The sequence below is a fragment of the Variovorax sp. Soil_C_17 genome (assembly GCF_057657265.1).
Window position 1 is genome coordinate 113,089 of sequence record NZ_JBDGIT010000001.1, and the last position, 57,671, is coordinate 170,759.

Below are 57,671 nucleotides of genomic sequence, written 5' to 3' on the forward strand. Positions count from 1 at the left end.
TGCTGTTCCTCGGCGACGAGGACGCCGGCGTGCCTGCGCTGATGGCCGCGGCGGCGCGCGACGGCGTGGAAGAAGCCGAGGGTGAGGACTTCTGGCAGTGGCGTTTTCTGCCATCGATGGTCGCCATCGAGGCCCGCCCTGCCGCGGTGCGCGAGCCCGCCACGCCGTACGAGCGCAGCCTCTGGTACCAGGCGCTGCTGGCGCTGGCCGATCAGCGCGAGCGCCTCCCGCTCAACGGCATCGTGGTCTGCGTGAGCGCGGCCCGTTTGCTGGGCGGTGCGCAGGAGCTCGCGGCCGATGCGGCCCGCCTGCGCCGGCGCGTCGACGAGGCGGCGGAGCTCTTGCGGCTGCAGTTGCCGGTCTACCTGCTCGTGACCGGCCTGGAGCGGCTCGCGGGCTACGAGGTGCTGCGCGAGGCCCTGCCTCCTGCGGCGCGGGCCCAGGCTCTGGGCCACCGCCTGCGCTACACCTCGGCCGCCCCGGCCCGCCCCGATGCCTTTTTCGAACCCCTGGCGCTGCGGCTGCATGCCCTGCGCATGGGCCTGCTGCGCAAACAGCCGGAGCCGGCGCGCCGCCTGGCGATCCATGCCTTCGTCGAGCAGCTGCGCGCCCTGCAGCCGGGACTGCGCGCCTTCGCGCAGCAACTTTTCGAATCCGCGCGCGGCGGCCATGTGCTCGCGCGCTGGCGTGGCCTCTATCTCGTGGCCGCCCCCGAGGACACCGACCAGTCCGCATTCGTCGCCGACCTGTTCCAGCGTTTTCTGCCAACCGACCAGCCGCTGGCCCGATGATCGATCGGGCAGCGCTACCGGGTTTCGATGCGAATTTGACGCGCGCCGAAGGTGGTCGTCAGCACCAATGCCTTGCCGGGCTCGACCACCTTCACCTCGCGCCAGCGCGCGCGATCCAGGTCCCGGTAGGCCGCCATCACGCCGATGGCCTTGATGTCGGCGGCCAGCGTCATCTCGAGCTTCTTGCTGTCGCCGGGGCGCAGCAGCATCTCCTCGCGTTGCACCATCTCCGCGCCCAACGTGGCCTGGTCCTTCTCGAAGAGCGAGAAGAAATCGGCCGATTCGAAGGCCCCGCTGGTCTTGAGCGCATAGACGCGCACGGTGAGCGGCGAGGCCCGGCCGCGCGCATCGGGATTGGCATCGGCGCCGGCCACCAGCGTCATCGCCACCGGCGTGGTGATCGGCTTGGGCGGCGGCGGCGGGCTCGAACACCCGGCGGCCCCGACGAGCCACAACAGGATGCCGAGCCTGGCCAACCGCTGCCGAGCCCCCGCATTCGAGAGTCGTCCATAGGGCGAACGGCGTGTACCGGGCTCATTCATGCTATTTCCTTCGTTGCATTGACCCGTGCAGGGGCATCTTTGATTATCGACAGTCAATTCGAACAGGCAACATGCTGACACCTGAACTCGTCGATGCACTGCAGGCTCCCGTCAGCGAAGCCTCGCCCTGCGGCGACGATCTGGAGTACGACCCGGCCTTCACCGCGCTGGAAGCGGCTGCGCAGGGCAAGCCCGAGCAGCAGTTCGGCGACACCGTCATCCCCGCCGTCGAGCCGGAGTGGCGCGCCGTGGCCCAGCAGGCCCAGGCTTTGCTGGGACGCACCAAGGACGCCCGGGCCGCCGTGCTGCTGCTGCGCGCATGCACGCGCACGCAGGGCGTCACCGGCTTCGCCATGGGCCTGCGTCTGCTCACGGCCCTGCTCGACCGCTACTGGGAAGGCATACATCCAAAGCTGGATGCCGACGACGACCACGACCCCACCATGCGCCTCAATGCGCTGGCCCCGCTGACCGACGAAGGCATGGTGCTGCGCGACCTGTATGACGCCGGCATCGGCACGGCGCGCGGCATCGGCACGATCCGCGTGCGCGACATCGCGATCGCGCACAACGCCCTGGCGGCGAGCGGCGCCGAGCCCGGCTACACCGCGGCGCAGGTCCAGGGCGGACTCGAGAGCATTCATGCCGAGGCGCCCGAGCTGTTGCAGACGCTGATGGAAGCGCCCGCGCTGGTCGCGAAGCTGCAGTCGCTGATCGTGGAACGCACAGGCCGCGCCGATTCCATCGACCTGTCGCCGCTGCGCTCCATCGCCAACGTCCTCGGCAAGGCCGCCGGCGCAGTGGCGCCGGCGCCCCAGTCCGACGCGGCCGGCGCCGAAGCAGCCGGCGGCGCGGAACCGGGCGCCACGGGGAGCGCGCGCGCCGCCGCCCCCGGCGAGATCCGCACCCGGCAGGACGCGCTGCAGACCCTCGACCGCGTCATCCAATACCTCCAGCAGACCGAGCCGGGCAATCCCGCGCCGCTGCTGATCGCCCGCGCCAAGAAGCTCATCGGCGTGAGCTTCTTCGAAATCATGGCCGATCTGGCGCCGAATGCGCTGGACACCATCGAGACCGTGACCGGCAAGCAGGTCACTGAATAGGACCTGCTCGCACGGTCCTCCCACCTACCCCCGCAAGGAGCACGTCCATGTCCAAGAGCAGCCAGAAGTTCATCGCCCGCAACCGGGCACCACGCGTCCAGATCGAGTACGACGTGGAGCTGTACGGCGCGGAGAAGAAAGTCCAGCTGCCCTTCGTGATGGGCGTGCTGGCCGACCTCTCGGGCAAGCCGGCCGATCCGCTGGCGCCGGTGGGCGACCGCAAGTTCCTGGAGTTCGACGTCGACAACTTCGACACCCGCATGAAGGCCATGAAGCCGCGCGCCGCCTTCTCGGTGCCCAACACGCTGACCGGCGAGGGCGAGCTCAAGGTCGACATCACCTTCGAGAACATGGACGACTTCTCGCCCGCCGCGGTGGCCCGCAAGGTCGATGCACTGAACAAGCTGCTCGAGGCGCGCAACCAGCTGTCGAATCTGGTGACCTACATGGACGGCAAGGGCGGGGCCGAGGAGCTGCTGGCCAAGGTGCTGGACAACCCGGAGTTGCTCAAGACGCTGGCCGCCAGCAAGAAGCCGGAGGAAGGCGCCGGCAGCCCGGCCGCCTGACGCTCGAACCCACCCCATTCGAACACGAGGAGAAAGCACCATGGCCACCGAAGCACTCGACCAGCAGAGCGCACTGAAGGACGTCGCCTACGAAGGGAGCGATTTCGCGTCGCTGCTGCAGAAGGAATTCAAACCCCGCAGCGATGAAGCCAAGAGCGCGGTCGAAGCCGCCGTGCTCACGCTGGCGCAACAGGCGCTGGCCAACACGCAGGTCATCGGCAAGGACGTGACGAAGTCCATCCAGGCCATGATCGCCGAGATCGACCGCAAGCTCACCGAGCAGGTCAACAAGATCCTGCACAACGAGGAGTTCCAGCAGCTCGAGAGCGCCTGGCGCGGCCTGCACTACATGGTGAACAACACCGAGACCGACGAGCAGCTCAAGATCCGCGTGATGGACATCTCGAAGAAGGAGCTGCACAAGACCCTGAAGAAGTTCAAGGGCGCGGCCTGGGACCAGAGCCCCATGTTCAAGAAGGTCTACGAGCAGGAGTACGGCCAGTTCGGCGGCGAGCCCTTCGGCGCGATCGTCGGCGACTACCACTTCGACCAGAGCCCGCCCGACGTCGAGCTCCTGGGCGAGATGGCCAAGATCGCGGCCTCGGCGCATGCGCCCTTCATCACCGGCGCGAGCTCGAACCTGATGCAGATGGAGTCGTGGCAGGAGCTCGCGAACCCGCGCGACCTGACCAAGATCTTCTCCACGCCCGAGTACGCCGGCTGGCGCAGCCTGCGCGAATCCGACGACTCCAAGTACATCGGCCTGTGCATGCCGCGCTTCCTCGCGCGCACGCCCTACGGCGCCAAGACCAATCCGGTGGAGGAGTTCGACTTCGAGGAAGACGTCTCCGGTGCCGACCACAGCAAGTACAGCTGGGCCAACGCCGCCTATGCGATGGCCACCAACATCAACCGCTCGTACAAGCTCTACGGCTGGGGCTCGCGCATCCGCGGCATCGAGTCCGGCGGCGCCGTGGAGAACCTGCCCCTGCACACCTTCCCGAGCGACGACGGCGGCGTCGATCAGAAGTGCCCGACCGAGATCGCCATCAGCGACCGGCGCGAGGCCGAGCTGTCGAAGGCCGGGCTGCTGTCCCTGATCCACCGCAAGAACTCCGACTTCGCCGCCTTCATCGGCGCCCAGTCGCTGCACAAGCCGGCCGAGTACGACGACCCGGACGCCACCGCCAACGCCAACCTCGCGGCGCGTCTGCCTTACCTTTTCGCCTGCAACCGCTTCGCGCACTACCTGAAGTGCATCGTGCGCGACAAGGTCGGCAGCTTCAAGGAGAAGGCCGACATGGAGCGCTGGCTCAACAAGTGGATCACCAACTACGTCGATGGCGACCCGTCCACCTCCTCGGAGGAAACCAAGGCCCGCAAGCCGCTGGCTGCGGCCGAGGTGGTGGTCGAGGAGGTGGAGGGCAATCCGGGCTACTACAGCTCCAAGTTCTTCCTGCGTCCGCACTACCAGCTCGAAGGACTCACCGTGTCGCTTCGGCTGGTGTCCAGGCTGCCGTCCGCCAAGGGCGGGAAATAAGTCCCCCACCACCACTCATCCACGTCCCAACTGAAAGGCGCACATCATGGCTGTAGACATGTTCATCAAGATCGGTCCCGTCGACGGCGAGTCGGTCGATGCCAAGCACAAGAAAGACATCGACGTCCTGGCCTGGAGCTGGGGTGCCTCGCAAAGCGGCACCACGCATGTCGGCTCCGGCGGCGGCGCCGGCAAGGTGAGCGTCCAGGACCTGTCCTTCACCAAATACGTCGATTCGGCCTCCCACGCGCTGCTGCTCGCCTGCTGCAAGGGCACGCACTACGACAAGGCCGTGCTGGTCGTGCGCAAGGCCGGCGACGACCCGCTGGAGTACATCAAGATCACGATGGAAGACCTGATCGTCACGAGCATCAGCACCGGCGGCAGCGGCGGCGAGGACCGCCTGACCGAGAACGTCACGCTCAACTTCGCCAAGGTGAAGTTCGAGTACGACCCGCAGACGAAGAAGGGCGGCGGCGAAGGGGTGAAGACCGCGGCCTGGAACATCGCCGAAAACGTCGCGTATGGATGACCCACCCCCGTTGCTTGCTCACTTCGTGTAGCCGCCTCCCCCCTCAAGGGGGCAACACCAGCGGCCCGGCCCTTCGCCGGGCTCAGGACAGGCCAAGCCCGGTTCCGCGGTGTTTCCCGAACAGGCCTCGCTACGCTAGCCTCGCAAACTGAGTGAAGGGCGCCGAAGACTGTGCGTCGTCGGCGCTTTCCGCTCCTGACGCTCAGGCTCCACTCAGGCCGCTCTCCGGCATCGGCCGCGTGGTCTCATCATCCGCATGCGCCCACAGGGCCAGGGCCGTGTAGTTGTCCTGCCCCGGCTTGGCCAGCGCCCTGATGTGCGCGTCCAGCTGCTCGACCCAGCGGGTCGGCGTCGGCGAGGCCTGCAGCGTCTCCTGCAGGACATCGTCGCCCAGCGGCTCCCAGACGCCGTCGCTGCACAGCAGCAGCACATCGCCCTCGGCCAGGGGCATGGGCGCCGACACGGTGATCTCCGGCGGCTCCTCCATCGACCCCAGCGCCGACAGCAGCATGTTGCGCTGCGGATGAAGGCGCGCGCCTTCCTCGTCGATCATGCCGCCGGCCACCATCTGCTGCACCAGGCTGTGGTCGGTGGTGCGCGCCAGCAGCGCCCCGTCCCGAAACAGGTAGGCGCGGCTGTCGCCGCTGTGGGCCCAGGCGATCAGGTGCTCGTGCAAGTCGATGGCGGCCAGCACCACGGTCGAGCGCATGTCGGCCAGCTTGCCGCCTTCGGCCTGGCGCGCCACGATGTCGAAGTTGGCGCGCGCGACCAAGCCCCGCAGCAGCTCCGCGTCGAGCCCGGGACAGGCCGCGAAGCCCTCCAGCACGCTGCCGCGGGCGATGGCGGCCGCGACGTCGCCGCCGCCATGGCCGCCCGCGCCGTCGGCCACCAGGCAGGCGACGAAGCGGCCGTCGTTCCATTGCCCGAAGACATCTTCGTTGTAGCGCCGGCTGCCTTGCCTCGACAGGGTGATGATCTCGATTTCCACGGCCCCTCTCCTCTTCTTGCTTCTTTTCCCGATCAACTGCGGCCGGCCTTCAGGCGCGCCATCTGCGCCTCGTAGGCCTCCAGGAAGGCCTTGCCGAACAGGGCGTGGAAATCGTCCTCCGCCTCGCTCGCGATGCCGCCGTAGAGCGCGATGAACTGGTCCCACAGCTTGGCCTTGCGGTTGGCGGCGAACAGGCTGTCGAGCGCCGACCTGGCGGCGATCTTCTTCTCCAGCTCCGCCGGCGCGAAGCGCTCGATGACCTGCGCCAGGGCCGCGCGCATGCCGACCATGACGCCGAACTGGTGCGAGCGCAGGTCGTCGAAAGCATCGCGCATCGCGGCCTCGGCCGGCATGAAGCCGCGCATGCCGGGGCCCAGCAGGTGCGCCAGCGCGACTTCGGCCGTGGGCGAGAACTTGAGCGGGTTGTTGGCCTGCGCCGCGATCATCGTGACTTCGGCGCGCAGCTCGCGCTTGAACTCCTGGCGCGTGAGCAGCAGCTGCAGCGTGCCCTCGGTGGCCGAGCGCAGCAGCACGCCGATGCGTTCCATGAGCTCCGGGGTCAACTGCTGGGGTGCCTGGTGCGTGCTGCCGAGGCCGCGCAGGAACGCAGCCAGCAGCGCATCGGGCGGAGCCTCCGGCGTTGCGGCAGGAGGCGCCGCTCGAGCCGCGGGCGTCGCGGTGGGCGGCGCGGCTTGCGGCACGGGCGACGTGGGCGTGGCCTGGAGCGCCTCGCCGGTCATGTCGTCGAAGCGCGGCGTGACTGGAGGCGGAGGTGCCACCTCGCGCGGCGGCGTGTACGCGAACTGGCCGGCCGGAAGATGGTCGCTGCGCGGCTTCGGCGCCGGCGCCGCCGTGCCTTGCAACGCCGCCAGAGGATCGGCCGCCGAGGCCGTGTTGGGCTGGCGCAGCGGGTCGCCGAGCGGCGAGCTGGCCAGCGGATCGCCGCCGCCGGCACCGCCGATGCCGAACAGCTCGTCGATTCCCGGGCCCTTGGGGGAGGACGACAGGCCGAGGTCCGAGAAGTCGTCCAGCGGCAGCCCGCGCGCGGGCACGGCTGCCGCGCCCGACGGTGCGGGCGCGGCGGGCGCGAGCAGGTCCGCGAAGGGATCGTCCGCCGATCCGGCGGGCGCCCGCCCGGCGCCGAGCGGATCGGGGAAGGGCCCGGCCGGTGCCGGTGCCGTTGCCGGCGCCTGCACCGACGCCGGCGCGCCCGCAGGCGCCGCGGGCCCGAGCCCGGCCAGCAGGTCGGCGAAGGGATCGTCGTCGGTGGGCAGCGCCGCCCGCGCAGGGGCATGTACAGGTGAAGGCGCCGCGGCAGCCGGCGCATGCTGCGAGGACAGCATTTCCACCACGAGCTCGAAGCCGCCGATCACCAGCCGGTCGCCCTGCGACAGCGCGGCCTCGTGGCCCGCACCGAGCGGGTGCCCGTTGCACAACATCGGGTTGCTGCCGCGGTCGACGATGAAGAAGCGGCCATCGCGGCACAGCACCTGCGCATGCACGCGCGAGACGGTGCGGTCCGGGTCGTCGAGCACCAATGCGTTGGTGGGCGCGCGCCCGATGGTCCCGCCATCGGGGCCGAACTGCGCGGCCAGCTTGCGCGGCGCGGGCGCGCCCTGATGGGAAATGACGGCGATGCGGATCACGTAACGGCTCCCTCCGATGTCTTCGAGACTTGAGGATACGGCCTGATCGATCGTCTAATGGCTGCCATGCTTCGATCTCCCGTGTTGAGCTTCAAGGTCCACATCATGATCCTGGCGTCCCTCGCTGCCTACCTTTCCGCCTGCACCGGCCGCGTGCCCGAACAGCCGGGCGACCAGCCCAGTCCCAGGCTGGCGGAACTGATCAACGGCGCGATCGCGCGCGAGATCGCCGGGATGGACCCGGCGCTGCTGCCCGGCCTGCTGCCCCAGGCGGGCGAGCAGGCGCGCCGCTGGCTGCAGGAGATCTCGCAGGTGGTGGCGCGCTGCCGTTACGGACCGGGCAACAACTCCAAGTCGAACCTCCTCGAATACGACATCGTCCTCGCCTCCGGCGAGCAGATCACCGGCGTCTACAGCGGCCAGCGCTGCTATTACCCGGTGGCCAGGCCGCTGGTGATGCGCGTGCAGTTCCAGGGCGGGCAGGTGCGCGAGGTGACCACCGACGGGCGCGAGCGCGAGCGCCCGGTGGACGCGTCGCTGGGCGAGATCCAGCAGTTCGCCGAGCGCGTGCTGCGCGCCGACTGGAAGCGCAGCCCCACGCGCTACTTCCGCGCGGCCAAGAGCAGCGACGAGGTCGCGCGCGAATGGGACGTGCGCAAGCCCTAGTGCGCACACCGGCGTGAAGCTCATGGCGCCAGCAGCAGCAGCAGGGTCTGGCTCGGCACGGTGCGCACGCCCGGGCAGTTGGTGCTGTTCTGCAGCGAGCTGCTGGTCAGCCGCGTCGCCGGCATGCCGTGCAGCAGCACGGTGAACGCACCGGTCAGGTGGCGGCTCGGCCCCATCACCGTTCCCGAGGCCACGCCCAGCAGTACGCCGGCGTTGTCGCCATTGGTCATCGGAATGGTGGTGCCCAGGTTGTGCGCAGGCCCGCCCATCACGAGGATGGTGGGGCAGTTGGGGATGGCCATCGGCCCCATGGCGATGTTGGGGTAAGGAACCGGAATGGGTGAAGGCGCGGCCGGCGTCATGCAGACGTCGGGAAAGCCCATGTCGGTGCCCATGATCTGGCAATTGGCAAACATGCGCGGTCCTCAGCCGAAGTGGATTTGCGCGCCACGGGCCTTGACCAGCTCGCGCCCGTTGACCAGCGCATGCTCGCCCTCCAGGCGCATCAGCTGCTGCGCCTGCACTTCGACGTGCGTGGCGCTCACCTTGTCCATGCCGTCGGTGTGGCGCAGGTAGTTCTTGCTGAAGTGCTCCACCCGGTCGACCACGCTCGACAGCAGCGCGCCCACCAGCTTGATGCGCGAAGCCACCAGGCTCAGTTGCCTTGCCACCACGTCGGCGCTGTCGGTGGCCAGCGTGGTGCGGCGGGCGCTGGCATCCAGCGCCTCGGTGCGCAGCTCGATGCGCGCCGCATTCAGCGCGAGCGTGCCGCCGCTGACCTCCAGCCGCGTGTCGCCATCGCATTGCAGCACCTGCGGCACGCCCTCCTCGCGCTGGAGCACTGCGAGCACCCAGGTTTCCCGAGGCGCCACGCGCAGGCAGGCAACGCTGTCGCCGTTGGCCGGCGCCAGCAGGCAGCTCGCGGCGCGCGCGGCCGGCAGGCGCAGGTTGCCGCTTTGCACGACCAGCGCGCCGCCTTCGGCCTCGGTCACCATGCCGACGCACCATTGGCCCGCCAGGGGCTGGTCCGGGGCCGCAGCCGCGCCCGGCGTGCGGCGGCGCTTGCGGCTGGGAACGGAAGAGGAAAGGGGTTCGCTCATGGATTGCCTCGCGGAAAAGCTCATGTGGGCAGGGGCTGCCAGCGTTCGGCCGCCTGCAGTTCGGGGTCGGTTTCGATCGCGCTGCCGCGGTCGCTCATCAGCGCCTGCTCGGTCAGGCTGGCATGCAGCACGGTGCGTGTCATGCGGGCGCCGCGCAGGTCCGCACCGCTCAGGTCGGCGTGCCGGAAGTCGGCATAGGTCAATTCGGCGTTCTGCAGCTGGGCGCCGCCGAGCATCGCGCCGGCGAAATGGGCCTGGTGCAGCTGGCAGTTGTTGAAGCGCGACCGCGGCAGGCGCGCACCGGTGAACAGGGCCTGGCGCAGATCGGCGCCGCTGAAGTCCACGCCGGCGCCGGCGGCGTCGCAAAAGAGGCTCGCCGGCGCGCCGGCCTGCACGAAACGCGCACCGTCGAGCTGGGCACCTTGAAAGTTGCACTGGCGCAGGCCCACGCCGCTGAAGTCCGCGCCCGCCAGGTCGGCAAAGGAGAACTGGCAGCCTTCCAGCTGAAGGCCCTCGAAGGACTTGTTCTTCAGCGACGTGCGAAAGAAGTTGTTGCGCAGCATGCGCGCGCCCACCCAGCTCAGCTGCGTGAGGTCGCATTCGCTGGTGGTCGTGTATTGCCAGCTGGTGTCGTCCAGGCACACGTCCACCAGCGAGGACTGGCTCAGCAGCGCCGAATCCAGACAGACGGCGCGCAGCACCGCGTGGTCGAGCTTGCACTTGGACACGGTGGCCATGGCCAGCATCGCGTCAGAGAGCTGGACATGGACGAGGTCGCACTCGGCGAACACCGCGCCGTGCAGGTCGCAGCGGCGCAGGTCGGCATGATCGAGCAGGCAGCGGTTGAACACGGCGCGGCGCATCTGTGCGCCGGTGGCCAGCATGCCACGCAGGTCGCACTGGTCGAACACCGCCTCGCGCAGGTCGGCGCCGCGCAGGTCGGCCTCGGCCAGGCTCACGCGGGTGAACACGCCGCCGCCCAGGCCCAGGCCCGCGTAGGCGCCCTTGCTCAGGTCCTGTCCCTCGAGGGTCTCGCCCATGGAGACAGCGAGCGTGAGCAGCAGCGGCGTCATGGCATGGACTCCTGCTGCTCGCGGGTCAGGCGCGGCCAGGTGCGTGCGCGGGTGAGCAGCGCACCGTCGAGCCGCGTGGCGCCGTCCAGGCGCACGCGGGCCAGGTCGGCGCCGAAGAGGTTGGCACGCCGCAGGTCGGTGCCGCGCAGGTCGGCATGCTGCAGGATCGCGTCGCGCAGGTCCACGCCCGAGAGATTGGCGCCGCCGCAGTCGGCACGGCGCAGCAGCGCACCCTGGGCGACGGCCAGCCGCAGATCGGCGCCTCGCAGGCGGGCGCCGGACAGGTTGGCGCCCGCCAGCAGCGCGCGCACCAGCCGCGCGCCACCCAACTCGCTGCCCCCGAAATTGAACCGCCGCAAGTCGGCCTCGCTGAGGTCCGCACGCGCCAGGCTGCAGCCCTTGACCGCCACCGCGCCGGCCGCCTTCGCACCGCCCATCAGCACGCCGTCCAGCCGGCAATTGACGAAGGTGCTGCCTTCCAGCACCGCGGCGCGCATGTCCAGGCCGGCCAGCTCGCAATCGATGAAGTTGCAGGAGGAGAGGCGCGCGCCCGGCCAGCGCATGCCTTGGAGGTCGAGCTTGTAGAAGGTCTGGCCCTCCAGGTCGGCTTCGCTCCAGTCGGCCTCGCCCCACGTGCTTTCGAGCAGGTTGGCCTTGGTGAAACGGGCGCGGCGGGCCTGCGTGCCGGCGAAGCTGCAGCGCATGAGCACCGCATCGGAGAAGTCGGCGCCATCGAACACCGCGCCGGCCAGCCGGGCGCGGCCGAGATTGGCCTTGCGAAAGTCGGTGCCGATGGCCGTCGCGCCATCCAGCTTCGCGTGCGCGAGCACGGCACTCTGGAACTTGGCGCCCGACAGATTGGCGCCGCGAAAGTCCGCGCTTTCCAACCAGGCCTCGCGAAAGTCCACGCCGCGCAGGTCCAGCCCGGAGAAATCGGCGCCGGTGAAGTCGGCGGAAAAGAAGCAGCGGATGCCGGCCTTCACCCCCCGCGCCACCTCGTCGCGCAAGCCCGCGGCCTCGGCCGCCGGCATGGGGTGCGCCGGCGGCTGCACGTGCGCGGTCTGCAGGTAGCCGGTGCGGTGCGTTTCCTGGAGCATGTAGAGCTTGCGCACCAGCGGCGGCAATTCGAGCGGCGGCTTCAGGTCCTTCGCGGCGGCCTGGATCTGCGCGAGCTGCGCCGGTGCGCTGAAGGCCGGCGGGCCGCGATGGCTCAGCGCCGACAGCGGCACGCCCTTGGCCGAAGCCGTCGCCAGTCCCTTCTCGAGCAGGCTGAGCGCGTCGTCCACCGCAGCCCATTGCTGCACCCGTGCCTCCTCGAGCTTGGCCTCCAGGTAGGCCGGCAAGGCGTCGCCCGTGGGCAGCGGTTCCGGTGGCGGCATGCGGATGCCCAGCGCGTCCGGGTCCTTGCCCATGGCGCGCACCTTCTCGCGCGCCATCTCCACCTCGAGCTCGGCGCGCCGGTACTGCGCCTTGCCCTGCAGGCCTTCCATGGCGAAGGGGGCCTTGGCCTCCTCCACCGCCGGGTCCGCGGTCGCGATGCCTTCGGGCAGCAGGTCGCTGTCGATCAGCGAATAGATGGCGCCCAGCGTGGGGTGGGCGCGGTGCGCGAGCGCTTGCAGGTAGTGCGCATCGTCGCGCGCCTGGCCCAGGCGCTCGACGGCGCCGAGCAGGCTGGCCACGTCGGACGCGTCGTCGGTGCCGATCTCGGCCAGGCCCTGGAAGATCGCGATGCAGCGCTCGGCATGCGGGAAGAACCACAGCGTGGTGAGACGCAGCGGCACTTCGCGGATCTTGGGTTCGCCCTCGGGCATGGCATAGCCGACGAAGACTCGCGCGCGCAGCCCGGGCAGGCGGCCTTCGAGCAGCGGACGCGTCGGGTGCATGTGGTGGAAGGAGAAGGACTCGTCGCCCACCAGCGGCGTGTCCATCCACTGGTCGGATGGCGCCAGGTTGAAATAGCGCCAGTCGGTGTCGGGCGCGAAGCCGGGCGCGTGCTGCTCCATGTAGTTCGCGTCGTAGGTGCCGCGCAAGGCCACGCGTTGCGGATGCATGGGGTCGAGTGCACCGAAGCCGGCCGGCGCGATGGCCTGGCCGGGGTGGTGCAGCCTGTCGCCCGGCAGTTCGAGGTTGGGCAGCGGCAGCACGCCATCGTGGGCGAGGCGGCCGCGGCCGGCCGGGTTGGATGGGAAATCGGGGCCGCCGTAGGCGCGGGACCAGTCCAGCGGCATCGAGGCGAAGGGAGCGGGCGCGCCGGGATGGTCGCCATGCCAGCTGCGATCGCCGAAGACCAGCACGGTCTTCTCGCGCCCGCCCACGCGGGCCCGCACGGCGCAGGCGTTTGGGCCGGCCGGCTGGCCGGCCGGCGGATGCGCATGGCCGTGCACCAGGAATTCGGGCGTGAGCTTGGACACGCCCTCGTCGATCATCGGCTGCGCCATCTCTTTGGCCACGAAAGCCCACATCGACTGCTCGGCCCACAGGGTGCCACGTTCGCCCTGGTCGAAGGGCAGGTGGAGGTAGGCGCTGACGCACAGGCCGAAGCGCTTGCGGAATTCGATGGGGCGCGTCGACAGTCCGAGCGCCTGCGGCTTGAGGACTTGCATCGAGCGTGCTGCCTTCAGCCCCCACTGCCGCCTGCGCCGCCGGCGCCGCCACCGCCACCGCCGCCACCGCTGCCGCCGCCACCGCCCGCGCCGGCGCCGGTACTCGGCGGGGTGGCGGGCGGCGCGATCGGCGTGCCGTCCGCATTGGTCGTGGCGCCCGCGCCGGCCAGCTGCTCGGCCCCGATGGCATCGCCGCCGGTGAACATCTCCAGGAACACCTGCAAACCCGTGCCCACCACCGGCACCGCGCCGAGGATGCCTTGATTGCGCCGCATGTTGGTGAGCATCGCCAGCGAGCTCAGGCGGCCCGCCAGGCCGGTCATGCCGGCCGCCTGCGCCTCGGCCGCAGCCTCGTTCAAGGCCTGCGCGGCATCGGCGTACTGCTTGAGCGTGGCGCCGATATCGGCGAAGGCGCTCCCCGCCCCGGCCACCGCGCCGAGCGCGCCCGCCACCGCCGCGCCCGTGACGGCCCCGCCGCCGCCGCCCGGCGAAATCGTCTTCAGCGGCGTCAGGTTGAGGTCGGCCGTGGCGATCGACTTGATCTCCGGCGCCACGCAGTTGACGAGCTTCACTCCCAGCGTGTTCTCGATGAACACGCCCCCGTTGTTGCTCATGGCCAGTGCCAGCGCGTTGTCAATGCTCAGGCCCATGAAGGTGGAGCGGGTGATGCCCAGGTTGGCCTCGCTGTTGGTCCCGATGTAGCCGCTGGTGTTGGGCCCCAGGATGGTGGTGTTCGAGCCGATGGCCGTCTGGTCGATGTTGCCGACCGACATCATCTCGATGCCGGTGTTGCTCATCAGCTTGATCTTGTTGGCCATCAGGTTCAGCGGGCCGGTCGGTACCGTGATGTTCTTGGAGCTGGAGCCCGTCACCATCCAGTCGATGTGCGGGGTCTCGAAGCTCATCGAGCCGGCCTTGTAGGTGAGCTTGCCCGTCACCGACACCGTCTGGTTGCCCACCACGGTATGCGTTTCGCCCGCGCGGTAGGTGGTCTTGCGCGCGCCGACCACGTCGACCGTGCTCGTGCCGCCCACGGTGAGCGCGTCGTTGGCGTCGACGAAGGTCGTGCGGTTGCCCACCACCTGGTTGTTCTGGGCGCCCTTGACGGTGTTCTTCTGGTCCACCACCACCATGTTGGTGTCGTTGCGCGTCACCGTGTGCTTGCGGTCGCGGTCCACCAGGCTCGTCTGGTCGCGCTTGACGGTGATCGACTGGTCCCGGTCCACGCTGGTCGAATCGTCGCGTTCCACGCTCCGGCTCATGTCCAGCTCGGCGTGGATCGACAGCATCTCCTCGCCCTTCTTGTCCTCGAACATGATCTCGTTGTAGTTGCCGGCATTGCCGCCCGGCGTCGAGCGCGTCCTGAAGCCGCTCTGCGTCGGCGACTTGTACGGGATGAACTGCTCGTCGTTGTAGAGCCGGCCCACGATGACGGGCCGGTCGACGTCGCCGTTGAGGAAGTCGACCAGCACCTCCTGCCCGATGCGCGGAACGAAGTAGCCGCCCCACCCCTTGCCGCCCCAGGGCTGCGACACGCGCACCCAGCAGGTGGACTTCTCGTTGCGCTTCTCGCTGCGGTCCCAGTGGAAGTGCACCTTCACGCGGCCGTGCTCGTCCACGTGCAGCTCCTCGCCCTGGGGACCGACCACGATGGCGGACTGCGGCCCAGGCATGGTCACGCGCGGCGTGAGCCGGGGCGGCTTGAAGGGCACATCGAGCGGGAACACGGTCAGCAGGAAGGTGCAGATGCCGCGCTCGCCGGTGCGCATCTGCGGCGTGTCGTCCAGCAGCTCGCGCAGCACGTCCAGCGTGCCGGCGTTGACCGCATCCTCGGCCAGCGCCTCCTCCAGCAGCTGGCCGACGGTGCGCGGCTTCTCGCGGAACTCCAGCGCCTCGTACCCGGGGTGCGTCACGATGAAGGTGCAGGCGCCGATCACGTAGTCGCCATCGCGCGTGCCGTCGGGGTCGCCCTCGTAGCTGAAGCTGCGGCCGGCCGCCACGTCGGGCCAGGAGGTCAGTGCCCATTGGCGGTTGCGGCGGGCCACCAGCTCTTCGCCGCGGATCTTGGCCGTCTTGTCGGCATCGTCGCTGGAGAAGTAGCCGCCGGGGAACTCGAAGACCTCGAGGTCCGCCAGCTCGTGCGTGTCGGCGGCGTCCATGTCGGCGCCCAGCTTCTTCTTGATGGCCTTGAAGTCGCTGTCGCGCGTCGAGTGCTTGCCGGTGTCGAAGCGCCTGGCACTGATCCAGCGCGTGATCTCGTTGAAGCGCCCTTCGCTCGCGCCGTCCTCGACCCATTTCAGCGTGTCGGTCACCGGCAGCTTCTGGTGCGCCACGTCGCTGCTGTCGGCCAGGTGCATGGTGCCGGGGGCCTCGTGCGCGTCGAACCAGTAGTAGATGCCCTCGTCCTCCAGCAGGCGCGAGAGGAAGGCGTAGTCGCTTTCCTGGTACTGCACGCAGTAGCGGCGGGCGTTGTGCGTGCCGATCACGTTCTCGCTCTTGACCTTCTTGAAGCGCTTGACCGGACTGTCCTCGAACACCGCATCAAGCACGTCGAGCACCGGCTTGTCCTGCTGGATCCAGGAGTTCTGGCGCTTGCTCAGCAGCCAGAACCAGGAGCGCAGCTGGATGCGGTACTCGAAATGGCGTCCCACCTGCGAGGTGCGCATGAAGCGCACCGCATGGCCCTCGCAATGCCGCTCGTGCTTGCCGCCGTCCTCGTCCAGGAACTCGATCGTCACGTCGAAGGCGCGGCCGAGGATGTCCTTGGCGTCGATCTGCTGGTTCTTCGACAGCACCGACAGCTCGTACACCGAGGGCCGGGAAAGTCCCTCGTGGCCCACCACGCTCCAGAACATCAGGTCGCCGTTGACCGGCGAGTCGCTCTTGATGGTGAACTGAATGTCTTCAGCCATGGCTTCGCTTTCTGCTTTGTCGCCTTGGTCCGACAGAGGACCCACGAGGTGCTTCTTTTCTGCACGAGACCACCCAGCCCTCGACCGGTTTGCCGGCCTCCACGCGCAGCTGCACCCCTTCCAGCCCCTCGACCGCCAGGCCCGCGGCCGCGAGGCTCTCGCGCAGGTAGCTTTCGCGATGGCTGTAGCGGCCGTGAGGGTGCAGACGGAAGCCGGCGCGTCCGTCGTCGGTCAAGGCCTCGACGGTGAAGATCAGCCAGCCCGCCGGTCGCAGGATTCCTGCCGCCGCGCGAAAGAAGGCGCGCAGCTCGCCGAAATAGATCAGCGTGTCGGCCGACACGACGAGGTCGCGGGAGGCCGGCTCCGCGCCTTCGAGAAAGGCCGTGAGCTCGGCCTTCGTGAGCGTGTCGTAGGCCTGCCGCAGCCGCGCCTTGTCGAGCATCTGCTGCGACAGGTCGACACCGGCCAGGTCGCGCGCGTACGGCGCGATCAGCGGCCCGCACAGACCGGTGCCGCAGCCGGCATCGAGCACCGCCAGCGCGCGCCGCGGCTCGCCCAGGTGCCGTGCCACGGCCTCGGCGATCTGCGCCGGCCCGCGGTAGTGCAGACGCGTCAGCGTTTCGTCGAAGCTGTCGGCAAAGCCATTGAAGGTGCGCTCCACGTAGGCGTCGGCGGCGCGTGCCGGCACGGCCTCGCCCGAGCAGCCGGCGAGATGATGGAGCGCCGTCGGGTCTCCGGGGACCCGTTCCAGCCAGTCCCGATAGACCTGCGCCGCCGCGTCCAGTTGTCCGAGCCTGCGGTAGACCAGGCCCAGCATGGGGCGCGCCGCCGTGAGCTCCGGGTTCAGGCGCAGCGCCTCGTCGAGGCAATCCCGTGCCTCGTCGTTGCGCGCGAGGCGCAGCAGCACGCGCCCGAGGTTGGCATGGACTTCGGCCTTGTCGGGCTCGAGCGCGACGGCTTGGCGCAGCGTGGACTCGGCTTTCTCGAGCTGCCCCCGGTCGCCCAGCAGCACGCCGAGGTTGTTGTGGACGTCTGCGCGTTCCGGCGCCAGCCGCATCGCCTGCTCGTAAGCCTCGGCAGCCGCGTCCTTGTGACCGCTGAGCAGCAGCACGTTGCCGAGATTGCTGTACCAGCCGAACTGCGCGCCGTTCAGCGCGATGGCCGCACGGATCAGCTCGATCGCCCGCGCATGGTCGCCGCGCTGGTGCACCGCCAGGCCCTGGAAATGCAGCGCCTCGGCATGGTCCGGCATCGCTGCGAGGATGCGCCCGTAGGCCTGCTCTGCCTCGTCGAGACTGCCTGCGTCGTGCAGCTCCCGTGCTCGGGCGAATTCCAGCTCGGGGTCGCAGGCTTCGGCCAGCCGCGTCGTCGCGTCGATCGAATGTGAGGGGTGGCTCATCGCGTCTGGCTCCTTGTCATCGTGACGACAATGAGTGACCTGGAAGTCCCACCGGTTCCGCGCCGCCGCCGGGCGCCTCTTTCCTGCACGACACCACCCAGCCTTCGACTGGCTTGCCGTTCTCCATGCGAAGTTGCGCCCGCTGCAGCCCTTCGACCGCCAGGCCCACGGCCGCGAGCACCTCGCGCAGGTAGTGTTCGCGATGGCTGTAGCGGCCATGGGGGTTGAGCTGGAAGCCCGCCCCGCCGTCCCCGGTCGAGGCCTCCGCCGTGAAGATGAGCCAGCCCCGCGGCCGCAGCGCGTTCGCGGCCGCCCGGACCACGGGATGCAGGTCACCGAAATAGCACAGGGTGTCGGCGGACACGACGAGGTCGTAGGAGCCCGGCTCCACGCCGTCCATGAAGGCGGTGAGCTCGGCCTTGGCCAGTGCGTCGTACACCTGCCGCACCTGCGCCTTGGCCAGCATCCGCTCGGACAGATCGACGCCTTCCAGCCGCCGCGCGTACCCGGCCAGCAAGGGACCGCACAGCCCGGTGCCGCATCCGGCGTCGAGCACGGCTATGTCACGCCGAGCTTCGCCCAGGCGCTGCGCCACCGCCTCGGCGATCAGCGTCGGGGCGCGATAGTCCAGCATCGCGAGCTTGGCATCGAAGCTGTTGGCGAAATCGTCGAAGACCTTCTCCACGTAGGCGTCGGGCGCCCGCTCGGGCACCCCGTCGCCCGTGCAGGCGGCGAGGTGGTGCAGGGCCTCGGGGTGCCCGGGCTCCTCCGCCAGCCAGTCGCGGTACACCTGCGCCGCGTCGTCGAGGCGCCCGAGCATCTGGTAGGCCATGCCCAGGGCATGGCGGGCCTTGACGAACCTCGGGTTGAGCACCAGGGCTTCGCAGAAGGCGGCGAGCGCCTCCTCCTGGCGCCCGAGGCCGTTGAGCAGGCGGCCCAGATTGCTGAAGGCGTCGGCGTAGGCGGGATCGAGCGCGATGGCACGCCGATAGAAGGCCTCGGCCTCGGCCGGGCGGCCCTGCTCCCGGCGCAGCACGCCCAGGTTGTTCAGCACGTCCGGCCGATCGGGCGCGAGCGCGCACGCACGCGCATACGCATCGGCCGCGGCATCGACACGGCCGCTTTCCAGCAGCACGTTGCCGAGGTTGTTGTGCCAGTCCGGCACGGCGTCGTTCAGCGTGATCGAGCGGTGGATCAACCCGAGCGCCTCGTCGTTGCGCCCGCGCATGTGCTGCAGCACGCCCATGAAGTGCAATGCGTCGGCATAGTCCGGCACCGCTTCAACGATGCGCGCATAGAGCATGTGGGCCTCGTCGAGCCTGCCCGCGCGGTGCAGGCGGACCGCCAGCTCGAACGCGTCCCGGACGCTCAGATCCTGGATGTGGGGGGACTCCGGCGCCACGGCGTGCGTCTTCACGTGACCTTCATTCTCTGGCCGTTCGTGTGGACGAAGTAGTCGCCGTCCAGGGTGCACGACACCTTCTTCGAGTTCGGCGTGAGGAAGTTGAGCGCCCCCTCCCCCTTCCAGAAGCTGGCCGTCGTTTGCGGCCCCGCGCGCTCGGGCTTCAGCTTGAGCTTCGTCTCGACCGTTGCCAGGATGGCATTCTTGTTCTTGTCGCGCGCCGACTGCTGCAGGCGCTTCGCCTCGGCTTCCTGCAGCATCTGGTTCAGCCCCGCGAGGCCCCCCGGCGAGATGCTGTTGCGCCGGTCCTTGTGCATGCGCCTGGCGAAGGGCACGTTCTCGGGCCACTCGGCGCAGTCGAACTTGTCCTGCGCCCAGTTCGGCTGGTTGTTGCGCACCCGCGCCGAGAAACGCACGCCGCGCCAGTGGAAGTGCTGGGCGCCACTGTAGTCGGTGACTGTCGTGTCGTCGCAGACGTCCAGGTGGTAGAGGACGGGGTCCTCGCCGTTTTCGACCACGGAAACCTGCAGGTGCGGGTTCGCGTACGGCTGGTGGATGCCCTTCGTGATGTAGAGCACGCCGGTCGAGCCCGCCGACGTGTACACCTCCTTCAGGTTCATCAGCGCCTTCTTCGCCTTGTTGGCGTTCTGGTCCGCGTCGCTGTAGTTCAGGTTGACAAGCAGCGCCTTGGCATTGAGCACGATGCGCTGGTGCTCGGCGAAGCCCATCGCCGATTCCTTGTTCGGGTTGGTCGAACCCGTCGCCGAGTCCTTCGAGTAGCCGTCCCAGTTCGCGTCCTGCTGGATATCCGCCGGCAATGTGATCATTGTGGCGTCCCCGCAGCATCGAACGCATAGCTGAAGTTGCCATCCGCGACACCCACGCGCACCCCTTCGATCGGCTTGCCTTCCATCATCCGGTTCAGGAACTCGCGGCTGACATCGGGCAGCATCGTGTTGGTGAGGATCGCGTCGATCATCCGGCCGCCCGATTCGCTTTCGGTGCAGCGGCTCACCACCAGCTTCACCACGTCGTTCCCGTACTCGAAGGGGATCTGGTAGCGCGCCTCCACCCGCTTCTTGATGCGCTTCAACTGCAGCTCGACGATCTTGCCGAGCATCTCGTCGGACAGCGGGTAGTAGGGGATGGTGACCAGCCGGCCCAGCAGCGCGGGCGGGAAGATCTTGAGCAGCGGCTCGCGCAGCGCCTTGGCCATGCCTTCCGGGTCGGGCATCAGCTCCGGGTCCTTGCACAGGCTGGCGATCAGGTCGGTGCCGGCGTTGGTGGTCAGGAGAATCAGCGTGTTCTTGAAATCGATGCTGCGGCCTTCGCCGTCTTCCATGAAGCCCTTGTCGAAGACCTGGAAGAACAGCTCGTGCACGTCGGGGTGGGCCTTCTCCACCTCGTCCAGCAGCACCACGCTGTAGGGCCGGCGGCGCACGGCTTCCGTGAGCACCCCTCCCTCGCCGTAGCCCACGTAGCCGGGCGGCGCGCCCTTGAGCGAGCTGACGGTGTGCGCCTCCTGGTACTCGCTCATGTTGATGACGATCATGTTCTGCTCGCCGCCGTACAGGGCCTCGGCCAGCGCGATGGCGGTCTCGGTCTTGCCCACGCCGGAGGTGCCGGCCAGCATGAAGACGCCGATCGGCTTGCCCGGGTTGTCCAGGCCGGCGCGTGCGGTCTGGATGCGCTTGGCGATCATCTCCATCGCGTGGTCCTGGCCGATCACGCGCTGGCCCAGCAGCCTCGGCAGGCTGAGCACGGTCTCGATCTCGTTGCGCTGCATGCGGCCGACGGGGATGCCGGTCCAGTCGGCCACCACCGAGGACACGGCCTGCGAATCGACCGAGGGCAGGATCAGCGGGGACTCGCCCTGGATCTTGCTGATCTGCGCTTGCAGCTCGTGCAGCTCGCCCAGCAGGGCAGCGCGGCTTTGCCCCTCCGAGCCACCACCCTCCGTTCGGGCTTCGACAAGCTCAGCTCGAACGGGTTGATTGGCTTCGACACGCTCAGCCCGACCGGGTTGATTGGGCGCATCCACCGGCTTGTTGCCCTCACGCAGCCTCCCGCGCAGCGTCAGCAGCCGGTCGACCAGCCCCTTCTCTTCCTTCCAGCGCGCATCGAGCTTCTCCAGCTGCGCCTTCGATTCCGCCAGCAGCGCCTGCACCTGCGCCGAACGCTTGCCCACGTCGATGCCGATCGCCTCCTCGCGTCCGATGATCTCCTGCTCCACCGTCAATGCCTCGATGCGGCGCTGGCAGTCCTCCACCTCCGGCGGCATGGCGTGCTGCGAGACGGCCACCCGCGCGCAGGCGGTGTCCAGCAGGCTCACCGCCTTGTCGGGCAGCTGGCGCGCGGGGATGTAGCGGTGCGACAGCTTCACCGCGGACTCGATGGCCTCGTCCAGCAGCTGCACGCGGTGGTGCTTCTCCAGCACGCTGGCCACGCCGCGCAGCATCAGGATGGCCTTGGTCTCGTCGGGCTCGGGCACCTGCACGACCTGGAAGCGCCGAGTCAGCGCCGGGTCCTTCTCGATGTACTTCTTGTACTCGGCCCAGGTGGTGGCGCCGATGGTGCGCAGGTTGCCGCGCGCGAGCGCGGGCTTCAGCAGGTTGGCCGCATCGCCGGTGCCCGCCGCGCCGCCCGCGCCCACCAGCGTGTGGATCTCGTCGATGAACAGGATGATCGGCGTGGGCGAAGCCTGCACCTCGTCGATCACCTGCCGCAGCCGCTGCTCGAACTCGCCCTTCATGCTGGCACCGGCCTGCAAGAGGCCGATGTCCAGCGTGAGCAGCTTCACCTCCTTGAGCTGCGGGGGCACGTCGCCGCGCGCCAGGCGCTGCGCGAAGCCCTCCACCACCGCGGTCTTGCCGACGCCCGCTTCGCCCGTGAGCAGCGGGTTGTTCTGGCGGCGCCGCATCAGGATGTCGACGATCTGGCGGATTTCCTCGTCCCGCCCGGTCACCGGATCCATCTCCCCCTTCTTCGCCTTCTCCGTGAGGTCGACAGCAAACTTCTTGAGCGCATCGCCCTTGCCCATGGCGGCGGGCGCCATCGCGCCGGCGTCCTCGCCGGGCGTGCCCGCACTTCCGATGCCTCCCATGCCGGTGCCGTCCTGCGCCCTCATCTTCGATTCGGGCGAGGCATCGCAGATCTTCGCGAAGTTGTCGGCCAGGTCCTCGACCTTGACCTTCTCGAACTGCTTCGACAGGCCCAGCAGCGGGTTGCGCAGGCCGGGCGTCTTGAGCATGCCCACCAGCAGGTAGCCGGTGCGCACCTGCGCCTCGCCGAACTGCAGGGTGGCGTAGGTCCAGGCGCGCTCGATCGCGTTCTCGATGTGCGGCGAGAAGTCGCTGATGGCGGTGGCGCCGCGCGGCAGCCGGTCGAGTGCGGCCGTCATGTCCTTGGCGATCACCGAGATGTCCAGCCCGTAGTGCTGGATCGCGCGGTGCAGGTCGGAGTCCTGCGACTGCAGCAGCTGGGCGAACCAGTGCTCCAGTTCCACGTACGGATTGCCCCGCATCTTGCAGAACACCGTGGCGCCCTCGATCGCCTTGTAGGCGAGCGAATTGAGCTTGCCGAACAAGGCCGTGCGGCTGATTTCACTCATGATGCCTCCTGTAGAACCGCCTCGAAGGAGGCATGCGCCCCCTCGGAGGGCAGCGAACGAATGTGAGCTTGGGGGTCCATGGATCTCCTCGAATGCATGACGGACAGCCCCCTCGGTCTTATTGAACTGCGGTGCGACGCATCGGCGCATCGCCATCGATACGGACATCGGCCGCGTCGCGCGCGCGCCGCTCGCGGCCCAGCCACGAGACCCAGCCCAGGCGCGGCGCATTGCCCTTCAGCGTGCCGAGGCGCGCAGGCGGCAGCTCTTCCTTCTGCAGGATCAGCTCGGCGTCCCAGTACAGCTCGTCGCCCAGCAGCTGCTGCATCCACCGCCGCAGGGCGGGACGCCCATCGCCGGTGGGCAGGAACATGCGGTACTGCTGGAGGTCGAGCGGCCCCAGGTGCAGGCGCACGCGGTGCTGGCGGTCCCAGGCGCGCCGCCCCAGCATCGCGCCCATGCCCAGCGAGCGCGAGGCCTCGCCGCGACCCAACCGGGTGAACTCCTCCTGCGGCAGCGGCATCCAGTGGCCGACCCAGGGCTCGAGCCGCACCGGCACGCCGAAGTAGCTGGCGAGCACGGCCTCCACCCCCTCGGCGTTGTGCACCTGCCGCAGCAGGCGGCCGGAGAAATGCAGCCGCGCGTCGTCGTGGATTTCGTCCCGTTGCTGCCGCGCGGGGGTGCCGATGCCGACCAGCGCGCCCACCCGGCGCCGGAAGCCGTCGTCCTGTGGCCGGTCCAGCCCCACCGCAGGCCGCGCCTGCGTCCAGGCTCGGTAGAAGAGGAGCGAGAAGCGGTGCGAGAAGGTGTCGAGAAACGCGAGCCAGGTCGGGTCGCCGTGGTTGATGGTGCGCTCGCGGATGAAGTCGCTCAGGTGAACCGGCAGCGGCCCGTTGGGCCCGAGGTAGCCGAAGAAATGCTGGCGCAGCCGCGGCGGCGAATGGGCACTCGCGGGCTCGAAGCGGCTGAAGCTGGCGGGTGCGAAGGACAGCGAGGGCTCCTGGCCGACGCGCACCGGCTCGGCACCCGGCAGCAGCGCGCGGCCCCAGCGCGGCGCAGGGGCCGCGATGCTTTCGAGCCGGCGCATCAGCGCGAAGTAGTCATACGCCCAGGGCTGCTCGCCGCAGGCCTGCAGGTGCCGGCCGACGCTGGCGGCTGGCCGCGCGCCGGCGGCGACGGGGATCAAAAGAGCCCCCACGCTTGTCACTTCGTGTACTGCGCTGCCCCCCGAGGGGGCCTTTGCGCCTTCGGGCGGCCGGGCGGCGCTCACAGGATCGGGCGTGCCCCGCACAGCGGCCTCCATCGCATGATCTCGCCGCGGCCGGCCGCGCTGAGCACGGTCTCGACGAAGTGGTTGACTTCCACGTGCCGCGCCAGGTAGCGCGCCAGAACCGCGCCGAAGAGAAAGGCGCTGTGGCCATGGAAGGCATTGCGGTCGACCTCGAGCGTGACCTCCAGCCCGCGGCCGAAGGCGATCGGCCCGGCCAGCGGCAGGCGCCGCGTCACCGCTTTCGACCGCACCGAGAGCAGGCCGCGCACCTGGCCCTGGCGCACCTCGTCGCCATGCACGGCGTAAAGCATGAGCATCTCGCGCAGCGCGGCCGCGCCCTGCTGCGCGGAGCTGTCGGCGAGCGACAGATAGTTGAGCGCCAGGTGGTCGATCACGCGCCAGCCTAGTCCGTGGCTCACCACCGGCGAGACCGGTCGTGAAGGCCCGCGCACCATGCGCACCCGTTGTGCCGGAAAGGCGTCGATGCAATCGAAGTCGTTCTCGCGGCCCAGCGGCATCAGCAGCGGCAGGTCGCGGTTGGTGACCAGCGCGCTCACGGCCAGCTGCCGCAGCGAGCTTGCATAGGGCGCCTGCTGCGGGTCGACGATCTGCATGTAGGCCTCGGAGCCGATGTGGCTGCTGCGATGGCCATCGGTGCGCTGCCGTGCCGAAGGCATGCGCGGCTCGCGCGTGGTCGTGAAGTAGGCCGGGTGGCTGTGGCGGCTGCCGTGGAAGGCCGCGTAGAAGGGCAGGAAGGGCAGCTCCGGCGTGGCGTCGGCGCCGGCCGGGTTGCCGTGGCCGATCACCTCGGTGACGGTATGGACCTCGAAGTCCTGCGGCCGCGTGCGGTCGGGCACCAGGTGGAACTGGCTCACGCCTTCGTTCACCGTCACGCGGTCGAGCCGCTTGGCAAAGAGATTGATCGCCGGCACGCAGTGCAGCTGCACGTTGTCGGCGCTGACGAGCTTCTCCAGCGCCGCATCGCCCCGCGAAAACAGCACCACCAGCTCGACCTCGCTCACCGCCATCGAAGACAGCACGCGCTGCAGGTCCACGATGCGCGCGAACTGGAAGCGCTGCGGGAAGGCGAAGTACTCCTGCACCAGCCGATGGCCCGAGAAGCCGGTGGCGGTGACGGGCAGCAGCGCCTCGTCGTCCTCGAAGCCCACGGGCTGGACCGCACTCGCCGGCAACTGCCGCACCGCGCCCGCCGCGGCGCCTGCCGCCACGCCGCCCGCCGACAGCGGTTGCACGAGCACGCCCAGGGGCTTGCCGAGCATGCACTCGTGCAGCTGCCAGGCCACGTCCTCGGCGCCGCCGAAGTGGATCAGCAGTTCGTCCAGTGCGATCTGGTTGAACTTGAGGCCTGCGGTGGCACGCAGTGCGATGCGCAGGCCGCCGCGGATCTCGCGCGACTGCGGATGCTGGGCCAGCGGCAGATCGGGCGCATAGGTGAAGTACTGCGCGCGCTGCACCTCGACGGGCCAGAGGCGCAGCGCGCACGAGGTGCGGAACTCGCAATGCGTGTTCTGGCCCACGGCGTGCCGCGCGCGCAGGCCGCTGCCGCGCGCCAGCGTGGGGCCGCCGGCGAGATTCGCGTCGTCGGGGTCGATGGCCAGGGACACCACGATCATCGAAGGCGTCGGTGCCATGAACTGCGGATAGACGATGTCCAGCAGGTGGCCGGTGAAGCGCGGGTACTCCGCATCGAGCTTGAGGCCGACGCGCGCGGCCAGGAAGGCGGTGGCCTCGATCAGCCGTTCGACATAGGGATCGGCGACGTCCTGGCCCTCGATGCCCAGGCGGTGCGCGATTTTCGGAAAGGCGCGCGCGAACTCGCCGGAGCTCTCGCGGAAATAGCGCAGCTCCTGTTCGTACAGCGTCAGCAGGCGCGGGTCCATGCAGCGCTCCGGGGGGCTTTGGGAAATGGCCGCCTCTCCCACAGGGAGAGGGAGCAAGACCTCACGCACGGGTGATTCATGGATTGGCGGGCCCTAGCGCTGCGGAAGCGCCACGTCTTCGATCTCGATGCGCCCCTCTTCCAGATCGATCCGGCTGCGCATGAGGAACTCCAGCGGCACCGGCTGGGCCCAGAGCAGCCCGCGTATCTGGAGGCCGATGCGGTTGTGGGAGTCGAGAGCCGAGCCTTCCATGACGAGTTCCACTTCGAGTGTGCGAGGCAGGATGCGGGGCTCGAACTGCAGGATGGCGTTCTTCAGAGCCTGTTCCATGCTGACACGCTGAATGGACGACGTGAACTGGCCGGACAGCATAGGCAATCCGTAGTTGAGCACCGAGCGCGCCGCATTCGGATAGCGCTTGTCGTCGAAGGGCAAGCCGTACCCGGTCGCGTTGAGCAGCCACGACAGATCGCGCAGCATCGCCTGGCGCAGCGCCTGGCGGGTCAAGGTGCGCTTGTCGTCACTCTCGCGCTGCTCGCTGGGCGCGTGGTCGACCAGCCGGTCGAGCAGCGAGGGCTGCAGGCGCTCCTGGGCGATCTGCTCAGCCATGGGCCGGCTCTTGCTGCGCCGCTGCCGAGAACAGGATCTCGCGCACGTCCAGCATGGCGTGCTCCTCGCCGTCGTCGCCGCCGAGCATGCGCTGGCCCCAGCCGGCCCACACCTCGGGCCGCAGCTCGCGCCACTCGGTCTTGCGCGCGAGCTGCAGCGCGCCATCGGCGCAGGCGTGCGTGCCCTCGTAGCGCGTGGGCACCAGCGCCAGGGTTTCGCCGCCGTTCTCGAACTGCAGGTGGGCCGGCAACCACACGCAGTCGCGCAGGTCCTCGGGCGGATCGAACTTGATGTGGGCCAGGCGGGCGAAGGGAATCCAGTAATAGCGGCCGTTCACGAAGGCCTCCAGCACCGGGCCCAGGCGCATGTCGGCGTCGGCCAGCCACTCGAAGGGCTTGCCGTCCAGCGTGCCCGGAGTCGCGGGGGCGGCGTCGAAGGCGCGCGTGCGCAGGTCCTCGGCCAATGCCGCATCGCCGGCGCCCTGGCGCAGCAGCGACTCGATCAACAGCGCGAGCCATTCGTCGGGCTGGCCGAAGACCATCGGCGTGCGCGTGCCGGCGAACACCTCGGCGCGCAGGCCCTCGCAGCGGATGGCCTCGCCGTAGACCTGCTTCATCGGCACGGCCAGCGCATCGAGCTCGGCCGCGACGTTGAGCTGGTTGAGCGCGCGCTCCCACTGCCCGAGCACGCACAGCAGCTGCGCCATGAAGACGCGCAGCTTGGCGTCGCCCGGCCTGGCGCGCACCTCCTCGCTCAGGGCCTTGAGGGCGCCGGCAGGGTCGGCGGCTTGAAGGAGTTCGGCGGATCGGGTCATGGGGTGCCTTTCGTGAGCCGGGGATTCATTCATTCAGCATTCATGACGCAGCTGCGCACGGCACCGCGCTGGCCCGTGCCCTTCTGCGCCGCGGACCGGATCTCGATCTTGCGGTAGCGAAAGAACAGGATCTCGCAGGGCCGCCGCGGCGTGCCGCCGGTCAGGATGGAATGGGTGTCGATGCGGGCGCCCTCCAGCACGATCTCGAGCGTGGGCTGCATGTCCCTGGACGAATCGCCGCCGGCCTTGAAGACCGAGAGCTCGACCTTGATGTCGCTGTCCTGGTTCTTCATCAGGCTGGCGATGGAGGCCGTCGCCGCATCGCAGTTGCGCACGACGATCAGGCTGTGGCTGCGCACCTTGCCCTTGCTGGCGCCCGGCGGGGTGACGACCTCGGCCAGGTAGGCGTAGCCCGCGATGTCCATGCGCTGCTTGCCGTCCTCGTACTGGCGCGCGGACTCGCCCTCGACGACTGCGCCCTTGTTCTCGATGAGCATCGCGAAGTCGTTGTCGCTGGCGCCGGACATGTGGTCCAGCAGGCGCAGGGCCTCGTCGGGGTCCAGGGTGCCGTCGATCGTCCAAGACATCTTCTTCTCCTCGGTGAATGAATGAATGAATGAGCTATTTCGAACGCGGTCTTGCGGGGCATCGCGGCGAAGATGAGCCACCGCTTTTCTTGACGGACGAACTGACCTTGCTCCCTCCCCTTCCGGGGAGGGCTGGGGTGAGGGCATCGTTCGCTTGTCTTGGCGGTGCGCTTGATCCGAGGCCGGAGCCCCCACCCCCACCCTCCCCCGGAAGGGGAGCGAGCAAGACCTTCAACACCGCATGTCTCATAGCGCCCACGCGCCTGCCCATTTCGAGTACTGCGCTGCCCCCCAAGAGAGCCTTCGCGCCTTCAAGCGGCCGGCCGGCGCTCATGGCCCCTCCACCGATTCGACGAGCGGCGAACCCGCCAGCATCGCACGTCCCTGGGCCGCATCACCGCCCGCCAGACGCAGCCGCCATCGCCCCTGCGCATCGGGCCCGCCGATGGCCTCGGCACCGGCCGAGCGCAGCAGCGCCTGCGCCTCGGCCATGGGGGCGCCGGCCTTCCAGCGCAGCAGCAGGACTTCGGATGCGGCGGGCGCCCCGGCCTCGGATGTGGCGCGAAAGCGGAGCTCCTCGTCTTCGCTGCCGGAACGCAGCAGCGCAAGGTTCTGCACCACCACCACCAGCGCCAGCAAAATCAGCGCCGGCCGCACCACCCGGTCGGCGCGAAACCAGCCGGCGAGTCGGGGCCACCAGCCGTCGGCCAAAGGCCCAGCGACTACCGGAGTGCCGGCGGGCTTCGCCGCGGCCTGCAGCTGGGTCGCCAGCCGCGTGGCAGCCTCGAGGTACAGGCCCTGGTACTCGGCACGCGGATCGTCGACGCCCAGCGGCGTGCCGGAGAGCACCGAGAACACGCCGCCCGCAGTGCGCAGCGCGATGCGGCCGGGCTCCGGCACGATCGACAGCGGCCGCTGCACGGCCCATTCGTCGTGGACCGCGCGAACGGCTGCCAGCCGCGTGGCCGAGAGCTCGCCCAGCACGCGCGCGCACAGCTGCGGCCGCTGCTCGAGAGTGATCACGTTCCAGGTCTGGATCAGCCCGAACATGGGCTCGAAGGGCTCGTCACCGGGCTCCAGCAGCACGTCGTAGGCGCTGACCCAGTCGGCCTCGCCGGCGGCCAACCAGCCGCGCCACAACTTGTCGTGCAGGCACTTGTCGAGCAGCACGCCGAGCAGGCGGCCGTCGTGCAGCACGCTCAGCAGCCGGCCCGGCGCCCAGCGGGCAGGAAAGGCCCGCGCGGCCACCGCCCCGCGCCGGCGAGCCAGCTCGGTGAGCGGCAGCAGCAGGCTGGCGTCGGAGGCGCGCGCGGGCGCGGGGTCGGCCTCGGCCGGCACCAGGGCTTCGCCCGCCGCGGCATCGCAGGCGCCGACGAGGGTGCCGCGGATCAGGCTGAGGGGGGGCCAGAGTTCGAGCGTCATGGTTCTCGTCATGAAGTCGTGTTTCTTCAGGCCCAAGACGCTTCGGCACCGAGGATTTTGAAGACCTGCCGGATCGCGCCCATGTTCCCGGCCTCGATCGGGATGCCCAGGGTCTGCGAGATCCACTGGCCCAGGGTGGTGCGGGCGTAGTCGGCCGGCAGGCCCTCGCGCTCGTGCACCAGTCCGAGCCGGCCGGCGCGGTAGTGATAGGAGGCGATGGCGTGGCGCGAGGCCGGGCCCGACAGCCCGCCCTGCGCGTCACGGCCGAAGCCTTCGCACAGCAGGATGCGCTCGGGCTCGGGCAGGCCGGCAATGAAGGCGCGCGCCGCGGCCTGGACCGAGTGCGTGTCGAGGCCGTGCTCGGCCAGCGCATCCTCCGCATCCTCCGCGGCGCCGACCGCGGCCTCGAGCCGGTCCCCGGTGAGCTGCTCGCCGCTGGAGAGCCTGCGGCGGAAGCTGCCGGCGCGCGTGCAGTCGACGAGGTAGCGCCGGAACTGGGCGCACAGCGCCACGGCGGTCGACGGTGCGCTGCCGTGGCCGCTGGCGTCTGCTTCGCCGCCGTGTTCCTCGGCCTCGTCGGGATCGGCATCCAGGCGCAGCACCTTGGCATAGACGAACTGCGCCACCAGCTCGGCGCGGCTCTCGGCGAGCGCGCGCGATTCGGGCGGGTGGCAGCTGCCGAGCGCGCTGCCGACCATGCGGTACATCTCGCCCATCTCCTGCGAAGACAGCGTCTGCCGGCGCCGCCAAAGACGGGCGAGCTCGACGCTTTGCTCCGAGGAGAGGGTGTCCTGCATTGCGCTCGTCGCTGAACTCAGTCGTCGACGCAGGTGTCCTCTTGCGGCACCAGGCACTGCGGCAGATCCGCGCCCACCGCCGCGCCGCGCGTACGGATCGTGGAGGTGGTCGCCGCCGCCACCGCCAGCCCGCGCGGCAGCAGGACCCAGAGCTGCCCGCGCTCCTTCATGCGCCGCGCCTGGCTCGCGGCCTGCTGGCCGTTGCCGAAGAAGTAGTCGGCGCGCACCGCGCCGCGGATGGCACCGCCGGTGTCCTGCGCGATGGTGAGGCGCTGCATCGGCGCGCCGCTGTCGGGCGTGCGCGTCGAGACGAAGACCGGGTAGCCCAGCGGCGTGGCGCGCGGGTCGACCGCGATCGAGCGGCCGGGTTGCAGGGGCACGCCGAAGGCGCCCACCGGACCGCCGGCGGTACCGATCGCTTCCTTGAAGAAGACGTAGCTCGGGTCCTTGATGCCGGAGCCGAGCACCGGGCTGGTGGCGCGCCGGCCCGGCACCAGCACCGCCCCGCTGGCTGCGGGCAGCGCCAGCGTGAAGCCGCGGGTGCGGATCACCTCGCCGTCGGCGACCTCGTCGTCGCCGTCGTCCAGCTCGAGCTCCACGCCCAGGCCGCGCGTCTTCACGCGGCTGAGCGCCTTGCCCGAGGACGACTGCGCGATCGTGGGCCGGAAGGGCTGGCCGTTCTGCTCGGCATAGGCGACGCGGACGACCTCGCCGCTGGGCAGGCGGATGCGGCCCGAGCCCTGGATCTGCATCTCGTAGAGCGCGGTGGCGCTGCTCACGAAGGCCAGCACGCGGGCGTTGGGCGCGCCCTTGGTCTCGATCTCCTCCCGCGTGTAGTAGGGCAGGAGGCGCTTGCCCTCGATGCGCAGGCGGACCTTGCGGTCCAGCGTGTCGCGCGTGATGCCCGAGAGATCCAGCGCGTAGAGGCCCGGCGCGCCCATGTCGCGCGTCGAGAGGCCCTGCTGCACCACCACGCTGCGCCCCTCCACGCGCGCGGCCACGGTGCCGCTGCCGGCCGGCAGCTTGCGCGCGTCGGCGAAGAGCATGTCCTCGGGCTGGCCGTAGACCGGGTAGATGTAGGGCGGCGCGTAGCTGCGGCTGCCGGCGATCTCGGGCTCGAAGTAGCCGGTGACCACGCCGTCGGGCCGGCGGTCGTCGTCGCGGATCTGGTAGGCCGAGAACTCGCGCTCGTAGAAGCCGCGAATGGCGGGGTTGCTCTTCGGGTCCACCGTGACGGCGCGCTGGCAGATCTGGCGCCACTCGGTGCCGCGGCCGGTCAGCACCTTGCAGCTCCCGAGAAAGGCCGGCCAGCTCTCGGCGAAGTCGTCGCGGCCCCAGCCGGGCACGGTGTCGAAGCCGACCGCCGTGTAGGTGGCGAGCTGGGTGGAGAAAGTGCGGGCCTGGCCGGCCACGCTGGCGCCGCCGGGCGCGGCGGCGGGCCGAGCGCTGGAGGGCGACGAGGTCGACCATGAGGGCGAAGCCGGCTGCGTGGCCGGCGGTGCCGGAGCGGGCGCCGGCGCAGCGGCCACGGGCGCCGCCGGCGCCGGGCCCGGACCGGTGCCTGGGCCCGGCATGGTGCCGCAAGCCGCCAGCAGCGCCGCGCCGACGGCGGCACCGCCCCAGCGTGCCGGCGCGCCGCGCAGCGTCGAAAGAGAGAGGGTGAGGGCTGCTTGTGTCATGGAGAACTCCTGGTCCGAGGGCCGCGGGCGCAAGGGCCCGCCGCTTGAAGGCGATTACTTCTCGGTGATCTTGAAGAAGGCCGTGCCATAGGCATCCTTGCAAGGGGTGTTCGGCGCGCAGATGGGCTTGCCCAGCAGTGGCGGCGGGCCACTGCCGCGTGCGGATTCGAGGGCCGCCAGCACCGGCAGCGGGAACTGCGGGAACACGCCCTCGCTCTGCATGCCGGAGCCGCCGAAGTCGCGCTCGTGCTCGCTGACCAGCACCGCGAACTGGTTGACGCCGGCCGGCCCGCCCGCGTCCATCGGCCAGGAGGCGCGCGGCAGCGTGAGGCTCTGGCCGGCGGCGATCTTGTTGTACTTGTCCAGCAGGTTGGGAAAGAGCAGGAACATCTCGCCGCCGCTGGAGAGCAGGTAGACGTAGACGAAGCCCTCGCGCTTGCTGCGCAGCTCGAAGCCCAGCTTGTCCTTGCCGATCGCGACTTCGCTCTTGCGCGGGCTCGCCGCCACCTCGAAGCCGGGCGCGGCGCCCTCGGCCAGCGACTGCAGCGACTCGGCCGGCGTGCGCGGCCGGGGGGGCGGCGGCGGTGGTGGAGGCGGTGGTGCGGGCGCCTGCGCGACTTGGGGCGGTGGCGCCGGCGCGGTGCTCACCGGCGCCTTGACGTCCTCGGCGCCGCCGCCGGCGCGGCCTTGCCACCACCACCATCCGCCGGCCGCGGCCAGCACCGCCACCGCGGCCACGCCGGCCAGGGCCGCACCCTTGCCCTTGGCAGGTGCCGCGGGCGCGGGCGGCGGCGGGAGCGAACCGCGCGTCGAAGCACGCGACGGCGCGGCCGGGGGCCGGATCACCGTCACGCCGCCGTCCAGCCCCAGCGACTCGCGCAGGGCGGCCATGGACTGCGGACGCGACTCGGGCCGCACGCCCAGGCCGGCGTCGATGGCCGAGAGCAGCGCGGGGCTGTAGCGCTGGCGCAGCGCCTCGTTGCCCGAGAGCGGCACGTAGCTGTCGGACAGGAGCCGCGCCACCGAGGGTGGCGGCGCGCGGCCGCTCACCGCCACGTGCATCACGGCGGCAAGCGCATAGACGTCGGTCCAGGCGCCCTGCGCCATGTCCGGCATCTCGGCGTACTGCTCGATCGGCGCGTAGCCGGGCTTGAGGATGACGGTGATGGCCTGCGTCTTGTCGGTGATCACCCGCCGCGCGGCGCCGAAGTCCAGCACCACCGGCCGGCCCGAGCCTTCGAGCAGGATGATGTTGTCGGGCGCGATGTCGCGGTGGTAGCAGTGGGCCGCATGCATCACCGACAGCGCCTGCGTCACGCCGTCCATGATGTGCAGCAGCCAGCCTTCGTCGGCACCGCCCGGCATCGCGTGCAGGGCCTGTCGCAAGGTGTCGCCGCGGTAGAAGGGCATCACCATGTAGGTGGTGCCGCGCTCCTGCCAGAAGCGGTAGACCTTGAGCAGCGAGGGGTGGTCGAACTGGGCCAGCAGCCGCGCCTCGTTGATGAAGCTGCGCATGCCCAGGTCGAAGGTCTCGCGGTGCCGCTCCGACAACGGGGTGACGGTGCCGTCGCCCTGGCGGGTGGACAGCGAGCTGGGCAGGTATTCCTTGATCGCGACCACCCGCTCCAGCGTCGGGTCCCAGGCCTCGTAGACCACGCCGAAACCGCCCTGGCCGACGATGCGCGTGACCTCGAACTCGGCGAGCCGGCTGCCGATGGGGAGCAGGCCGGCCTGCTCGTTGCCGCCCGACGTCGTGTGCGAGGTGGCCGCCAGGGTCGGGGTCTGGCTGGGCGGCACGGTGGGGCCGCCGGCCGTGATGATGGTGGCGTCGTCCGGCGCGGGCGCAGCAGACGGACGGCCGGTGATGACCTGCGTGGGGTCGTCGTCGCCGGGGGGCACGGGCCGCGAGGAGGGGTTCCGCTCGGTCATGGGATCAGCTCCCCCCGGCTCGTGGGTGAAAGCCCAGACCTTGCTCCCTCGCCTTCCGGGAGATGGAGCAATGCCGGAGATCGAGCAGTTGTCACGACCATGCCTCCTGGCGCACGCCCGGCTCGGTGCCGAAGCCGAAGAGCGCCTCGAACTGCTCGTCCTGCGGCAGGCCGTTGCTGGTCATGCCGGGGCCGCGCTCGGCGCCGGGATCGGTGAACCACAGCGAATGGCCGACCTCCGGCAGCGCCAGCGGCGGGTACTCGCCGGTGTCCGCCTCGGCCGCGTCGGCGGCGAACAACTCCTGGAGCCGCGCATCGAAGCGCGATGCGTCGAGGTCATGCTCCAGCCCCTCGAGCGCGGCCTGGGCGGCCAGGGTCCACCAGCGCCGCGTGCGCGCCAGCACCTCGCCTTGCAGCTCGGTGCGCGAAGAGACCAGCTCGGCCACCAGCGTCAAGGGGAAGTAGCGCCCGACGCCGTCGACCGAAGGCATCAGCACGCCGAGCCAGCTGCGCCCGTCGATCACGCCTTCGCTCAGCACGAAGCACCACAACGGCGCCTTGAGATAGCGCTCGGTCCAGTCGGTGTGCCGCGCGCGCAGCTTGGCCAGGCCGTTCTGCAGCCAGCGGTCCCAGGGCTCGCGGAACAGCTCCGGCATGCGGCGCTGGGCGAAGTCGCCCATCCCGGGCAGCTTGCCGAACCAGCCCGGGGCGATGGTCGAGCCGTTTTCTTCCGTCATCGAACAGCCTCCCCCAGGCTCGTCACTTCGTGTACTTCGCGCACCCCCTCCTGAAAGAGGGGGCGAGCGCCTTCGGGCGGCCGGGCGGCGCTCACAAGCCCTCCGGGCAAGCGAACTCGCGCAGCTCGCGCAAGCGAATCGGATGCTGCACGCTGTTGGTCGTGACCTCGAAGCGGGTCTTGCGCGCCCCGACCTGGAAGGTGATGAAGAACCGCTCGGGCGCGTCGCCGGCTTCGAGCTGGCCCTCGTCGAGCACGCGGAACAAGGCCCAAGGCCCATCGACTGCCGTGCCCGAGGGCCCGCTGGCCGAGGGCGGGCTGACCTGCACCCGCACCTGGTTGCTGCCCTTGGGACCGGGCCATTGCACGGCCATGGGCACCACCGGGCCGTGCGCGTACTTCACCAGCTGGCCGTCGACGTCGAGGATGAACTGGGTGATGCCCGCATCCATCTCCACCGGCTTGAAGTCCAGCCGCATGGCGGGCGTGCGGCCGGCGGCGCGGAAGAAGATCTCCTTGATGCGCGCCGCCCGCTCGAACTGCGCGATGGCCTGCGCCGTGATCGCGCCCTGCTCGGCCACCGGCCTGTAGCGCCAGGGCCGCGTGCTGGTGTCGACCAGCGCGGCGAGGCGCTTCTGGAAGAACTCGTCCATCAGCCCGCCGGGGCCGAACATCTGGCCGAAGTCCTCGGGCAGCACGTCGCGTTTGCTGCTGGTGACGAAGGGGTAGCGCCCGGCAATCGCGGTCTTGCAGAACTCGGTGACCGGGCGCAGGTCCAGGCTCAGGCTGCCGCGCTCGGCCACGCGGGCCTGGGTGGCGCCGGACTGGCTGAGGTTCTCGACCATCGAGCGCACCGGCTCGGGCAGCCGGCCGGCATCGGACTTGAGCTTGCCCGCGACGTCGCCGGGCGGCGGCGAGCTGCGGTTCTTGACCGCGGTGTCGACCGCCGTCAGATAGACGTAGACCTCGTTGAAGAGCTTGAGCGTGTCGTCGATGGGCGCCGGCCCGCCCGGCGTGGGCGAAGCGACCAGGCGACGCAGGTCGGCGAAGCGGTCGTCGACGATGCTCTCGATGCGCTTGCCCGCGGCCACCGGCTTGTTGGGGTCGCCGCCGAACAGCTCCTCCAGGCCCTTGCGCGTGTTGCGCACGGTCTCGCTGGCCTTGGCGACCACGTCCTTGCCCTGCTGCTCGGCCGGCGTCAGCGTGGTCTCCTTGACCACCGCGCGCAGGAAGCTGGCGAGCGGCGAGCCGACGCCGGAGAGGATGCGCGCGTTCTCGATGTTCTTGTCGAGGCCGGTGGCGCGCACCAGGCGCACGTCGGCCAGCAGGGCCTCCCACACCTTCGCGTATTCCTCGAGGTAGAGCCTGCGCACGCGATCGGTCAGCGCGCCCAAAGCGGCGGCATCGCGCAGCCGGTCGGCCGCGCCGCGCTCCTGGCCCAGCACCCACGGGTCTTCGGTGGCCAGCAGGCCGGTGACGACGGTCACCTCGTTCTGGAAGCGCTTGTGGTAGCCGTCGTAGGTGAACATGCCGGGCACGCCATCGGCGAGCGGCTTGCCGCTGGCGCGCTCGAAGACCAGCGGGCCGGCCGGCCCCGCGGCCGCGGCGACGCTGAAGGAAGGGATGTCCTTGCCCAGGCGCTGGCGCTTCAGGCGGCTGAAGACGCGCTGCTCCAGCGGGTAGCTGGCGAGCACGGCGCGCACGTTGCGCACCAGGGCCTCGTCCATCTTGAGCGGCGAACGCGGCGGGCCCTGGGCGATGAGCACGTCGAGCTGGTCCTCGAGCAGCTTGCGCTGGTCCTCGGGGATGCCGCGGTCGAGGTTGCGCGCCCAGTCGAGGGTGATCCAGGCCTTCAGCGCCTCGGCGTCGAAGCGGTCGGGCTGGTGCAGCATGAGGTAGGTCTTGAGCGCCTCGTAGGTGAACTCGAGGTTGTCCTTCTGCGCGGTGCGCAGCTGGTCCTCGATGCGCTTGGCCAGCTGCGGCAGGAAGACCTCGTTGAGCGCGCGCTGGTGCGCCAGCATGGCGGCGGCGTCCAGCTTGTGGCCCTGGTAGAGGCCGAGCGTCATCGACAGCGGCTCGTCGCCCGCGCGGTTCTCGGGCACCTTCCAGATGTTGCGCAGGCCCTGCAGCACCGGCGCGACCTCGACCAGGTTCTGCACCCGCGCCGGCAGCGCGGCGAGCTGCTGGCGCGCCGGCGCGATGCGCGCATCGACGGCCTTCAGGTACTCGAGGTTGCGCCAGCCGCTCCAGCCCCAGCCGGCCAGCAGGGCCAGCGTGACCAGCGTCATCGCCGCCAGCGCGGCCACGCGAAGCCCATGGCGGCGGCGCTCCAGCTTGACGTCGGCGCCGGCCAGGCGCTGCTCGGGGAAGACGACGTCGCGCAGCAGCGAGGTGAGAAAGTAGCTGCGCCCGCTGCTCTTCTGCGGCGGCAGGATCGCGCGCTCCAGCCCGAAGCTGCGCGAGAGCGCACCCATCACGCGGTCGATCGGGCTGCCTTCCTGCGTGCCGCTGGTGAAGTAGACGCCGCGCACCCAGGGCGGCTGGGTGAAGCGCGAGCCGGTGAAGACCTGCTCCAGCAGGTCGGCGAGCAGCGGCTCGATGGAGCCGAACTGCGCCGGGAAGCCGAAGATCGCGGCACGCCGGGTGCCGTCGGTCTCGCGCTGCATGCGCTGGATCAGCGCGTCGTTGACGCGCCCGTGCAGCAGGCCGAACTCGCGATGGAAGGCTGCCGTGAGGCCCTTCTCGTCGACCACCGCGCCCTCCTCCGCCGGCAGCGTGAAGCCGAAGACCTGCGCACGCTGCTCCTTGCCGAGGTCGGCGAAATACTCGCCGAAGCCGTAGAGCAGGTCGCTCTTGGTGACCAGCACGTAGACGGGCAGGCGGGTGGCGAGCTTGGCGTCGAGCTCCAGCAGGCGCGCGCGGATCGAGGCCGCCAGCGTGCTGCGCTGCTCGGCGTTGTGCGACAGCAGGTCCTGCGCGCTGACGGTGAGGAACACGCCGTTGAGCGGGCGCCGCGGCCGCACCTTCTTCAGCAGGCCGAGGAAGCTTTCCCACGCGCCCTTGTCCTCGGCCTGGTGGCTGTCCTGCGTGGTGTAGCGGCCGGCAGTGTCGATGAGCACCGCGTCGTCGGTGAACCACCAGTCGCAGTTGCGCGTGCCGCCGATGCCGCGAATCGCGCCGGGGCCGAACTTCTCGGCCAGCGGGAAGGACAGGCCCGAGTTGACCAGCGCCGTGGTCTTGCCCGCGCCCGGCGCGCCGATGAAGACGTACCAGGGCAAGTCGTAGAGATAGCTGCCGCCCGAGAGCGAGAGCCAGTCGCGCCAGCCCGGCTTGCGGCCGGCAGCGTGCAGGCGCATCTTCTTGAGGGTGGCGACGGCATCGGTGAAGCGCGCATCCAGCACCTTGCGCTCGCCGCCGTCGTCGGCCGCGAGCGGTGCGGCGGGCGCCTTCATCAGCCCGTCGGTGAGGTGCCGGCTGGCCTTGCGCACGCGCCAGCGGCGCCAGGCGGCGCGCAGCAGCACCAGCAGCACGATGACGCCGATCAGCACCGCGCGCGAGAGATCGCTCTCCAGCGGGGCCAGCTCGCCGATGCGCACCAGCGGGCCGATCCACCAGATCAGCAGCGCGACGACGAGGAGCGCCAGCAGCGTCAGCAGCACGGGATGGAACAGCCATCCGAAGAGCTTCTTGATCATCGCTTGACCTCCGACAGCTCGGCGGCGACGCGCTCGGGCGGCGAGAGCAGCACGATCTCCACCCGCCGGTTGCGCGCGCGGTTGGCCGGGGTGTCGTTGGCGGCGACGGGCTCGGCATCGGCCTTGCCGTCCGAGCGCATGCGGGCCGGGTCGACCAGGGTCGAGAGCGCGCCCTTCACCGCGTCGGCGCGCGCGGCCGAGAGATGCCAGTTGGAGGGATAGCGCATCGAACGGATCGGCTGGTTGTCGGAATGGCCGGTGATCAGCACCTCGCCCTTGACCTCCGCCAGCGCCTGGCCGATGCGGTTGAGCACCGGCAGCGACTGCGCCATCGGGTCGGCGCTGCCGGAGCCGAAGAAGCTGTCGCCGCGCAGCCGCACGGTGCTGCGGTCGGCCTCGTCGGTCACGGTGACCAGGCCCTGCTTGATCTCCGCTTCGAGGAACTTGGCGAGCCGCGGCGACTTCGCGAGGATGGCCGGCGGCGCGATCTGCACGTTGGGCACGCGCAGGCCGGAAACAGCCGCATAGGTGGCGTCGGAGCGCTGGTTGAGCGCCAGGCGGAAGCCGAACCAGGCCAGCGCCAGCAGCAGCGCGAAGCCGGCCGCGAACACCCACATCGGCAGCGACTCGCGCAGCCGCACCGTGCCGGCGCCCTGCCCGCGCCAGTGCGGCGAGAGCTCGGCCTCGACCGGCGGGCGCTCCTTGGCGATCAGCTCGGCCAGCCGCTGGCGCACGCTGTCGAGCTGGGCGCGGCCGTTCTCCACCACGCGGTAGCGGCCCTCGAAGCCCAGCGCCAGCACGCTGTAGATCAGTTCCAGCAGCTGGCGGTGCGTGGGCACGTCCTGCGCGAGGCGGGCCAGCAGTTGGAACACCTTCTCGCCGCCCCAGGTCTCGTTGTGAAACTGCACCAGCAGGCTTTGCTTGTTCCAGCCGCCCTGCACGCCCCAGGGGGTGTTGGCCACGGCTTCGTCCAGTGCGGTGCAGAGCACGTAGCGCGCGGCCAGCACCGACTCGTTGGAGATGCCGGCACGGCGCGCGGCGGCGTCGAACTGGTTCACGGCGTCGGCGGTGGAGGCCCGCAGCGCTGCCACGTTGGGCGCGTGGACCATGTTGCGCAGCTGGCCCACCAGCACCAGCAGCTTGCCGGCAGCCGAGACCAGCGGATTGAGCAGGCCCAGCTCGCCCACCTCGGCCGGCAGCGGCTCGGTGCCACCGCCCATGGATGCGGGGGGCGGCACCGGCGCCGGGCCGCCCGGCCCGCGCGGCTTGGGCTTGATGACCGTGCGCTCCGACTCGAAGGCAGCGAAGGGGTCAGGTGTCGTCATGGTGCTGCGCCTGTCTTTGCGCCCTCTCCCTGCGGGAGAGGGCTGGAGTGAGAGCGCACGAAGGCTTGCGCAGTCATGATCGAATCGCCCAGAAGGCGAGATCCAGTCCCGGGAAGTCGCCTGCGATGTGCATCGCCATGCCGCCCGACTGCTCGAGCTGGCGCCACAGGTCGCTGTTGCGCGTTTCCAGCTCGAAGTAGTTGGCGCCGCTGTGGAAAGGGATCTGCCGCGGCGCCACCGGCAGCGGCACCAGCGTGACGCCCGGCAGCGCCAGGTTGACCAGGTCGCGGATGCGCTCCACCGGGCCGATCTTGACCTGCGTGGGGAAGCGCGCGCGCAGCGCCTCGCCCGGCATCTGCGCATTGACCGCAAGCACGAAGGTGGCGTTGCGCTGCAGCTCCACGTCGGGGATCAGCGCCACGCGAACGCCGTGCTTGCGATCGTGCAGGTCGATGCGGATGGCCGACTGCTCCAGCACCATCGAGAGGCTGCGGCGCAGGTCGTCCATCAGCGGCTTGAAGCTCATCGCCAGGTCGTCGTGGACATAGGGCGCGAAGCGGGCCACGCGGCGCGCATCGCGAAAGCTCGCGAGGTCGCCGGCCAGCGCCAGCGCGTGCTCGAAGAAGCGCTGCGGGTGCAGCATCGCGCTCTTGGCGAGATGCGCGAACACCGCTTCGTTGCGGTTGACGGTCTGCAGCAGCAGGAAGTCGGCGATCTCGGCCACGCCGCCGGTGCCGCCCTGCGTCATGCGCCCGGCCAGCGCCTCGCCGCGCTGGCGCAGGAGGCCCAGCAGCTCGTCGAGCCAGCCGCGGATCACCGCATGGCCGGCGACGTCGAGCAGCGGCGGCAGCAGCACGCGGTCGAGCTGCACCTGGTTGTCGGTGCGGCGTTCGACCACGCGGGCGACGTTGAGCGTGGTCCAGGCGTCCGTGGCGTCGCCGGCACGCAGCAGGCGGGCGTTGAGCGCACCCAGCTGCAGCATGGCGGTGCGCTCGCCGGCGGTGTTGGAGTCGGGCACCTCGGTTTCGAGCACGCGGTGGCGCACCAGGTCCTCGAAGGCCTCTGCATCGGCTTCGCGTGCGCCCGCGCGGCGCAGCGGCAGGGCCAGCACCACCGCCTCGTCGCGCATCGCGCCGGGAATGTCGATGGGCTCGGGCAGGGGGTCGACCGCGGGCATGTCGAACACCGTGCCGTCGCCGAACACGCCCACTGCGCGCACCAGCGCCAGCTTGCCGAGCGTGAGCGCGGCGGCGTCGATCTCCAGCTCGGCAAAGCCCCAGGCATAGGGCGTGGTGGTGCGCAACAGCAGGTGCCGCGCATGGTCGGCATGGCGCTCGCTTTGCTGCAGGTGCTGGGGCTGCAGCAGCATCCCCTCGCTCCAAACCACTTTAGTTCGCCAACTCATCCGCGCTCCGTCGATGGCGGGAGGCCCCCGCCGGAAAGGAAACATCTAGTTTCCGGCGCGGGGGAGGCGCGGCAAATCTGGCTAATGGCCTAGACGGCGGAGGCGGGATAGTGCGAAGGGGCTATTGGCGGGACGGCACATCGGGCGGTGGCCCGCGGTGATCCGCCGCTGCGCGAGGCGACGGCCGTGCGCGCGGGGGCCTTTTTGGGTGCTGTGGGACGAGGCCGACAGACACCACACCCCGCCGCGTGTCACAACCCGTCTTCGTCTCGAGACACGGAGGCCCTATGGCTGCCAAGACCCTGCCCCGGGCGCATCCGGCGCTCCGATGGTTCTCCGCCGTTACAGCGCTGGCCGCGGCCGGCGGCATTTCGTACCGGGCCTGTCGCCAGGGCCTCTTGCAAGCGGAAGACAAGTCGCTCGACGCCTGGGGCGCTTTCGAAACCCATGCGCATGCCGGCGCCGACCGGCTGGTTGCGGCGGCCGTGCTCGCGGCAAGTGCGCACAACTCGCAGCCCTGGCGCTTCACCGTCGGGCCGGGCGAGATCCTGGTTCATGCGGACTTCGACCGGGGGCTCGGCGCGATGGACCCTTACGAGCGCGAGATGTTCATCGGCATCGGCTGCGCGCTGGAGAACATGGCGATTGCCGCGCCGGGGGCCAGGCTCGCGACGGAGATCGCGCTGCGGCCGACGTCGAGCCGTGAGCTTGCGGCCCGGGTGAGGCTGACGCCGGCGCCCGAAGCGGTGACGCACCGGCTGGAGGCCGCGATCACGAGGCGCCGAACCGACCGCGGGCCGTACGCGCTCGCGCGCGAGATCGACGACGAGACGCTGGATGCGCTGCAAGCCGAGGTGGCGGGCTCCGGCGACCACGAGCTCGTCTTTCTGCCCTGCAAGAGCGAGGAGGCCCGGCGCTTCGGCGCGCTCACGCTGGAGGCGACGCAGGACATCATCGCCGACGTGCCGATGAGCCTCGACAGCGCGCACCGGGACCGGCTGGACCAGACCCTGATCGACGAGCGCCGCGACGGCCCGACGATGCAGGCGCAGGGGCTGGCGCCATGGCTCGCGAATTTGGCGCGCCCGGGCCCGCAGACGCCGGAGCAGGCTGCGCATTCCGTGTGGCTCAAGAACACGCGCCAGGTGCAGCTCGCGACCGCCGCGCACTTCGGCCTCTTCGTGGTTCCGGCGCATCGGCTGCTGGATGACGTGGTGTCGCTGGAGGTCGGGCGCGCCTGGCAGCGCCTGCACCTGGCGGCAACGTTGCGGGGGCTGGCCTGCCAGCCGATGAACCAGATCCCGGAACGCATCTGCCGCGAACGACAGCTCGGGCACGGGCCGAAGATGCAGAGTGCCGTGGAGCAACAGCTCTTCCTGAATGGCGGACTGCCCACCTTCTGCTTTCGCATCGGCCTGCCCACGCGCGAGGCGCCGCACGGTCCGCGCAGGCCCGTGGAGCAGGTGCGCCGCGTCGGCGAAGCCGTGCCAGCACGAAGCGAGGAATGAACGGACGAACGAACGAACGAACGAACGAAAGGAAAGCCATGCTTCAGCAATCCCCGATGTATGCCTACATCCCCGTGAAGGACGTCGCCCGTGCGCGGCAGTTCTATGAACAGAAGCTGGGCTTCAAGCCCAAGATGGAAACGGCGGGCGGCGTGGTCTACGACTGCGCCGGCGGCACCAGCTGCTTCCTGTACCCGACGCCGAATGCGGGCACCTCGCAGGCCAGCCAGGCCTTCTGGGAGGTCGCCGACATCGAGAGCGAAGTGGCCGAGCTGAGGAAGCGAGGGGTGGTGTTCGAGGATTACAAGATGCCGGGGCAGGATGCGAACGGGATCTTGAACGAGGGCGGGGCGAAGGCGGCCTGGTTCAAGGATACGGAGGGGAACATCATGGCGGTGATACAGAGCCTTTGATGAGGCAAACGACGTTCTTGCTGTCGCCCCCGTTGTCTCTCATCGTCGCTTTTGGGACTACCCAGCAGAGAAGGAAATCCGATGCGCCAGCCCAACAGGACGAACAACTAGTTCGCAAATGGGAATTGCGGCTTTAGCACCGCCCACTCGGCTCGTGGTGGAAACCCACTGCGCGACCGAAGCGGTTTATATGGCCTTGAGCAATGTGCTCGATGTCAATCTGCGCGAGTGCAGCCTGATCGGTGCGCCTCACATAGTAGGCATTGATCCTGTCGCCCATCCGCTGCCCGGGTGTCGGCCCCTTTCTCGCGCTCTTTCCTCCGTCACCATCGATCAGCGAGACGCCAAGAATGGCTGCGAAGAGCGGGGGACTGGTCGCCAGCGTGTCTCTGACATATCGATCGGCAGGATTGCTCTCGTCCGAGCGATGGCGCGGTCCTGGGCGGCCGAGACCTGCACGCCCTGCAGGTTCACCGCGCCGCCGCGGAGCACGACGCCGCCCTGGCTCAGGTCGTTCTTCGCGCTGATGGACGTCACCCCGCCCGGGCCTTGGTTGGCGACGATGGCGCCGACCAGGTTCACGTCATGGCCCGCGCTGGCCACTAGCGTGCCGCCGGGGTTGCTCACGTACAGGCCCGCCACGCGGGTCGATGCGGGTGTCGCTGTTCAGCCCGGCCTGGCTCGTCGTGGTCGTGCTGCGGATTTGGATGTCGTGCCTGCTCGGAGGAGAGGCTGTTGACGACCACGCCTATTGGCTGACTGACGACGATCTAATTCGACCTCATATTCCGAATCTTCTTCAGTTGTTCCCGAGTAAGCCCCAATACCTGTATACCTAGCAACGAATCCTCATTCACGAGGAATTTCACCGGTCCACATACGAACGCTCGATCAGCAGCAGACCACATACCGAAGTTGATTTCAAAAAATTCTTTACCGAATCCTACGGAGAACGTCATAGGTAGATCGAGGCGCTGCGTTGCCCAGGGTCCCTCGAACAGAGTTTCATCAAGATCCAAGATCGGCAGCCCAGGCCCTTCTCTCAAGGCCCCAACCGGTATGGACTCATGCACCGCGTCAAAACTCAGGAGCGTGAAGGCACGTAGAGTACTAGAGTCGAGATTCATCTTCAATTCTAGAAAGTTGGTTGAGAGATCACCAAGGCGAACGTCTCTGACGCCACCGAGACTCAAGGCGTAACTCCGAAAACTCAAAGGTACGTAGTCATCAACCTCAATGCGAACCACTGGTCGCGCAGTCATATCGATTCCTGAGATAGCAATTTTCATCATTAGGGTTGTCTTGGTAATGCGTGAACTAAGACAGGCAACCTTGCTCCAGGTCTTGGAGGGCGAAAACTCAGCTCCCATCCCCCCACAATGATAGTTTTCGAGTAGCTGATGCCACCATTTGCAATGACAGACTCCACGGCAGTATGCAAACTCGTCAGTCGGCTTGCGTCGCCAAACCTATTTGTTCCGGACTAGCGCCACGCTTCGCCATCCCGCTGGCTAATTCAAAAATGTGTTCAGTTGCATTGCCAGCAACCCAGACAGTACCGCCTCCTGCCTGCAATTCAAATGAGCGAGGGACCGGAGTTCCGGGCCAAACTTCCTGAGTCGCCTTGATCGAGTCCCAAACTGTGCCTGTTCGACTTCCCAAGCCCAATCCCGCCTTGGTCAACGCCGTCACACCAGCTGTCGTGGCAAGTGCGTCAACCACAGCCCGGCCCTGAACTTCAGGATCACTCTTCAGGCCCAGGATGATGTTCGTGGGCAGCAGAGCAGCATTTTTGAGAATGGCCTTTGCCGTTTCACTCCACCCCTCGTCGCTGATGCTCGCAATGAGCTCCACAGGAACAGTGGCTGGAGACAGGAGCAGAGCGATCAAACCCTTGCTTATTCCTTTGTAGAAAGTCCCGTTGTTGTCCGTCTCTCTCTCGATGTCCAGCCTGTTGAGAGCGTCAACGATTCCACAAGCCTTCGCATTGACGGCGGCATCCGAATCACACGCTCGCTGCGCTTGGCGCCTCAGTTCCTGCTCCTTGGGCTGCAGCCAGTTGTTCGCGGCCGCGTTGGCGCCTGCCCCCGCTGCAATGTTGATCGCAGCGACATCCTGCCCAGTGATGGCTACAGCAAGCAAAGGTCTGCGCTAAGCCGCGATCCAGCCCTCCCGGCGACGAAGATCTTCCAGGGTCAGAGATCTCCTGTGAACGCAGAAACATCGTGACCTAGAGATCCGCGGCGTCAAGCTCTTTACGCACTAAAACATCGCTCACATTTCCTTTAGGCCACACCCATTTAGTCCAATTCTCAATGAGCCATTTTCTTGATATACCCGCCTCCTCTTCAATGGCCGTAGAGGGAAACTCAACATATGGATTGATTCCAGCGCAATAGCCAGTAATCGAGATTAATGCGACGGAGGCCAACCGCCGACCTCCTTCTGGATGCCCACATATCATCATGACCACCTCGGATTCAAAAGGCGCGCTCGCAGGAAATTTAAGCAAATACCCTCGCGGCAATGCTACAAAACTGCTGTCAGTAAGTTTTTCCCAGCTCATCACTTTATCCTTAAGTCATGCCCACCCGACAGATCGGCGGGTTTTTGCGGCTTTAAATCAAGTAGTCGATATTGCCCCTCATGCGCACCCGTCTTTGGATTTATTTTTTCCCAGGCCCCATGCTGCGTGTCTACCGAATAAAGACTACCGTCAGGAGCACGATAAACATCTCGATCGTTCATTCGACTCAGACGCGAGTCTCTTGTCCAATTATTTTCTACTGCGAACTCCCTCACCTCCTGCTTAATGACTGCAACGCGCTCACCCGGAGGCAATTTCGCTATATCCTTCTCAAACTTTTCAGCTCCAGCCAGAGATTGAGCAGCCTTGCTGCCCGGAGCGTATCCTGCCGCCCTCGCATCAGCGGCTGCCGTCTTAACAGCATCTTCAGTCTTCGTACCGGCCCTGATAAGCGTACCGGCCTTGCTAACTGCCTTGCCGCCTCCCGGGAACACATCAAGCACGCTCGTAGGGAAGAGTGCTTCGTTGGCGGCGTAGATGACGCCGAGTGCAGAGATTTCTGAATCGGTGAGTCCACCGCGCGCCCCGGCCTTCTCCAGGTACTCCCGGATCAGCTGCTGCTTTTCAACTAGCGGCTTCAGCTCGAGCGCCTTCAGACCTTCGGCCACCGGCGGCGACGGTGATGTCATGTCCCGCGCGCAGCGTGCCGCGGGTGTTGTCCAGCGAACCGCCGGCGCTCAAGAGCGCATCGCCGCTGCTCTCGAGCTGGCCGTCCGTGTTGACCAGCTCGCCCGTGCTGGCGATCTGCAAGCTGCCTGCGCGCAGGGTTCCGCCGGTGTTGTCGAAGCGATCGACGCTGGCGCTGAAGGCCTGGCTGACGTTGAGCGTCCCGCCAGCATTGCTGAAGCTCGGCCCGCTGGCGCTCAGGCTGGTCGTGGTGAGAGAGCCGCCGTTGTTGTGGACTTGCGGGGTGTCGAGCTGGATGGCGCCGCCTGCGTAGATGCGGCCGCCGTCGTTGAGGACGCCGCCGGCGGCGGTGATGTTGCCGGGCGCGGGCACGTAGCTGGGCAATGCGGTCGTGCTTCCGCCGCCGCCCGTGCCAGTCGCGGTGCCCGTGCTCGTGCCTGTGCCTGTGCCTGTGCCTGTGCCTGTGCCTGTCCCAGTGCCCGGCGTCGTCGGATCGGAGCTCCCCGTGCCCGGCTGCACCGGCGCCTCGGGCACCGGCTCCGCCCCGATCACGCCGCCGGCAGTGTTGCTCAGGATCGGCGCCGTGACCGTCAAGCCAACCCCGCTGGTCTGGCGCATGGTGCCGCCGCGGTTGTCGATGGTCCCCGCGCTCGCCAGCTGCAGGCTCTGCGCTTCGAGGGTGCCGCCCGCATTGCCCAGCGTGCCCGGTGTGGCGATCTTCAGGTCCCCGCCGCTGGCGATGCGGCCGCTGTTGGCCAGGCTCCGGGCCGCAAGGTCGGCCCGCCGCGCGGCCTGCATCGTCCCGATGTTCTCCAGCCGCCCGGCCGCGGTGACGACCAGTTCGCCGACCCCGCCCAGCGGCCCCGAGCCGTCGGCAGCCATGATCGTGCCGGCATTGCGCGCACCGACGCCATGCTCCGTGCCGATGAGCGTGATCTTGCCGGCGTACATGCCCCCGAGCAGCGAGGAATCCAGCGCGAAGACGGGCGCGCTGCCGGTGCCGGTGGTCGGGCTGATCTGCCCTTGATCGGCCGAGACCTGGTTGGCGCCGGCGACCACCTTGAGCTCGTTGGCCCAGAGGCCCGCGTTGACCTTGATGGCGCGCGCCAGGATGGATGCGTAGTCGGCGCTCCTGGCATCGAGGCCGGCGCCCTCGATGCTGACGGTGCCGCTGCGCACCACGTAGCCGTCCAGCCCGCCGGCTGCATTGAGCTGCGGGGCGCCGGTGGTGAGCGTGGCCCGGCTGGCGTTGACGAAGGTGCCGCCATCGACGGCGATGCCCGCCGGGTTGGCCACGATCACCTCGGCGCGCTGCCCGCCCACCTCGATGGCCCCGCGCAGCTGCGTGGGGTTGCCGCTCACGATCTCGTTGAGGATGATCCGCGCCGGCCCGGTCGCCAGATAAGGATTGGCCTGCACCCAGCCGCCCAATTGCGTCTGCACATTGCTGCGGCTGTTGTTGAGGATGACGCCGCGGGATTGGACGTCGAACTGGTGGTAGAGGTTGCGCGAGACGCCTGCGGCCGAGGGGGTCTGGATGTTGACCAGGGGCACGCCATTGGGCGCCACCAGCACGGTGGGGCGCAGGCCCGGCGCCACGCCCGGTGCGCCCACGATCTGCGCCTGGCCGGGCAGCGCCACCAGCACGCCGAAAAGAGCGCCCGCCGCGATCGCGGGCGTTGTGCCGGTGGCCTTGCCCGCGCTCCTGGCGGTTTCCTGCACCACCACGCGCAGACCGCGCGCAGCATTGAAGACCACCCTGTAAAGGTGCTTGTTCATGTTTTTCTTTCCAGCCGGTCTCGTCAGAAGCTGTAGTTCAGGTTGAACCTCGCGCTGGCCCTCGCGGTGCGGAAGCCCTCGGGCCTGCGGATGGGCGCGCCGACGAAGAAGTCGCAGTTCAGTCCCTTCCACGCGCCGCGCAGGCCGATCACGCCGCCGGTCAGGCGCCGCCCGGTCAGGCCCTCGGTGGAGCGCCCGCCCACCTGCCCGTGGTCGATGCCGGCATAGAGCTCGGCGCCGGTCTCGCCCAGTGCCCAGCCGATGTCGTTGCGCGAGAGCCATCCGCGCTCGCCCATCAGGCTCGATTCGCCGTCGAAGCCGCGCACGGTGTAGCGCCCGCCGATGGAGAAGTGGTCCTGCTGCGTGAGCGGGCTGCGGTTCCATTGCGCGCGCCACAACCCCGTGTAGCGCAGCTTCTGCGCGCCGAGCTGAAAGGGCGCGTTCAGGCCGAGCTCGGCGGTGGCCATCTTGAAGCGCGAGGTGCCTTCGTCGAACTTCTCCTCCGGTGCGTGCAAGGCACCGAAGGCGCCGGTGCCGCGGCGCCAGGCGATGCCGGCATCGAGCGTAGCCTCGCCGATGAACTCGCGGTGCGCCAAGCCCAGCTCCCAGCCGGCGGTGGCGCGCCGCTGCACCGGGACCTCGTGGTCCTCGATGAAGTTGTGCCCGCCGCGCCGGAAGGTGCGCAGCCCGAGCGTGGTCTTGCGGTGCTGGTCGCGGTAGATCAGGCGCGAGAGCTTGAGCTCGGCGTTGGACGATTCGCCAGAGTAGACATAGACCTGGTGGGCCCCCTGCACGGTCTGGTGGTAGTCGTTCTGCGAGGCGGTGGCGCTCGCCAGCCAGAAGCCCCAGGGCAGCGAGTAGTGCACGGTCCGGCCACTGGTGCCCTGCCCCTGGTGGTTGAAGGCGTCGTGGTTGAGGCCGACGTAGAACAAGTCGTTGAGCCCCAGCGGGTTGTCCCATGCGACGGTGGCACCGGCCTGCGTCTTGCCCGTGGCCTTGGTGCCGCTGTCGTCGAGACTCAGCGTGGTGCGCAGCGGGAAGCCCTGCGCGTACTTGACGACCAGGTCACTGTCGCCGGGCTGCGCATCGGCGGCCTTCGAAGGCTCGATCAGGATGTCGGCGAGGGCCGTGGGGGCGCGCTTGAGGTTTTCCAGGCCCTGCTCGACGTCGCGCAGCTCGAGCAGATCGCCGGCACGCGCGGGGATGGCGCCGGCGAGGCTGGTGCGCGCCTCGTTGCCGGCGGCGAAGCGGATGCCGGCGACGCGGCCGGGAATCAGCGTGAGGGTCAGTGTGCCCAGGCCCAGGTCCTGCGGCGCGGCGAGCACGCGGGTGGTGACGTAGCCGCGCGCGACCAGGGCCTGCTGCACCCGCGCCATCACGATGTCGACGCCCTCGGTGCCGATGCAACGGCCGCGCGGATCGTCGCTGCCCTCCTCGCCCGCGGCGGCGGCCAGCGCCCACTGAAAGTTCTCCGCGCGCGCGCCGGCGAGCACGAGGCGCTCGATGCGAAAGCATGGCGCCTCGTCCTTCGGCAGCCGCCGGTTCTCGGGCCGGAGCTCCGGCTGCAGGCGGCTGTCGACGGCGCGCTCCTGCTGCTGGCGCAGCGCGCGCTCGCGTTCCTGTTGCCGCTGTTCCTCCACAAAAGGATTGGGCGCCGCGGGCAGCGGCGGCGTCTGGGCATGCGCCAGCGCCGCCATTGCGGCCGGCAGAGCCAGCGCCCATGTCTTGCGCTTCCACACGCGCAGGTTCCGACGGGCCGCAGGCCCGCGGCCTCCCCTTGAGTTCATCACATCCGTTCCTTCTTTTTTTTGGCCGTGAAAGCAGGAACCCGAGAGACCCGCGCACCCATGCATGCCCTGGGCGGGTGGCGCGCTTCGCCTCGCCTGGCTGGCGGCTCAGGCCGCGGCGAGGGTGTTCCAGGGTGCAGCGGTGGACGAAGCGAACTCCGTCACTTCGATGCCCGGCACGCCGGTGTCTTCCCACTCGATGTCGATGTCGATCTCGCGGCGATGGACGCTGGCGGACCGGAGGGGCTTGGCAGTGGTCTCGGACAGCGGCTTGAGCTGGTCGAACGCCTGCAGGAGATGAACGGGCGACGAGACCGTGATGCCGCTCTTGCCGTTGACTTCGTCGCGGCCTCGCTGCACCAGGGCCTCGGCTTCGATGGAGATGGCCGGGTCCAGCGCCATGCAGGTTTTCATCTTTACGAGCGCGGTCAATGCCTTCTCGGGATCGTTCTCGTGCTCCTTGCGGAAGGCCGCGCTCGAAACGAGGGCGTCCATGACCGTGTCCTTCCACGCGTCGCGAGCCTCGCGCTCGCAGGCGTCCTTTCGCTTCGAGCCGAGGCGGTCGCGCCAATACAGGACGGTCAGCGCGGCACTCAGCGGCAGAAAGCCCCAGGCCGATGCGGCGACGATGTACATATTCCAGCCGGCTTGAGCCGACAGGTCGAGCAGCCATGCATGGCGGTGCCTGCTGCGCGCCACGATGGCCGCGATGGTGATCGCGCCGAGCACGGAAGGGAGGAGCCACGGGGCGAAGAATTCGATGGTCATGCGAGGTATTCCTGGAAGAACTGCCGGAGGCCGCCGCCAAAGCCGATAGCGCCGGGGCAGGCATGGCTCATGGACGGGCGCGCGCGTCCGGGGCTTTGTGGATGGATTTGTGGGGTGCCGGGGGTGTGCCCCGTGCCTACTCTGGATTGCATGGCCTGCCCTGCTCGCTCTGGTTGCGAGGCGGCGCATTTTGGTCCAAAGGACGAGAGAAGAATCTGATCAATTCTTGCGCCCGCGCGAGATTCGCGGTCGCGGCGCGCTCAGGGCGCTGTACCGCGCAGCGCGGCCACTTGCTGCGCGTAGCTGCGCTCGAGCCGCTCGAGGCGGGCCTGGCGCGCCGCCTCGTTGACCCACTTCGCATTGAGCGCGTGCTGCCGGGCCAGTTGGTAATCCAGGGTCGCGGTCGGCAGCAGCGCGCTGTTGTCTTCCACCACATAACCCAGCGGCGCGTGCAGTTGCTTCAGCACCTCGCGCTCGGCATCTCCGCGCGGGCCCTTGGCCTGCCCGTACGCCGCCAGGAAGTCCTGCAGCCGCTTCTGCAAGGGCGCGGGCTGGTCGCGCCGAACGACGAACAGCGCGGGTGGCGTGGGGCTCGATTCCCAGATCACCTGCAGCCGCGAGGCCTCGACGGGGAACTGCTGCCTGAAGCGCTCGAAGTCGGTGCTGTTGTTGGTGGCCACGTCGGCATCGCCATTGGCCACCGCCAGCGCGGTGCCCTGGTGGGTGTCGACCAGCTCGCTCTGGAAACGCTCCATGGAGATGCCGTGGGGTGCGAAGAGCTCCAGCTGCGGCACGATGAAGCCCGACACCGAGCGGCTGTCGCCACGCGCCAGGCGCCAGCGCTCGGGCGCGGCCAGCAGCTCGTCCAGCGAATGGTGCGATCCGGTCTTGCGCGCGAGCAGCACGGCGCGATGCCGGGAAAGGCCGGCATGGCGCTTCACCTGCGCCACCACGCGCATCCGCTGCTGCACGACGGCATCCAGCGCCAGCTTGGCGGACAGCAGGGCGAAGTCGACCTCGCCGCGCCGGATCGCCCGGTCCAGCGATTCGTAGGAGCTCACGGACAGGACGCTCACCGGCCGGCCCAGGGCGCGGCTCAGGTCGGCCAGGAGCGGCGTCCAGCTCTCGCGCGATTCGACGGCGCCGCCGATCGGCAGCACGCCGAAGCGCAGGGGGACGGCCGCGTCGGCGGAAGCGCCCTGGGCGAAGCATGCGGCCCCCGGCACGGCAAGCAGCGCCGACGCGCACAGGAGGCGCCGCCGCACGCCGGCCTCAGCGTCCGCTGCCGCGCAAGGCCGCCGTCTGCTCGGCATACCCGTTCTCGATGCGCTGCAGCCGCGCCTGCCGAGCCGCCTCGTTGACCCATTGCGAGCTCATCGCGCTCTGGCGCGCCAGTTGGTAGGCCAGCTTGGCGGCAGGCAGCAGCGAGCTGTTGTCGGCCGCCACGAAGCCCGCGAGGTCGTGCAGCGACTTGAGCACGGCCCGCTCGGCGTCGCCGCGCGGACCCTTGGCGCGCGCGTACTCGACCAGGAACGCCTGCACCTTCTTCTGGAACTCGGGGCCGTACTCGCGCCGAACGACGATCTGGGCATGCGGGATCAGCTCCGATTCCCAGATCACCTGCAGGCGCTCGGCCTCGGCCGGAAACTGGAGCTTGAAGCGCTCGAAGTCGGCGGTGTTGTTGGTCGCCACGTCGGCCTCGCCGTTGGCCACGGCCAGGGCGGTGGCCTGGTGCGTGCCCACCACCTCGCTGGCGAAGCGGGTCTCCATCGCGATGTGGTTGGGCAAGAAAAGCTGCAGCTGCGGCACGACGAAGCCCGACAGCGAACGGCTCTCGCCGCGCGCCAGGCGCCAGCGCTCGGGCTCGGCCAGCAGGCCCTTGAGCGTGGTGCGGGGCCCGGTCTTGCGCGTGAGCAGCAGCGCGCGGTAGCCCGGCAGGCCGTCATGGCGCGTGACCTGGGCGACCACGCTCATGCGGCGCTGCGTGACCGTGTCGAGCGCCATCTTCCCCGACAGGAAGGCCATGTCGACCTGGTCGCGTTGGATGGCCTGCTCGAGCGCCTCGTAGGAGTTGACCGAGAGGATGCTGACCGGCCGCCCGATGGCGCGGCTGAGATCCGCCAGCAGCGGCTCCCAGTCGTTGCGCGACTCGAAGGCGCCGCCCAGCGGCAGGATGCCGAAGCGCAGCGGGGCGTCGTCCGCGGCGGCTGCCGCCCGCATCGGGGCCACGGACGCAAGGCCCAGCAAGGCGAGCAGGACGCAGCGCCGCAGGAGCGCGAGCGCGCGCCATGCCATCATGCGCAGGCGCTCGGCAGTGGGGCGGGCGTGTAGGACGAAAGAAGCACCATCGGCGCCATGGACGGAGACCTGCATCTTCTTCTGGAACACGTTGGGCTAAGGGAGCTGCGGCAACGGGCTGGTCAAAGCTGTTCAGTCGAGAACACAATTAGAAACCAACTTTGGCAGATTTCGTGACGTTTTCCTCTGTTCATGTACTTCAGTCGGGGCCCGCCGGCCCGGCGTGGCGCTGATACGCCGATGAACTGGCCTTTCCGTGCCCTGCGCCTGCTGGTGCGCCTGACGCTGGCCCAGCAGCTGGTGCTGCTGGCGCTCCTGCCCGCCACCGTGGCCACCCTGGGCGCGATCGCCGTGCTGACGCGCCAGCACCTCGCGAACGTGACCGAGCTGATGCGTGCCAACGCCCAGACGGTGGCGCTTCAGGTGGCCACCGTGGCGCAGTCGCAACTGCAGCGCATGGACCGCCGCGCGATGCAGCGCACCGCGCAGTCCGGCAGCTACCAGCCGCACGTGCAGCAGGTGCAGATCTGGTCCGATGACGGCGAGATCCTGGCCAACTCCGAGACCGAGGACCACCGGCGCGGCGAAGGACTGCAGGTGGTGGCGCCGATCGTTGCCGACGACGGCAAGCATGCCGGCAAGGTGATGGTGGAGATCAGCCTGGATGCGGTGGAGCGCGCCAAGCGTTCGGTCTGGCTCAACGTCGTGCTGGTGCTGGGCGCCAGCCTGGTCGGCGTGGGGTTGGCCGGCTGGTGGGCGGCGCGCCGCATCAGCGCGCCCATTCAGGCGCTCGGCGAGGCGGTGGACCGCCTGGGCGCCGGCGAGGAAGTGCAGGTGGCGGTCGAGGGCACGGCCGAGGTGCGGCGGCTGCAGCACGGCTTCAACGAAGCGGCCGCCGCGCTGTCGGAAAGCCGCGCCATGCTCGAGAGCCGCATCGCCAAGGCCACGGCCGAGCTGGCGAGCAAGAACCAGCAGCTGGAGGTGGCGAGCCAGGCCAAGACCCGCCTGCTGGCCGCCGCCAGCCACGACCTGCGCCAGCCGCTGCACGCGCTCACGCTGTTTTCCGACGGCCTGGCCAACGGCGAGACCGACCCGGTGCGCCTGCAGCGCATCGGCCACATCCGCGAATGCGTGGACTCGCTGGACCGCCTGTTCTCGGGCCTGCTGAACCTCTCGCAGCTCGATGCCGGCGTGCTGCAGCCGCAGTGGGCCGACTTTCCGCTCGACCAGCTCTTCGACGAGATCAGCCGCAACTTCCGGCCGGTGGCCGAGCAGCAGAACCTGCGGCTGGTGGTGCGCAAGACCGAGCTGTGGGTGCGCAGCGACTACGTGATGCTCTCGCGCATCCTCAACAACCTGGTGTCGAACTCGCTGCGCCACACCACCGAGGGGGGCGTGCTGGTCGGCGCCCGGCGGCGCGGGCGCAGCGTGCGCATCGACGTGGTGGACACGGGCGTCGGCATCGCGGAACACCACCAGTCGCGCGTCTTCGAGGAGTTCTACCAGGTCGAGCCGCAGCCGCGCCAGGGCCGCGACGCGCGGGGCATGGGCCTGGGCCTGGCCACGGTGCAGCGGCTGGTGGCGCTGCTCAACACCCACGTCGAGCTGAGCTCGCAGCCGAACAAGGGCACCTGCGTGCGCGTCATGGTGCGCGGCGCCGAACCTGCGCTGCCGGCGCCGGGCGTGCTGCCGGCCACGCTGGGTATCGACGAAGAGCCCAGCCTGCACGATGTGCGTGCCCTGGTGATCGATGACGAGCGCACCATCCTCGAAGGCCTTCAGGTGGTGCTCAGCAACTGGGGCGCCGAGGTGATGACCGCGCAGACGCGTGCCGAGGCGCTGGCCTTCGCCGACAGCTGGGACCGGCCGCCCGACCTGGTGGTGAGCGACCTGCTGCTGCAGGGCGGCGACAACGGCCTGGACGTGCTGGCCGCTCTGGAGCGCCATCCGCGCGGCATCGGCGCGGCGACCGCGCGCCTGCTGGTGACCGGCGAGACCAAGCCCGACCGCCTGCGCGAGGTCGCCAGCGCCGGCGTGGCCGTGCTCTACAAGCCGGTGTCGCCCAAGCTGCTGCGGCAGGCGATCGGGGCGCAGCTGGCAGCGGCGCGCCAGGCCGCCGCCTGAGGGAATCGGCCGGCGCCGCATCGCTCCGATGCCGCCTGCGGCCCGTTCCGGTGTTGCATACGAAATAAGGCATAGGCCGAGCGGCCGCGACCCGATGCCGTCCAGCGGTGCAATCCGCCCGCCCGCAGTTCGAACTAAGCCCTCTGCCTTATCGCGCGGAGACAGCCGCGTCCGTACATTGGCTTCATCACCACAACGGTGCTGTTCATGCTCGTGAATCCTTCCTCAGCGCTCCTTCGGGGGTTGCGTGCCATCGCGGGCGTACTCTGCGCGGCCGCTTTCGCCGCCGGCGCCCAGGCCGCCGGGCTCACGGTGCTGCTGGCCGACGACAACGCCGCCCACGCGGAATTCGTGCGCCTGCTGCGCGAATCGCAGGACGCGAGCAGCCGCTTCGAGCTGGTGCGCCTGCCCGCCGACGGCACGTCCGCCGACCGCGCCGCCACCGGCGAGGAGCGCGCGAACGCCGGCGTGCGCACCCGCAGCCTGCGGCCCGCCGTCCCGGTGAACGTGCCGGTCACCATGGCGGTCGGCGTGGCCGCGGCGCGCAGCGCCATCGAGCGCCCGGGCCAGGACCCGCTGGTGCTCGCGATGCTCAGCCGTCTCGACTACGAAAGCCTCAAGGCCAGCCCCGCGCTCAAGCGCGGCGATCGCCAGGTCGGCGTGCTGCTGCGCGAGCCCGCCATGGCCGACCAGCTGGTGCTGATCGATGCCCTGCTGCCGCAGAAGCGCCGGCTCGGGGTGGTAGCCACTGCCGAATCGGAACCGATCGTGCGCGAGCTGCAGCGCGCTGCCCAAGGGTGGGACCTGCAGGTCGAGTACGCGCCGGATGCCACGTCCCTGGCCTCGGTGCTGCGCGTGCTGGTGCCGCGCAGCGACGCGCTGATGGTGCTGCCCGACCTGATCGGCGACAGCCAGGCCGCCACCCTCTCGGTGCTGCGCGCCGGCGCCACCGCCGGGTTGCCGGTGTTCGGCACCAGCGACGGCCTGGTGCGCTCCGGCGGACTCGCGGCCGCGGTCTCCACGCCGGGGCAGCTCGCGCAGCAGGCGCGCGCGCTCGGCCAGAAGCTGGCGATGGGCCCGGTCGCGGGCGGCGTGCTGGTGGAGGCGGCGACGCCTTCGACGGTGCGCGTCAACGCCACCGTTGCGCGCGGGCTGGGCCTGCGCCCGCCCGAGGAGCGCGAGCTGACCGAGCGGGTGACCGCCGCCCGATGATCGCCCCCACCCACGGCCTGGTCGTGCCCACCACCGCACGCCCCTCCGAGCCCGCCGCCGACGGTCGGGCGGTGGTGGTCGGCGGCAGCCTGCAGCGCGACCTGTTCCGGCTCGGCGTCGTCCCCTGCGCGGCCGTGGCCCTGGCGCTCACCGCCTGGTTCACCCACAGCCGCCTCGACACGCTGGAAGCCGCCTTCAATGCCGAGGGCCAGGCGGTGGCGCGCCAGGTGGCGGCGATGTCCGATCTGAGCCTTTACGCCGGCGACCTGCCCGCGCTTCAGAACGTGGCCAGCGCGGCCCTGCGCGGCGGCCAGGTGACGCGGGTGGAGATCAGCAACAGCGCCGGCGTGTTCGTCACGGCCGGCTCCAAGGCCGCGCCCATGGGGCAGTTGCGCATGTTCACCGCGCCGGTGACGCTGCGCGAGGCGTCGAAGGCCAGCGCCTTCGCACCCGAGGGTGCGACCGCCGCCGGCGACAAGCCCATCGGACTGGTGCAGGCCTTTCGCGACACCACGGCGTATGCGCACGAGCGCACGCGCTCGCTGATGGCGGGCATCGGCATCGCGATGATCGCGCTGATCGCCGCCTGGGCCTGGGTGCGGCACACCGCACGCACCGTTGCCCAGCCGCTGCGCCGCATCTCGCGCACCGTGGCCGCGCTGGAGGCCGGCCGCTTCGATGCGCGCTGCAACGTCGTCACGCGCGGCGGCAAGGCGCCGGCCGACGGCGAGGACGAGGCGCGCCACGGACAGCACGAGCTCGCCAACCTCGCGCACGACATCAACCGCCTGGCGGAGCGCCTGCAACGCAACCGCCAGCAGAGCGATGAGCAGGTGCGCGTGGCCACCGCGGTCGCGCTGCAGCGAATGGCCGAGGCCGAACAGGCCGCGCTCTCGCGTGCCCGCTTCCTGGCAGCAGCCAGCCACGACCTGCGCCAGCCGCTGCATGCGATGGGCCTGTTCATCGATGGCCTGCTCCCGACGGCCAGTGCAACGCAGCGCCCTGCGGTGCTGCGGCTGCAGGAGGGCGCCGAGTTCATGGGCGTGCTGCTCGACGACCTGCTCGAGATTTCGCGCCTGGATGCGCAGGTGCTGACGCCGGCCATCGGCAACGTCTCGCTGGCAATGCTGTTCGACCAGCTCGGCGCCCAGCACGCGGCTCGCGCGGCCGCCTCGCAGGTGCGGCTGGTGTGGCGGGACCGCGGGCTCGCGGTGCGCTCCGACCCCGCCCTGCTCCTGCGCATCATCGGCAATCTGGTCGGCAACGCGATCACCCACAGCGGGGCCGAAGGCACGGTGCTGGTGGCGGCGCGGCGCCGCGGCGGACAGGTGCGCATCGAAGTGCGCGACAACGGCGTCGGCATTGCGCCGATCCACCAGGAGCGCATCTTCGAGGAGTTCTACCAGGTCGCGAACACCGAGCGCGACCGGCGCCAGGGCTTCGGCCTCGGGCTGGCGATCTGCGCCCGCATCGCCGCGCTGCTGGGCACGCGGATTGCGCTGCGCTCGGCGCTGCAGGCCGGCAGCACCTTCTCGCTGGAGCTGCCTGGCGCCGATCCGCGCGACGTGCCGCCGCCGGCCCCGGAGCCGGTGGCCAGCTCGCCGCTGGCCGGGCTGCGCTGCCTGGTGGTGGACGACGATCCGGCCATCCTCGATGCCACCCGGGCGCTGCTCACGCACTGGGACTGCGAGGTCGAATGCGTGGCCAGCGGCAGCGAAGCGACGCGCCGTCTTGCGGATTCGCAGACGCGCTTCGACGTGCTGCTGTGCGACCTGCAACTGGCCGATGCCGAGGACGGCATGGAAGTGATCGAAGCCGCGCACCGCCTGCAGCCCCAGGCGCTCGCGGTGCTGGTCTCGGGCGCCACCGGGCCCGAGGCGCTGCAGCGGCTGCGGCAGGGCGGAGTCACGCTTTTGACCAAGCCGGT

General features: G+C 69.6%; 46 protein-coding genes (2 of these 46 only partly in view). 11 read left to right on the plus strand and 35 right to left on the minus strand.

The genetic code is table 11. The features are described from left to right. On the plus strand, positions 1-791 hold the 3' portion of the coding sequence (locus tag AC3A6Y_RS00540; protein WP_487866284.1) for a type VI secretion system protein. It extends 274 nt beyond the left edge of the window; only the last 791 of its 1,065 coding nucleotides appear in the window; its start codon lies beyond the left edge, outside the window; it ends in the stop codon at positions 789-791. 14 nt (positions 792-805) lie between these two features. Here AC3A6Y_RS00540 and tssJ read toward each other — a convergent pair whose 3' ends face one another. Continuing rightward, complete coding sequence (tssJ, locus tag AC3A6Y_RS00545; protein ID WP_487866285.1) at positions 806-1,333, minus strand: type VI secretion system lipoprotein TssJ; 528 nt, start codon at positions 1,331-1,333, stop codon at positions 806-808. A 71-nt stretch (positions 1,334-1,404) separates the two neighbouring features. Here tssJ and tssA point away from each other — a divergent pair, with 71 nt between their 5' ends. Genes tssA through AC3A6Y_RS00565 form a run of 4 tightly spaced genes read left to right on the plus strand, consistent with a single transcriptional unit; the run spans position 1,405 to position 5,074 of the window. After that, entirely contained in the window at positions 1,405-2,436 is a 1,032-nt protein-coding gene (tssA, locus tag AC3A6Y_RS00550) for a type VI secretion system protein TssA (protein WP_487866286.1), read from the plus strand. A 47-nt stretch (positions 2,437-2,483) separates the two neighbouring features. Beyond that, positions 2,484-3,002, plus strand: a complete 519-nt coding sequence (tssB, locus tag AC3A6Y_RS00555) for a type VI secretion system contractile sheath small subunit (protein WP_487866287.1) — start codon at positions 2,484-2,486, stop codon at positions 3,000-3,002. A gap of 40 nt (positions 3,003-3,042) precedes the next feature. Continuing rightward, a complete protein-coding gene (gene tssC / locus AC3A6Y_RS00560; protein ID WP_487866288.1) occupies positions 3,043-4,542 on the plus strand; it encodes a type VI secretion system contractile sheath large subunit in 1,500 nt (499 codons plus the stop codon). 46 nt (positions 4,543-4,588) lie between these two features. After that, positions 4,589-5,074 (plus strand): Hcp family type VI secretion system effector, encoded by a 486-nt coding sequence (locus AC3A6Y_RS00565; RefSeq protein WP_487866289.1) that lies wholly within the window; start codon positions 4,589-4,591, stop codon positions 5,072-5,074. A 202-nt stretch (positions 5,075-5,276) separates the two neighbouring features. Here AC3A6Y_RS00565 and AC3A6Y_RS00570 read toward each other — a convergent pair whose 3' ends face one another. Next, entirely contained in the window at positions 5,277-6,062 is a 786-nt protein-coding gene (locus tag AC3A6Y_RS00570; protein ID WP_487866290.1) for a PP2C family protein-serine/threonine phosphatase, read from the minus strand. Between the two features lie 32 nt (positions 6,063-6,094). Next, positions 6,095-7,708, minus strand: a complete 1,614-nt coding sequence (gene tagH / locus AC3A6Y_RS00575) for a type VI secretion system-associated FHA domain protein TagH (RefSeq protein ID WP_487866291.1) — start codon at positions 7,706-7,708, stop codon at positions 6,095-6,097. A 66-nt stretch (positions 7,709-7,774) separates the two neighbouring features. Here tagH and AC3A6Y_RS00580 point away from each other — a divergent pair, with 66 nt between their 5' ends. Beyond that, a complete protein-coding gene (locus AC3A6Y_RS00580; RefSeq protein WP_487866292.1) occupies positions 7,775-8,374 on the plus strand; it encodes a hypothetical protein in 600 nt (199 codons plus the stop codon). Positions 8,375-8,394: 20 nt separating this feature from the next. Here the strand turns inward: AC3A6Y_RS00580 and AC3A6Y_RS00585 are convergent, their stop codons facing one another. The 22 genes from AC3A6Y_RS00585 to tssK form a co-directional block, all read right to left on the minus strand. Then, positions 8,395-8,790, minus strand: coding sequence for a DUF4150 domain-containing protein (locus AC3A6Y_RS00585; RefSeq protein WP_309958976.1), 396 nt, complete (start codon positions 8,788-8,790; stop codon positions 8,395-8,397). Positions 8,791-8,799: 9 nt separating this feature from the next. Further along, complete coding sequence (locus tag AC3A6Y_RS00590) at positions 8,800-9,474, minus strand: DUF3540 domain-containing protein (protein WP_487866293.1); 675 nt, start codon at positions 9,472-9,474, stop codon at positions 8,800-8,802. Positions 9,475-9,494: 20 nt separating this feature from the next. After that, on the minus strand, positions 9,495-10,547 hold the full coding sequence (locus AC3A6Y_RS00595; protein ID WP_487866294.1) for a pentapeptide repeat-containing protein: 1,053 nt from the start codon (positions 10,545-10,547) through the stop codon (positions 9,495-9,497). Beyond that, positions 10,544-13,150, minus strand: coding sequence for a DUF2169 family type VI secretion system accessory protein (locus AC3A6Y_RS00600; protein ID WP_487866295.1), 2,607 nt, complete (start codon positions 13,148-13,150; stop codon positions 10,544-10,546). The genes AC3A6Y_RS00595 and AC3A6Y_RS00600 overlap by 4 nt, the downstream gene beginning before the upstream one ends. Before the next feature lie 14 nt (positions 13,151-13,164). Continuing rightward, a complete protein-coding gene (locus AC3A6Y_RS00605) occupies positions 13,165-16,062 on the minus strand; it encodes a type VI secretion system Vgr family protein (protein ID WP_487866296.1) in 2,898 nt (965 codons plus the stop codon). Beyond that, entirely contained in the window at positions 16,055-17,461 is a 1,407-nt protein-coding gene (locus AC3A6Y_RS00610; protein WP_487866297.1) for a tetratricopeptide repeat protein, read from the minus strand. Before AC3A6Y_RS00610 ends, AC3A6Y_RS00605 begins: the two co-directional genes overlap by 8 nt. 16 nt (positions 17,462-17,477) lie before the next feature. Beyond that, the gene (locus AC3A6Y_RS00615) at positions 17,478-18,878 is read right to left on the minus strand and encodes a tetratricopeptide repeat protein (protein WP_487866298.1); all 1,401 of its coding nucleotides are present in this window, start codon (positions 18,876-18,878) and stop codon (positions 17,478-17,480) included. After that, the gene (locus AC3A6Y_RS00620) at positions 18,875-19,690 is read right to left on the minus strand and encodes a hypothetical protein (RefSeq protein ID WP_487866299.1); all 816 of its coding nucleotides are present in this window, start codon (positions 19,688-19,690) and stop codon (positions 18,875-18,877) included. The genes AC3A6Y_RS00615 and AC3A6Y_RS00620 overlap by 4 nt, the downstream gene beginning before the upstream one ends. Continuing rightward, entirely contained in the window at positions 19,687-22,473 is a 2,787-nt protein-coding gene (tssH, locus tag AC3A6Y_RS00625) for a type VI secretion system ATPase TssH (protein ID WP_487866300.1), read from the minus strand. Before tssH ends, AC3A6Y_RS00620 begins: the two co-directional genes overlap by 4 nt. Before the next feature lie 118 nt (positions 22,474-22,591). After that, the gene (tssG, locus tag AC3A6Y_RS00630; protein ID WP_487866301.1) at positions 22,592-23,671 is read right to left on the minus strand and encodes a type VI secretion system baseplate subunit TssG; all 1,080 of its coding nucleotides are present in this window, start codon (positions 23,669-23,671) and stop codon (positions 22,592-22,594) included. A gap of 68 nt (positions 23,672-23,739) precedes the next feature. Then, a complete protein-coding gene (gene tssF, locus AC3A6Y_RS00635; RefSeq protein WP_487866302.1) occupies positions 23,740-25,644 on the minus strand; it encodes a type VI secretion system baseplate subunit TssF in 1,905 nt (634 codons plus the stop codon). A 93-nt stretch (positions 25,645-25,737) separates the two neighbouring features. Continuing rightward, a complete protein-coding gene (gene tssE / locus AC3A6Y_RS00640) occupies positions 25,738-26,253 on the minus strand; it encodes a type VI secretion system baseplate subunit TssE (RefSeq protein WP_487866303.1) in 516 nt (171 codons plus the stop codon). Continuing rightward, positions 26,246-27,067, minus strand: a complete 822-nt coding sequence (locus tag AC3A6Y_RS00645; RefSeq protein ID WP_487866304.1) for a type VI secretion system accessory protein TagJ — start codon at positions 27,065-27,067, stop codon at positions 26,246-26,248. Before AC3A6Y_RS00645 ends, tssE begins: the two co-directional genes overlap by 8 nt. Positions 27,068-27,096: 29 nt before the next feature. Beyond that, positions 27,097-27,654, minus strand: a complete 558-nt coding sequence (locus AC3A6Y_RS00650; protein ID WP_487866305.1) for a type VI secretion system tube protein Hcp — start codon at positions 27,652-27,654, stop codon at positions 27,097-27,099. 330 nt (positions 27,655-27,984) lie between these two features. Beyond that, entirely contained in the window at positions 27,985-29,088 is a 1,104-nt protein-coding gene (locus tag AC3A6Y_RS00655) for a hypothetical protein (protein ID WP_487866306.1), read from the minus strand. 14 nt (positions 29,089-29,102) lie between these two features. Beyond that, positions 29,103-29,873 carry a hypothetical protein gene (locus tag AC3A6Y_RS00660; protein ID WP_487866307.1) on the minus strand — a complete coding sequence of 257 codons (771 nt, stop codon included), beginning with the start codon at positions 29,871-29,873 and terminating at the stop codon, positions 29,103-29,105. A 17-nt stretch (positions 29,874-29,890) separates the two neighbouring features. Then, positions 29,891-31,552: a murein transglycosylase A gene (gene mltA, locus AC3A6Y_RS00665; protein ID WP_487866308.1), complete on the minus strand. Its 1,662-nt coding sequence runs from the start codon at positions 31,550-31,552 to the stop codon at positions 29,891-29,893. 54 nt (positions 31,553-31,606) lie between these two features. After that, positions 31,607-33,481, minus strand: a complete 1,875-nt coding sequence (locus AC3A6Y_RS00670) for a protein kinase domain-containing protein (RefSeq protein WP_487866309.1) — start codon at positions 33,479-33,481, stop codon at positions 31,607-31,609. Positions 33,482-33,572: 91 nt separating this feature from the next. Beyond that, positions 33,573-34,217, minus strand: a complete 645-nt coding sequence (gene tagF / locus AC3A6Y_RS00675) for a type VI secretion system-associated protein TagF (protein WP_487866310.1) — start codon at positions 34,215-34,217, stop codon at positions 33,573-33,575. A gap of 91 nt (positions 34,218-34,308) precedes the next feature. After that, positions 34,309-37,911, minus strand: a complete 3,603-nt coding sequence (gene tssM / locus AC3A6Y_RS00680) for a type VI secretion system membrane subunit TssM (RefSeq protein WP_487866311.1) — start codon at positions 37,909-37,911, stop codon at positions 34,309-34,311. Then, a complete protein-coding gene (locus AC3A6Y_RS00685; RefSeq protein ID WP_487866312.1) occupies positions 37,908-39,236 on the minus strand; it encodes a DotU family type VI secretion system protein in 1,329 nt (442 codons plus the stop codon). The genes tssM and AC3A6Y_RS00685 overlap by 4 nt, the downstream gene beginning before the upstream one ends. Positions 39,237-39,309: 73 nt before the next feature. Beyond that, on the minus strand, positions 39,310-40,641 hold the full coding sequence (gene tssK / locus AC3A6Y_RS00690) for a type VI secretion system baseplate subunit TssK (RefSeq protein WP_487866313.1): 1,332 nt from the start codon (positions 40,639-40,641) through the stop codon (positions 39,310-39,312). 287 nt (positions 40,642-40,928) lie between these two features. Here tssK and AC3A6Y_RS00695 point away from each other — a divergent pair, with 287 nt between their 5' ends. Together AC3A6Y_RS00695 and AC3A6Y_RS00700 are read left to right on the plus strand one after the other, a co-directional pair. Further along, positions 40,929-42,149, plus strand: a complete 1,221-nt coding sequence (locus AC3A6Y_RS00695) for a nitroreductase family protein (RefSeq protein ID WP_487866314.1) — start codon at positions 40,929-40,931, stop codon at positions 42,147-42,149. A 38-nt stretch (positions 42,150-42,187) separates the two neighbouring features. Further along, a complete protein-coding gene (locus AC3A6Y_RS00700) occupies positions 42,188-42,562 on the plus strand; it encodes a VOC family protein (protein WP_487866315.1) in 375 nt (124 codons plus the stop codon). 333 nt (positions 42,563-42,895) lie between these two features. Here the strand turns inward: AC3A6Y_RS00700 and AC3A6Y_RS00705 are convergent, their stop codons facing one another. The 10 genes from AC3A6Y_RS00705 to phnD all read right to left on the minus strand — a co-directional run bounded on the left by AC3A6Y_RS00705 (position 42,896) and on the right by phnD (position 52,408). After that, positions 42,896-43,189 (minus strand): hypothetical protein, encoded by a 294-nt coding sequence (locus tag AC3A6Y_RS00705; protein ID WP_487866316.1) that lies wholly within the window; start codon positions 43,187-43,189, stop codon positions 42,896-42,898. 143 nt (positions 43,190-43,332) lie between these two features. Continuing rightward, a complete protein-coding gene (locus AC3A6Y_RS00710; protein ID WP_487866317.1) occupies positions 43,333-43,851 on the minus strand; it encodes a hypothetical protein in 519 nt (172 codons plus the stop codon). Positions 43,852-44,008: 157 nt separating this feature from the next. Beyond that, positions 44,009-44,704 carry a hypothetical protein gene (locus AC3A6Y_RS00715; protein WP_487866318.1) on the minus strand — a complete coding sequence of 232 codons (696 nt, stop codon included), beginning with the start codon at positions 44,702-44,704 and terminating at the stop codon, positions 44,009-44,011. A gap of 88 nt (positions 44,705-44,792) precedes the next feature. Then, entirely contained in the window at positions 44,793-45,128 is a 336-nt protein-coding gene (gene imm45, locus AC3A6Y_RS00720) for an Imm45 family immunity protein (protein ID WP_487866319.1), read from the minus strand. Beyond that, on the minus strand, positions 45,128-45,757 hold the full coding sequence (locus AC3A6Y_RS00725; RefSeq protein WP_487866320.1) for a hypothetical protein: 630 nt from the start codon (positions 45,755-45,757) through the stop codon (positions 45,128-45,130). The genes imm45 and AC3A6Y_RS00725 overlap by 1 nt, the downstream gene beginning before the upstream one ends. Further along, positions 45,714-47,555 carry a two-partner secretion domain-containing protein gene (locus AC3A6Y_RS00730; RefSeq protein ID WP_487866321.1) on the minus strand — a complete coding sequence of 614 codons (1,842 nt, stop codon included), beginning with the start codon at positions 47,553-47,555 and terminating at the stop codon, positions 45,714-45,716. The genes AC3A6Y_RS00725 and AC3A6Y_RS00730 overlap by 44 nt, the downstream gene beginning before the upstream one ends. 23 nt (positions 47,556-47,578) lie before the next feature. Beyond that, positions 47,579-49,252: a ShlB/FhaC/HecB family hemolysin secretion/activation protein gene (locus AC3A6Y_RS00735; protein ID WP_487867771.1), complete on the minus strand. Its 1,674-nt coding sequence runs from the start codon at positions 49,250-49,252 to the stop codon at positions 47,579-47,581. Positions 49,253-49,450: 198 nt separating this feature from the next. Further along, a complete protein-coding gene (locus tag AC3A6Y_RS00740; RefSeq protein ID WP_487866322.1) occupies positions 49,451-50,110 on the minus strand; it encodes a hypothetical protein in 660 nt (219 codons plus the stop codon). A 260-nt stretch (positions 50,111-50,370) separates the two neighbouring features. Then, entirely contained in the window at positions 50,371-51,375 is a 1,005-nt protein-coding gene (locus AC3A6Y_RS00745) for a phosphate/phosphite/phosphonate ABC transporter substrate-binding protein (protein ID WP_487866323.1), read from the minus strand. Between the two features lie 7 nt (positions 51,376-51,382). Beyond that, positions 51,383-52,408, minus strand: a complete 1,026-nt coding sequence (phnD, locus tag AC3A6Y_RS00750; protein WP_487867772.1) for a phosphate/phosphite/phosphonate ABC transporter substrate-binding protein — start codon at positions 52,406-52,408, stop codon at positions 51,383-51,385. A 240-nt stretch (positions 52,409-52,648) separates the two neighbouring features. Here phnD and AC3A6Y_RS00755 point away from each other — a divergent pair, with 240 nt between their 5' ends. The 3 genes from AC3A6Y_RS00755 to AC3A6Y_RS00765 all read left to right on the plus strand — a co-directional run. Continuing rightward, positions 52,649-54,532, plus strand: coding sequence for an ATP-binding response regulator (locus AC3A6Y_RS00755; RefSeq protein ID WP_487866324.1), 1,884 nt, complete (start codon positions 52,649-52,651; stop codon positions 54,530-54,532). A 207-nt stretch (positions 54,533-54,739) separates the two neighbouring features. Next, positions 54,740-55,744, plus strand: a complete 1,005-nt coding sequence (locus tag AC3A6Y_RS00760; RefSeq protein ID WP_487866325.1) for an ABC transporter substrate-binding protein — start codon at positions 54,740-54,742, stop codon at positions 55,742-55,744. After that, positions 55,741-57,671: the 5' portion of an ATP-binding response regulator gene (locus AC3A6Y_RS00765; RefSeq protein WP_487866326.1), read on the plus strand. Its footprint extends 61 nt past the window's final position; only the first 1,931 of its 1,992 coding nucleotides appear in the window; its start codon is at positions 55,741-55,743; the stop codon falls past the right edge of the window. Before AC3A6Y_RS00760 ends, AC3A6Y_RS00765 begins: the two co-directional genes overlap by 4 nt.

Bases quoted from the DNA above. Each gene is read 5' to 3' on its own strand.
- tssF (WP_487866302.1), bottom strand. From the start codon at position 25,644: ATGGACCCGCGCCTGCTGACGCTGTACGAACAGGAGCTGCGCTATTTC.
- AC3A6Y_RS00620 (WP_487866299.1), bottom strand. From the start codon at position 19,690: ATGATCACATTGCCGGCGGATATCCAGCAGGACGCGAACTGGGACGGC.
- AC3A6Y_RS00580 (WP_487866292.1), top strand. From the start codon at position 7,775: ATGCTTCGATCTCCCGTGTTGAGCTTCAAGGTCCACATCATGATCCTG.
- AC3A6Y_RS00735 (WP_487867771.1), bottom strand. From the start codon at position 49,252: ATGGCGGCGCTGGCGCATGCCCAGACGCCGCCGCTGCCCGCGGCGCCC.
- AC3A6Y_RS00605 (WP_487866296.1), bottom strand. From the start codon at position 16,062: ATGGCTGAAGACATTCAGTTCACCATCAAGAGCGACTCGCCGGTCAAC.
- AC3A6Y_RS00650 (WP_487866305.1), bottom strand. From the start codon at position 27,654: ATGTCTTGGACGATCGACGGCACCCTGGACCCCGACGAGGCCCTGCGC.
- tssK (WP_487866313.1), bottom strand. From the start codon at position 40,641: ATGAGTTGGCGAACTAAAGTGGTTTGGAGCGAGGGGATGCTGCTGCAG.
- tssH (WP_487866300.1), bottom strand. From the start codon at position 22,473: ATGAGTGAAATCAGCCGCACGGCCTTGTTCGGCAAGCTCAATTCGCTC.
- AC3A6Y_RS00730 (WP_487866321.1), bottom strand. From the start codon at position 47,555: ATGAACAAGCACCTTTACAGGGTGGTCTTCAATGCTGCGCGCGGTCTG.
- tagF (WP_487866310.1), bottom strand. From the start codon at position 34,217: ATGACGGAAGAAAACGGCTCGACCATCGCCCCGGGCTGGTTCGGCAAG.
- AC3A6Y_RS00710 (WP_487866317.1), bottom strand. From the start codon at position 43,851: ATGAAAATTGCTATCTCAGGAATCGATATGACTGCGCGACCAGTGGTT.
- tssA (WP_487866286.1), top strand. From the start codon at position 1,405: ATGCTGACACCTGAACTCGTCGATGCACTGCAGGCTCCCGTCAGCGAA.
- AC3A6Y_RS00595 (WP_487866294.1), bottom strand. From the start codon at position 10,547: ATGACGCCGCTGCTGCTCACGCTCGCTGTCTCCATGGGCGAGACCCTC.
- AC3A6Y_RS00565 (WP_487866289.1), top strand. From the start codon at position 4,589: ATGGCTGTAGACATGTTCATCAAGATCGGTCCCGTCGACGGCGAGTCG.
- AC3A6Y_RS00660 (WP_487866307.1), bottom strand. From the start codon at position 29,873: ATGCAGGACACCCTCTCCTCGGAGCAAAGCGTCGAGCTCGCCCGTCTT.
- tssE (WP_487866303.1), bottom strand. From the start codon at position 26,253: ATGGCTGAGCAGATCGCCCAGGAGCGCCTGCAGCCCTCGCTGCTCGAC.
- tssB (WP_487866287.1), top strand. From the start codon at position 2,484: ATGTCCAAGAGCAGCCAGAAGTTCATCGCCCGCAACCGGGCACCACGC.
- AC3A6Y_RS00585 (WP_309958976.1), bottom strand. From the start codon at position 8,790: ATGTTTGCCAATTGCCAGATCATGGGCACCGACATGGGCTTTCCCGAC.
- AC3A6Y_RS00590 (WP_487866293.1), bottom strand. From the start codon at position 9,474: ATGAGCGAACCCCTTTCCTCTTCCGTTCCCAGCCGCAAGCGCCGCCGC.
- phnD (WP_487867772.1), bottom strand. From the start codon at position 52,408: ATGATGGCATGGCGCGCGCTCGCGCTCCTGCGGCGCTGCGTCCTGCTC.
- AC3A6Y_RS00755 (WP_487866324.1), top strand. From the start codon at position 52,649: ATGAACTGGCCTTTCCGTGCCCTGCGCCTGCTGGTGCGCCTGACGCTG.
- AC3A6Y_RS00645 (WP_487866304.1), bottom strand. From the start codon at position 27,067: ATGACCCGATCCGCCGAACTCCTTCAAGCCGCCGACCCTGCCGGCGCC.
- AC3A6Y_RS00600 (WP_487866295.1), bottom strand. From the start codon at position 13,150: ATGCAAGTCCTCAAGCCGCAGGCGCTCGGACTGTCGACGCGCCCCATC.
- AC3A6Y_RS00740 (WP_487866322.1), bottom strand. From the start codon at position 50,110: ATGACCATCGAATTCTTCGCCCCGTGGCTCCTCCCTTCCGTGCTCGGC.
- AC3A6Y_RS00610 (WP_487866297.1), bottom strand. From the start codon at position 17,461: ATGAGCCACCCCTCACATTCGATCGACGCGACGACGCGGCTGGCCGAA.
- AC3A6Y_RS00760 (WP_487866325.1), top strand. From the start codon at position 54,740: ATGCTCGTGAATCCTTCCTCAGCGCTCCTTCGGGGGTTGCGTGCCATC.
- AC3A6Y_RS00685 (WP_487866312.1), bottom strand. From the start codon at position 39,236: ATGACGACACCTGACCCCTTCGCTGCCTTCGAGTCGGAGCGCACGGTC.
- imm45 (WP_487866319.1), bottom strand. From the start codon at position 45,128: ATGAGCTGGGAAAAACTTACTGACAGCAGTTTTGTAGCATTGCCGCGA.
- AC3A6Y_RS00655 (WP_487866306.1), bottom strand. From the start codon at position 29,088: ATGACGAGAACCATGACGCTCGAACTCTGGCCCCCCCTCAGCCTGATC.
- mltA (WP_487866308.1), bottom strand. From the start codon at position 31,552: ATGACACAAGCAGCCCTCACCCTCTCTCTTTCGACGCTGCGCGGCGCG.
- AC3A6Y_RS00670 (WP_487866309.1), bottom strand. From the start codon at position 33,481: ATGACCGAGCGGAACCCCTCCTCGCGGCCCGTGCCCCCCGGCGACGAC.
- AC3A6Y_RS00700 (WP_487866315.1), top strand. From the start codon at position 42,188: ATGCTTCAGCAATCCCCGATGTATGCCTACATCCCCGTGAAGGACGTC.
- AC3A6Y_RS00695 (WP_487866314.1), top strand. From the start codon at position 40,929: ATGGCTGCCAAGACCCTGCCCCGGGCGCATCCGGCGCTCCGATGGTTC.
- tssM (WP_487866311.1), bottom strand. From the start codon at position 37,911: ATGATCAAGAAGCTCTTCGGATGGCTGTTCCATCCCGTGCTGCTGACG.
- tssJ (WP_487866285.1), bottom strand. From the start codon at position 1,333: ATGAATGAGCCCGGTACACGCCGTTCGCCCTATGGACGACTCTCGAAT.
- tssC (WP_487866288.1), top strand. From the start codon at position 3,043: ATGGCCACCGAAGCACTCGACCAGCAGAGCGCACTGAAGGACGTCGCC.